The sequence below is a fragment of the Enterococcus xiangfangensis genome (assembly GCF_005405365.1).
GTDB lineage: Bacteria > Bacillota > Bacilli > Lactobacillales > Enterococcaceae > Enterococcus_A > Enterococcus_A xiangfangensis.
The window spans coordinates 230,178-287,848 of sequence record NZ_BJDX01000002.1 but is presented as its reverse complement, the minus strand read 5'-3'; the positions used below and the strand labels follow the sequence as shown (position 1 = coordinate 287,848).

The 57,671-nt window shown below is 38.1% G+C and carries 47 protein-coding genes, 1 pseudogene and 1 CRISPR repeat array (1 of these 49 only partly in view); of the genes and pseudogenes, 6 read left to right on the top strand and 42 right to left on the bottom strand.

Going from position 1 to position 57,671, the window contains the following annotated elements; genetic code table 11:
- The first annotated feature begins 112 nt into the window (after positions 1 to 112).
- A complete protein-coding gene (locus tag FFM68_RS03510; protein ID WP_137618051.1) occupies positions 113 to 2,677 on the top strand; it encodes a transglycosylase domain-containing protein in 2,565 nt (854 codons plus the stop codon).
- Between the two features lie 112 nt (positions 2,678 to 2,789).
- Here FFM68_RS03510 and FFM68_RS03505 read toward each other — a convergent pair whose 3' ends face one another.
- Positions 2,790 to 3,752: a GumC domain-containing protein gene (locus FFM68_RS03505; protein ID WP_137618050.1), complete on the bottom strand. Its 963-nt coding sequence runs from the start codon at positions 3,750 to 3,752 to the stop codon at positions 2,790 to 2,792.
- 388 nt (positions 3,753 to 4,140) lie between these two features.
- Between FFM68_RS03505 and FFM68_RS03500 the strand changes: the two genes are divergently transcribed.
- Entirely contained in the window at positions 4,141 to 5,541 is a 1,401-nt protein-coding gene (locus FFM68_RS03500; protein ID WP_137618049.1) for an amino acid permease, read from the top strand.
- 209 nt (positions 5,542 to 5,750) lie between these two features.
- Here FFM68_RS03500 and FFM68_RS03495 read toward each other — a convergent pair whose 3' ends face one another.
- From FFM68_RS03495 to FFM68_RS03485, 3 genes are all read right to left on the bottom strand, one after another.
- Entirely contained in the window at positions 5,751 to 6,869 is a 1,119-nt protein-coding gene (locus tag FFM68_RS03495; RefSeq protein ID WP_137618048.1) for an AI-2E family transporter, read from the bottom strand.
- Between the two features lie 309 nt (positions 6,870 to 7,178).
- Positions 7,179 to 8,345: an aminotransferase class I/II-fold pyridoxal phosphate-dependent enzyme gene (locus FFM68_RS03490; protein ID WP_137618047.1), complete on the bottom strand. Its 1,167-nt coding sequence runs from the start codon at positions 8,343 to 8,345 to the stop codon at positions 7,179 to 7,181.
- Complete coding sequence (locus FFM68_RS03485) at positions 8,342 to 8,836, bottom strand: Lrp/AsnC family transcriptional regulator (protein ID WP_137618046.1); 495 nt, start codon at positions 8,834 to 8,836, stop codon at positions 8,342 to 8,344. Before FFM68_RS03485 ends, FFM68_RS03490 begins: the two co-directional genes overlap by 4 nt.
- A 234-nt stretch (positions 8,837 to 9,070) precedes the next feature.
- On the opposite strand from FFM68_RS03485, the gene FFM68_RS03480 reads away from it, so the two are divergent.
- Entirely contained in the window at positions 9,071 to 9,400 is a 330-nt protein-coding gene (locus tag FFM68_RS03480; protein WP_137618045.1) for a hypothetical protein, read from the top strand.
- Between the two features lie 93 nt (positions 9,401 to 9,493).
- Here the strand turns inward: FFM68_RS03480 and FFM68_RS03475 are convergent, their stop codons facing one another.
- The 10 genes from FFM68_RS03475 to FFM68_RS03430 form a co-directional block, all read right to left on the bottom strand.
- Positions 9,494 to 10,042: a hypothetical protein gene (locus tag FFM68_RS03475; RefSeq protein WP_174784496.1), complete on the bottom strand. Its 549-nt coding sequence runs from the start codon at positions 10,040 to 10,042 to the stop codon at positions 9,494 to 9,496.
- A gap of 103 nt (positions 10,043 to 10,145) precedes the next feature.
- Positions 10,146 to 11,090, bottom strand: a complete 945-nt coding sequence (locus tag FFM68_RS03470; protein ID WP_137618044.1) for a TMEM175 family protein — start codon at positions 11,088 to 11,090, stop codon at positions 10,146 to 10,148.
- 54 nt (positions 11,091 to 11,144) lie between these two features.
- Positions 11,145 to 12,053 (bottom strand): DMT family transporter, encoded by a 909-nt coding sequence (locus FFM68_RS03465; protein ID WP_137618144.1) that lies wholly within the window; start codon positions 12,051 to 12,053, stop codon positions 11,145 to 11,147.
- Positions 12,054 to 12,170: 117 nt separating this feature from the next.
- Positions 12,171 to 14,561 carry a Xaa-Pro dipeptidyl-peptidase gene (locus FFM68_RS03460; RefSeq protein ID WP_137618043.1) on the bottom strand — a complete coding sequence of 797 codons (2,391 nt, stop codon included), beginning with the start codon at positions 14,559 to 14,561 and terminating at the stop codon, positions 12,171 to 12,173.
- 164 nt (positions 14,562 to 14,725) lie between these two features.
- Entirely contained in the window at positions 14,726 to 15,091 is a 366-nt protein-coding gene (locus FFM68_RS03455; protein WP_137618042.1) for a PqqD family peptide modification chaperone, read from the bottom strand.
- A complete protein-coding gene (locus tag FFM68_RS03450; protein WP_137618041.1) occupies positions 15,084 to 17,003 on the bottom strand; it encodes an OPT/YSL family transporter in 1,920 nt (639 codons plus the stop codon). The genes FFM68_RS03455 and FFM68_RS03450 overlap by 8 nt, the downstream gene beginning before the upstream one ends.
- 84 nt (positions 17,004 to 17,087) lie before the next feature.
- Positions 17,088 to 18,506 (bottom strand): dipeptidase PepV, encoded by a 1,419-nt coding sequence (pepV, locus tag FFM68_RS03445; protein ID WP_137618040.1) that lies wholly within the window; start codon positions 18,504 to 18,506, stop codon positions 17,088 to 17,090.
- 626 nt (positions 18,507 to 19,132) lie between these two features.
- A complete protein-coding gene (gene ppdK, locus FFM68_RS03440; RefSeq protein WP_137618039.1) occupies positions 19,133 to 21,748 on the bottom strand; it encodes a pyruvate, phosphate dikinase in 2,616 nt (871 codons plus the stop codon).
- Between the two features lie 214 nt (positions 21,749 to 21,962).
- Entirely contained in the window at positions 21,963 to 22,475 is a 513-nt protein-coding gene (locus tag FFM68_RS03435; protein ID WP_137618038.1) for a YehS family protein, read from the bottom strand.
- 112 nt (positions 22,476 to 22,587) lie between these two features.
- A complete protein-coding gene (locus tag FFM68_RS03430) occupies positions 22,588 to 24,351 on the bottom strand; it encodes a glycoside hydrolase family 13 protein (RefSeq protein ID WP_137618037.1) in 1,764 nt (587 codons plus the stop codon).
- A 578-nt stretch (positions 24,352 to 24,929) separates the two neighbouring features.
- On the opposite strand from FFM68_RS03430, the gene abc-f reads away from it, so the two are divergent.
- Positions 24,930 to 26,426, top strand: coding sequence for a ribosomal protection-like ABC-F family protein (gene abc-f / locus FFM68_RS03425; protein WP_137618036.1), 1,497 nt, complete (start codon positions 24,930 to 24,932; stop codon positions 26,424 to 26,426).
- 161 nt (positions 26,427 to 26,587) lie between these two features.
- Here abc-f and hypD read toward each other — a convergent pair whose 3' ends face one another.
- Both hypD and FFM68_RS03415 read right to left on the bottom strand, forming a co-directional pair.
- Positions 26,588 to 28,990 (bottom strand): trans-4-hydroxy-L-proline dehydratase, encoded by a 2,403-nt coding sequence (gene hypD, locus FFM68_RS03420; RefSeq protein ID WP_137618035.1) that lies wholly within the window; start codon positions 28,988 to 28,990, stop codon positions 26,588 to 26,590.
- Positions 28,991 to 29,031: 41 nt separating this feature from the next.
- Positions 29,032 to 29,811, bottom strand: a complete 780-nt coding sequence (locus tag FFM68_RS03415) for a glycyl-radical enzyme activating protein (protein WP_137618034.1) — start codon at positions 29,809 to 29,811, stop codon at positions 29,032 to 29,034.
- A gap of 181 nt (positions 29,812 to 29,992) precedes the next feature.
- Between FFM68_RS03415 and FFM68_RS03410 the strand changes: the two genes are divergently transcribed.
- Positions 29,993 to 30,535 (top strand): helix-turn-helix domain-containing protein, encoded by a 543-nt coding sequence (locus FFM68_RS03410; RefSeq protein WP_137618033.1) that lies wholly within the window; start codon positions 29,993 to 29,995, stop codon positions 30,533 to 30,535.
- A gap of 277 nt (positions 30,536 to 30,812) precedes the next feature.
- Here FFM68_RS03410 and FFM68_RS03400 read toward each other — a convergent pair whose 3' ends face one another.
- The 10 genes from FFM68_RS03400 to FFM68_RS13080 form a co-directional block, all read right to left on the bottom strand.
- Entirely contained in the window at positions 30,813 to 31,136 is a 324-nt protein-coding gene (locus tag FFM68_RS03400) for a PTS lactose/cellobiose transporter subunit IIA (RefSeq protein ID WP_137618032.1), read from the bottom strand.
- A gap of 19 nt (positions 31,137 to 31,155) precedes the next feature.
- A complete protein-coding gene (locus tag FFM68_RS03395; RefSeq protein ID WP_137618031.1) occupies positions 31,156 to 31,674 on the bottom strand; it encodes a GrdB-related putative oxidoreductase in 519 nt (172 codons plus the stop codon).
- A gap of 14 nt (positions 31,675 to 31,688) precedes the next feature.
- Positions 31,689 to 33,044 (bottom strand): PTS cellobiose transporter subunit IIC, encoded by a 1,356-nt coding sequence (celB, locus tag FFM68_RS03390; protein WP_137618030.1) that lies wholly within the window; start codon positions 33,042 to 33,044, stop codon positions 31,689 to 31,691.
- Between the two features lie 18 nt (positions 33,045 to 33,062).
- Positions 33,063 to 33,398 (bottom strand): PTS sugar transporter subunit IIB, encoded by a 336-nt coding sequence (locus FFM68_RS03385; RefSeq protein WP_137618029.1) that lies wholly within the window; start codon positions 33,396 to 33,398, stop codon positions 33,063 to 33,065.
- A gap of 20 nt (positions 33,399 to 33,418) precedes the next feature.
- Positions 33,419 to 34,372, bottom strand: coding sequence for a glycosylasparaginase (locus tag FFM68_RS03380; protein ID WP_167483444.1), 954 nt, complete (start codon positions 34,370 to 34,372; stop codon positions 33,419 to 33,421).
- A 170-nt stretch (positions 34,373 to 34,542) separates the two neighbouring features.
- A complete protein-coding gene (locus FFM68_RS03375; protein ID WP_371852002.1) occupies positions 34,543 to 35,838 on the bottom strand; it encodes a Sapep family Mn(2+)-dependent dipeptidase in 1,296 nt (431 codons plus the stop codon).
- Positions 35,839 to 35,935: 97 nt separating this feature from the next.
- Positions 35,936 to 36,667 carry a GntR family transcriptional regulator, LSA1692 subfamily gene (locus FFM68_RS03370; RefSeq protein ID WP_137618027.1) on the bottom strand — a complete coding sequence of 244 codons (732 nt, stop codon included), beginning with the start codon at positions 36,665 to 36,667 and terminating at the stop codon, positions 35,936 to 35,938.
- Positions 36,668 to 36,970: 303 nt separating this feature from the next.
- Positions 36,971 to 37,570: a short chain dehydrogenase gene (locus tag FFM68_RS03365; RefSeq protein WP_137618026.1), complete on the bottom strand. Its 600-nt coding sequence runs from the start codon at positions 37,568 to 37,570 to the stop codon at positions 36,971 to 36,973.
- A gap of 102 nt (positions 37,571 to 37,672) precedes the next feature.
- Entirely contained in the window at positions 37,673 to 37,858 is a 186-nt protein-coding gene (locus tag FFM68_RS03360) for a CsbD family protein (protein ID WP_137618025.1), read from the bottom strand.
- An 86-nt stretch (positions 37,859 to 37,944) separates the two neighbouring features.
- The gene (locus tag FFM68_RS13080; RefSeq protein ID WP_167483443.1) at positions 37,945 to 38,112 is read right to left on the bottom strand and encodes a hypothetical protein; all 168 of its coding nucleotides are present in this window, start codon (positions 38,110 to 38,112) and stop codon (positions 37,945 to 37,947) included.
- Positions 38,113 to 38,186: 74 nt separating this feature from the next.
- Here FFM68_RS13080 and FFM68_RS03355 point away from each other — a divergent pair, with 74 nt between their 5' ends.
- Positions 38,187 to 38,366 carry a hypothetical protein gene (locus FFM68_RS03355; protein WP_137618024.1) on the top strand — a complete coding sequence of 60 codons (180 nt, stop codon included), beginning with the start codon at positions 38,187 to 38,189 and terminating at the stop codon, positions 38,364 to 38,366.
- Between the two features lie 31 nt (positions 38,367 to 38,397).
- Here the strand turns inward: FFM68_RS03355 and FFM68_RS03350 are convergent, their stop codons facing one another.
- The 16 genes and pseudogenes from FFM68_RS03350 to FFM68_RS03275 form a co-directional block, all read right to left on the bottom strand.
- Entirely contained in the window at positions 38,398 to 39,582 is a 1,185-nt protein-coding gene (locus tag FFM68_RS03350) for a MalY/PatB family protein (RefSeq protein WP_137618023.1), read from the bottom strand.
- Positions 39,569 to 40,615, bottom strand: a complete 1,047-nt coding sequence (locus FFM68_RS03345; protein ID WP_137618022.1) for a M42 family metallopeptidase — start codon at positions 40,613 to 40,615, stop codon at positions 39,569 to 39,571. Before FFM68_RS03345 ends, FFM68_RS03350 begins: the two co-directional genes overlap by 14 nt.
- Positions 40,602 to 41,681: a M24 family metallopeptidase gene (locus FFM68_RS03340; protein WP_137618021.1), complete on the bottom strand. Its 1,080-nt coding sequence runs from the start codon at positions 41,679 to 41,681 to the stop codon at positions 40,602 to 40,604. The genes FFM68_RS03345 and FFM68_RS03340 overlap by 14 nt, the downstream gene beginning before the upstream one ends.
- 110 nt (positions 41,682 to 41,791) lie before the next feature.
- Positions 41,792 to 43,141, bottom strand: a complete 1,350-nt coding sequence (locus tag FFM68_RS03335) for a PTS sugar transporter subunit IIC (protein ID WP_137618020.1) — start codon at positions 43,139 to 43,141, stop codon at positions 41,792 to 41,794.
- A gap of 15 nt (positions 43,142 to 43,156) precedes the next feature.
- Positions 43,157 to 43,495: a PTS sugar transporter subunit IIB gene (locus FFM68_RS03330; RefSeq protein ID WP_137604078.1), complete on the bottom strand. Its 339-nt coding sequence runs from the start codon at positions 43,493 to 43,495 to the stop codon at positions 43,157 to 43,159.
- A 30-nt stretch (positions 43,496 to 43,525) separates the two neighbouring features.
- Entirely contained in the window at positions 43,526 to 43,849 is a 324-nt protein-coding gene (locus FFM68_RS03325) for a PTS lactose/cellobiose transporter subunit IIA (protein WP_137618019.1), read from the bottom strand.
- Positions 43,850 to 43,854: 5 nt separating this feature from the next.
- Positions 43,855 to 45,780, bottom strand: coding sequence for a BglG family transcription antiterminator (locus FFM68_RS03320; protein ID WP_137618018.1), 1,926 nt, complete (start codon positions 45,778 to 45,780; stop codon positions 43,855 to 43,857).
- A gap of 270 nt (positions 45,781 to 46,050) precedes the next feature.
- Positions 46,051 to 46,368: a DsrE family protein gene (locus FFM68_RS03315; protein ID WP_137618017.1), complete on the bottom strand. Its 318-nt coding sequence runs from the start codon at positions 46,366 to 46,368 to the stop codon at positions 46,051 to 46,053.
- A gap of 219 nt (positions 46,369 to 46,587) precedes the next feature.
- Positions 46,588 to 47,350: direct repeats of the CRISPR family, unit length 37 nt; unit sequence AGTTTTGGAAGCATTCAAAACAGCATAGCTCTAAAAC.
- Positions 47,351 to 47,469: 119 nt separating this feature from the next.
- Positions 47,470 to 48,135, bottom strand: coding sequence for a type II-A CRISPR-associated protein Csn2 (gene csn2 / locus FFM68_RS03310; protein WP_137618016.1), 666 nt, complete (start codon positions 48,133 to 48,135; stop codon positions 47,470 to 47,472).
- A complete protein-coding gene (gene cas2 / locus FFM68_RS03305; RefSeq protein ID WP_137618015.1) occupies positions 48,122 to 48,463 on the bottom strand; it encodes a CRISPR-associated endonuclease Cas2 in 342 nt (113 codons plus the stop codon). The genes csn2 and cas2 overlap by 14 nt, the downstream gene beginning before the upstream one ends.
- The gene (cas1, locus tag FFM68_RS03300) at positions 48,460 to 49,329 is read right to left on the bottom strand and encodes a type II CRISPR-associated endonuclease Cas1 (RefSeq protein ID WP_167483447.1); all 870 of its coding nucleotides are present in this window, start codon (positions 49,327 to 49,329) and stop codon (positions 48,460 to 48,462) included. The genes cas2 and cas1 overlap by 4 nt, the downstream gene beginning before the upstream one ends.
- Positions 49,329 to 53,317 (bottom strand): annotated as a pseudogene (gene cas9 / locus FFM68_RS03295) (type II CRISPR RNA-guided endonuclease Cas9). Before cas9 ends, cas1 begins: the two are co-directional and overlap by 1 nt.
- 703 nt (positions 53,318 to 54,020) lie before the next feature.
- Positions 54,021 to 55,466: an FGGY-family carbohydrate kinase gene (locus FFM68_RS03290; RefSeq protein WP_137618013.1), complete on the bottom strand. Its 1,446-nt coding sequence runs from the start codon at positions 55,464 to 55,466 to the stop codon at positions 54,021 to 54,023.
- A 271-nt stretch (positions 55,467 to 55,737) separates the two neighbouring features.
- A complete protein-coding gene (locus tag FFM68_RS03285) occupies positions 55,738 to 56,514 on the bottom strand; it encodes an SDR family oxidoreductase (protein WP_137618012.1) in 777 nt (258 codons plus the stop codon).
- 46 nt (positions 56,515 to 56,560) lie between these two features.
- Positions 56,561 to 57,487, bottom strand: a complete 927-nt coding sequence (locus tag FFM68_RS03280) for an electron transfer flavoprotein subunit alpha/FixB family protein (protein ID WP_137618011.1) — start codon at positions 57,485 to 57,487, stop codon at positions 56,561 to 56,563.
- A protein-coding gene (locus FFM68_RS03275) for an electron transfer flavoprotein subunit beta/FixA family protein (protein ID WP_137618010.1) crosses the window boundary here: on the bottom strand, positions 57,480 to 57,671 show its final stretch. Its footprint extends 603 nt past the window's final position; the window shows 192 of its 795 coding nt (coding positions 604-795); its start codon lies off the right edge, out of view; its stop codon occupies positions 57,480 to 57,482. The genes FFM68_RS03280 and FFM68_RS03275 overlap by 8 nt, the downstream gene beginning before the upstream one ends.

Here is a 57,671-nt window from a genome sequence, read left to right as displayed (position 1 = left end):
TTTTTATTTTTATAGATAATCTAAATTTTTCCTTGGAAAAATATGAATATGATAGTCATTCTAATCATTTTCCATTACACTAGAAGAAATGATTTTATAAGGACAGGCGGATATGGCGAAGAGACAAGAACGACATCAGAAAAAATTAGATAATAAAACAAAGAAGCAGAAAAAAAAAGCATCCCGTAAAAAGCTAGCGAAATCAACTAAAATCTCGCTGAGTATTCTTGCAGTGATGATTTTACTGATCATTACTGGAACTATTTTTTTCTTCCAAAAATATGGAAAAGAAGTAACAGCTGCCATCGATGCCGGAGAAGAACATGCGGCAAAAATTCAAGAGAGCGACTTCAAACAGCACCACCCTACAACGATTCTAGATAAAAATGGTCAAACGATCAAAGAGCTCAAGACTCAAGAACGTGATTATCTAACTTATAAAAAAATGGATCCGTTAGTTTCGCAAGCTCTGATCTCGATCGAAGACAAACGTTTTTATGAACACCACGGCGTAGATACACAAGGTTTATTGACCATCGCATTGAATGCCGCTACCGGGAAAGGCGTTCGTGGGGCATCAACAATTACTCAACAGCTGGTCAAAAATATTTATTTGACCCCTGAAGTCTCAATCTCGCGTAAAGTGGAAGAAATGGTCATGGCGCAAGCGTTAGAAAAACGCTTCACGAAACATCAAATTTTAGAATATTATTTAAACAATGTTTATTTTGGTCACGGTGCTTATGGAATTAATGCTGCGGCAAAAGTTTACTTTGGTCAATCGATTAATGATACAAGTCTGCTAGAAAAAGCGACATTGATTGGCGTTACTAATAATCCTGGAATTTTTGACCCAACGACTAATAAGCAAAATGCTTTGAAACGTGCCAAACTGATCTTAAAAGAAATGAACGCACAAGGCTACATTACGAATAAACAATATGAAAAAGCTGTAGCAGATGACTTCACGGCGAAGATCCACAGTAATGCGCTAAATAATCAACTAGACAGCAATGAGGTCGCTCTAGCCGTTGATTCTGCTGCCAAAGTCTTAATGGGACAGCAAGACTTCCGCTTCCAATACCAGTTTGATTCAAAAGAAGAAGAAGAACGTTACAATAAAGAATACAAAGTTGCATATAACAAAGTTTATCAACGAATCATCTCCGGCGGCTATCAAATCAGCACAAATATTGATACTGCGCTGCATGATCAATTACAAAGCATCCTCAGCAACACTATGAATGCTTGGCAAGATCGCGGCGAAAATAGCCTATATACAAAACAGGCGGCGATGACTGTGATTGATAATCAAACGGGCAATGTCGTGGCAAGTATCGGCGGTCGTGGTGAAGAAGGCAATAATTATAACCGAGCTTTTCTTTCCTATCGTCAACCTGGGTCTGCGATCAAACCACTCGTTTCTTACGCTCCAGCATATGAACGCGGTTTGTTAGAAACAACAACTGTCTCAGATGATCGCCCAAATAGTACCTACCCTAATAATGTTTACAATGCTTCAAAAGGAAATCTGACGTTACGCAACGCGTTAGCAATCTCTTCTAATGTCGTGGCTTATAAATTAGCCGAAGAAAATCGCACGGAACTGAAAGAACCGATCTACCAGCCGCTTGCGCAAATGCAATTTACTGGTCTTGATGTCGGAGACGATAACCCGATCATTGCTGTCGGCGGGATGACTTATGGGGCTACTACGCAAGAAATGGCTAGCGGCATCGCAACGCTCGTAAATCAAGGAAATTATCGAGCACCGCTGAATATCAACACGATCAAACGCAAAGATACCGGTCAAGAAATATTTACGCAAGACGATCTTACACAGCAAAAAATCTATAGTGATGATGCCGCGTATTTAACAATCGATACGATGAAAGCTGTGCATCAAAATGCAGACGGCACAGCGGCTAGTTTAAACTTAGCACATAATCAGTATTGGGCGGTTAAAACGGGTACGACTGATGAAGCCAAGGATCTATGGACCGTGGGTGCTACTCCTTATTACACTGTGGCTGTCTGGGCGGGGGATGATACACCGCAACCGCAAGACAACGCAAGTGTCGGACAGGCAACAAAGGAGATTTTTAAACAAACAATGGATCTTCTGAACAACGGAAAGGAAGATGTCGATTTCCAAATGCCTGCTTCTGTACAAAAAGTTGATAACCAATTAGTCACTCGTTCCAGCCAAACGAAACAAGTCTTAGAAACTCGGAAAAATGCCTTGCAAGCAGCAACTGCCAATATTGATACATTAGCAAAACAAAAAGCCAATGAATTAACCGCAGCAAAATTGAATACACCCATGGTCGAAGAAGCCTCGACTTTTAGTAATCAATTGATCTCTGAACGAATCGATACACTCAGTCAGCTTGAGATCATCGTGACTGATACACAAGACAATTGGCAGATTTTTGATCAATATGCTCAACAAGTCTTCACCTTGATCCAACAAGTTGAACCTTCAGGCGGATCACTTTCTGATCAATATACCAATGTCTATCGGAACAAAGAAGTTGAGTATGCCCACGAAAAAGCAGAACGTAATTCGGAACTAAACACCATAAAAAGCCAAATCAGTGAGGCGAAAACTCAAAGCAAAGACCTTGATAAACAAATCAGCGAGTTGAAGAAACAACTAGACGAGGCAAGAGATTAAAAAAAATTTTTATTTTATTATAGAAGCGATCAGAATACCTATACAAAAAAAGGATGTGACAAAAAATTTGTCACATCCTTTTGCTATTGCTCTAAAGCAATTTCATTTTAAACTATTCTTCTTCTACTGAATCTGAAGACTCTGCGTCAGAAGATGAGCTGGATTCAGAATCTGACTCACGAGAACGCGACTCCTTTTCTGAATCTTTACGTGAAGATTCATCTTTTTTACTGTCCTCGATTGACTCGAGAAGATCTTTATATGAATCATAGGTCGCTTGTTTTTTAGCTAAGTCTTTTTTTAACGCCGTAAGCTCTTTGTTGCGCTCGGCCAACACTTTTGCCTGCCGCTCTTGATAACTCTTTCTAGCAGTTTCCATCGAGGCATCGCTTTTCTGAATCTGAGTTGCAAAACTAGCATTTTCATTGGCTAATTGATTTTTGACTGGTGCTAATTGATCTAAAAGTTGTTGTTTGAATTTACCGTCGGGCAAAACAGCTAATGTTTTGACCCCTGTTAAATAGTCCGATAAGGTCAGCTCGCTTCCTTTATTGACCAAATTTTTCACATCGTTTTCTGCAGCCGTAAAATCTTTCGCTTGAGTTTCCGCGATACCTAACAGCATAGTAATATCTTGACCCCACTCTTTGTCTTTGGCGGAACTTTCGTTTGCTTGGTTCTTTAATGTTTGGATCTGATTTTCATTTGGTGTTTTCAATACTGGGTGCGCAGATAAATCCATTCCATTTAAGACATCACTTTCAAATAGTTCATTCAAATCAGTTTGAAGCTCAAAATTTTTCTTTGCCTGAGCGATCTCATCTAAAGTTCGACGCTCTCCTCGCTGATTTTTTACTTCAGACGTCAGATCATCAAAAGCCTCTGCCGAGATATCCGCTTTAAAGTAACCCAACGTTTGATCTTCATAAAGATCAGCCAGACGATCATTCAAGACCTTCTTGTTCTCTTTTTCTGACTGAAGCATTTTTTCTTGATAAATATGGTAGCTAGCAAAACTAATTGCGCCAAATACAACCAGTCCTAATAGCACCCAACCGATTGTTTTCTTTTTCAAACCGGCTCCCCCTTTTTCTTATTGTGTAATCAATTGTTTCAAAGAGAAAAAATTTCTTTTCCCATCACTAGGCAAAAGATACAAGCAATATTTATTTCATAATTCAATCCGACACTGCTTAATGCAGTACTATTTTTTTTACAATTTGAATCGGCTCAGCTCATAGTAAATGAATGAGTTGATAATCTTACACAAGTTTTCAATATTATAGCATTTTAACCATTATCAGACACAAGTTATAGTGAAATCTTCGGCAAATCTTTTTATTCTTTTGTTATTTTAAAATTTTCAGAACTTTTTAATCATTTTATTATTTTAACTATTTTTTTTTAACCTGCAAGTCGATTTCTGATAAACTTCTTTTATTCTTAAAAAAGGACTGATTTTATTGGAAAGTCATGAAGAATTGGATAGAGGATTGAAAAATCGCCACGTTCAATTAATCTCAATCGGAGGAGCAATCGGCACTGGACTATTTCTTGGTTCTGGAAAAACCATTCAATTAACTGGTCCATCGATCCTTCTATCTTATACAATCACAGGTTGCATTATTTTCTTGATTATGCGCGCTTTAGGCGAATTGATGCTATCTAACTTGAATTACCACTCTTTTCTTGATTTTATCGCTGATTACTTAGGAAAAAAAGCGGCCTTTGTAACCGGCTGGACTTATTGGTTTTGCTGGATCGCTATTGCGATGGCCGATCTGACGGCGACTGGAATGTACGTCAGCTACTGGCTGCCCAATATTCCCCAGTGGTTGCCAGAAGTTATTGCGTTAGTCATACTGCTGGGATTGAATCTGGTAGCCGTTGGACTCTTTGGTGAATTGGAATTTTGGTTTGCCTTGATCAAAGTAGTTGCTATTATTGCTTTAATCGTCGCTGGCGCATTTATGCTCTTCACCGGTTTCAAAACAAGTGCCGGTACCGTTAATATCAATAATTTATGGCAGCATGGCGGCTTCTTTCCAAAAGGTGCCGGCGGTTTTGTACTTTCTTTCCAAATGGCGACTTTTGCTTTTTGTGGTGTGGAATTAGTCGGACTGATTGGCGGAGAAACTTCTGATCCTAAAACAGTTTTGCCAAAAGCGATCGATACTATCCCATTGCGGATCATTTTATTCTATCTAGGATCATTGTTTGTGATCATGTCGATCTATCCTTGGTCAAGTTTATCAGCAGATCAAAGCCCCTTCGTCCAAGTTTTTTCAGAGATTGGGATCGCAGCAGCGGCTTCAATCGTCAATTTAGTCGTTTTAAGTTCTGCTATGTCTGCTTGCAACAGCGCGATCTACAGTACCAGTCGCATGGTTCGTTCATTGGCTCAAGAAGGCAGTGCTCCTAAACCATTCACTAAGTTAACTAAAAATCGCGTGCCCGGCAATGCATTGATCTTTTCAACGTTGATCATCTTTATTGCCGTACTCCTGAATTTCTTCGTACCTAGTCGGATTTTTACGTTGATCAGTTCAATTGCGACCATCTGTTTTATTTTTATTTGGGGAATGATCGTCTTTACGCATCTGCGTTATCGTAAGACGAATCCAGCTTTAGCAGCAAAGAGTACCTTTAGATTACCGCTCTTCCCTTATACGAATTATTTAGTCTTTGTCTTTTTAGCTTTTGTATTGTTCGTTTTAGCACTAGCTAGCGATACGCGGGAAGCATTGATTTTCTCCCCTATTTGGTTTATCGCCCTTTTAGGAATCTACCATTTTAAATTTGAAAGAAATAAACCGATATCTAGTAAAATTTTACGCGATTCTGACGATAAGGATAAAAATTAGTTATTTTTTATGATCCTGATTTATGAAAAAATTTCACAATAATTCAACGAGCTAGTGACCATAACGGACAGCTTCAAGAAAGCAGAAGGAATTTTCAAAAACTGTTGCTTTAATTTTTTTGGAATCTCAGTTTATTTTCGAAAGAATTGCTGCTTGCCGTTTAATGAAAAAAAGAGTGTGACAATTGTCACACTCTTTTTACTTTCCCTTTAACTTTTGCCATTTTCTTTAAACAACTGACTTTCTCGGCGAAGTTGATAAATTTTATGCATATTGATGATCAATGTCTTGATTACCGCATAAACCGGGATACAGATCAACATGCCCAGGATCCCCGCAACACTGCCTGCACCAATCAAAACCAAAATAATGGTCAAAGGATGAATATTCAATGATTTGCCAAAAAGTAGTGGTTTGATTAAATTGCCGTCTAATTGCTGAATGACCAAGATCGATAATCCCATATATACTGCTTGTGCAGGAGAAACAAATAAGCCGACAATGATTGCGGGCACTGCTCCAATAAAAGGCCCTACATAAGGAATGATATTTGTGACTCCGCAAAAAATAGCCAGTAACAAACTATACGGCTGTTTAAAAATAGTCATTGCAATAAAACTTAACACGCCAATGATAAAAGCGTCTAAAACGGTACTGCTGATATAAGTTGAAAGTGTTTCATTTAATTCACGAACCGTTTGCCGCAGTTCTTTACGAATCGACAAAGGAAAAAAATGAGAGACTGCATCTAAAAATTTATGCCCATCTTTGAACATAAAAATTAAAATAAACGGTACTGTAAACAATAGCACAAAAAATTTCATCGCAAAACTAACAATCAGTGATAAGCTGGAAGTTATACTGACGATGCCCATTTGAATCAAGTTGTTGATAGTCAAATTTGCAGAAGCCAGTTGGTCCTCCAAATTAAAGTTTTTAAACTCTGATCGGCTGCCTAGTTCATTTAACCACTGTCCAGTCTCTTCAGCATAGACTGGTAAATTTTGTGTCAGTTGAACCGTTTGCTCGATCATCTTTGGAACAGCATTCATCGTGATCAAAACAATCACGACAGCGATAACGATGAAGGCTAAGAGAAAGCCAAAGACGCGCGGAATTCCCGCCCGTTCTTCTAAGAAAACAACGATTGGATCAAACATGTAATAGAGAAACCCAGCAATCAACAGTGGCAGTAAAATAGCAGAAATCATTCCTATCACTGGTTTAAAGACATCGGGCATTTGTAAAATAAAATAAATACCGATGATCGCCAAGACCATCTCGACTGTCCAAAAGAGTAATTTTGACTGTTTGAAACGTGAAAGCATAAAAACCTCCCTCATTAACTTTTTGATTTCTAAGGTACAATTTCATCTTATCATTTATCATGAAACGTAAGAATGCTTTTAGCAAATATATAGACGAAGTTTTATCTAACTCACAGATTATTTCTGTATAAGTAGATCAAACAAACTGACACTTTCTCTATTTATAGCTGGGCTTTTACTAGTGTTCAAAACACTCCTCGTATTACGCTGTCAGTTATAAAAAAGCGGTCATGACAAGAATCTTGTCACAACCGTTTTTTCTATTTTCTTGAAGTTATTTACTTCTATCATAGTTTCAAAAAGGTTTATTTACTGCTTCAAACGCAATACAAAACGTTCTAGCCGTTGGATTGCCTCTTTTAATTCGTAAATTGAATAAGCATATGAAAGACGTAAAAACCCTTCCCCGCTTTTTCCAAAAGCTGAACCAGGAATTACAGCCAGCTTTTCTTCTTCTAATAATCGTAGTGCAAACTCTTCGCTAGTTAAGCCAAATTGGCTGATCTGTGGAAAGAGGTAGAATGCTCCTTTGGCTTTGTAGCAAGGCAATCCCATTTTTTCTAACGCATGATGCAAATAATTCCGACGTTCTTCATAGGATAAGCGCATTGGTTCTACCGTTTCTTGCCAATTATTTTTCAAACCAGCTAAAGCAGCGTATTGACTTGCCGTTGGCGCTGCCATAATCGTGTATTGATGAAGTTTCAATAGCTGTTCCATAAATATTTCAGGCCCAGCCACAAAACCTAACCGCCAGCCCGTCATAGCAAATCCTTTTGAAAAACCATTAATGACGATCGTTCGTTCCCGCATTCCCGGCAGTTCCGCAATACTGGTGAACGGTTCATCATACATTAGTTCCGCGTAGATTTCATCGGTAATGACCAATAGATCGTGTTTCTTCACGACATCCGCGATTTTAATCAAAGCTTCTCGATCCATCGTACCACCAGTTGGATTGTTCGGATACGATAAGATCAAAATTTTACTTTTTTCCGTCAGTACACTTTCAAGTTCTTCCGGTGTCAATCTAAATTGATTTTCTGCCTTCAGATCGATCGTCACCGGTGTTCCGCCAGCCATTTGTGTAATCGGTTCATAACAGACAAAACTTGGTTGCGGAATGATCACTTCATCGCCGGCCTCCACAAAAATCCGTAATGCCATATCGATAGCCTCGCTGCCGCCCACTGTCACGATTACTTCATTCCTTGGATCGTATTTGATTTTATTGCGAAACAATAAATAATCGCTGATCTTTTCACGTAATTCAAGTAGTCCCGCATTAGCAGTATAAAATGTTCGCCCTTCTTGAAGCGAACGGACCCCTTCTTGAACCATGTGAGAAGGCGTATCGAAGTCTGGCTCACCGACTCCTAAAGAAATCGCATCCGGCTGTTCAGAAACAATGTCAAAAAACTTACGAATACCGGATGGTTGCAGATCTGTAATTCTTTTCGTTAAAAAATCTCTCATAGGCTCACCTGGATTCTAGGATCGGAGTCCGTTTGATCCAAATCGATCCCCCACTCTTTGTATTTTTCTAATAAAAAATGAGTCTGTGTTCCTGAAACATCAGGAATTGATGCTAAATTAGTCGAAATAAATTTCGAGATCTCTTTAAAATTACGTCCTTGCAACAGTAAAATAAAATCAAACCCACCACTGACAAAAAAGAACGATTTAACTTCAGGAAATTTACGAACTCGTTCAGCGATTTCGCGATTCCCTTCTTCTCCTCTAGGAATGGTTTGAACCTCAACAAGCGCCTCAATCCAATCATCTTCCACTTTGTCCCAATCGATCAAAGCGCGATACCCACAAATAATTTTTTCTTGCTCCAATCGTTTGATTTCTGCAGCAACAACGAGTTCATCCTCGCCCAACATTACAGCATATTCTTCAGTACTCAAACGGCAGTCCGCTTCAATCAATGTTAACAATTGCTTGCGTTTTTTTTGTTCCATCTAATGTCTCCTTTAATTTAGCAATTTATCAGGTAATTTTAATCTTTTATCATTATTCCGAAAAAAAACCAAATTGTCAAATTATTTTGAAAATTCATTGTTTGTTGACAAAAAGAGTCCTGTTTTTCTAGCTATCCAAAATTTTTATTTTTTTTATAACACAAATACTTTGTTTCATAGTACAATAATCATGATGAGTAATAAGAAAAATGCATAGCGACAGGAGGATTGTGAGTGGAACAAGTAATCGAACTATTTATTGAAAAACAGCGTCAGCGTTTAGCAGACGGCAAGATCCGGCAAGAGGAATACGAAGCATTTTTAGATGGAATCAATGATGCCCTCTCTTTTTTAGGGATGCATTATGTGAATGGTTCAGAAACAGTAGAAAAGGATGACCGTAAACCCGTCACTTTTAATGAAATCGAAGAGAAATATAAAAAATTTCATGAGGTGGCCATGTACAAAAACAGTTTCTTACGGGTATCTGATATTATCAAACATTCTGGTCAAATGACAGATAGCTTAAAAAAGATCACCGCAACTATTAAAGAAGAGCTTTAACTAGCAAACGTGCACTCCTTAAGTTGGACAAATCTAACTTAAGGAGTGCACGTTATTTTTCATGGTACAAGCTGCCTACTGCTAGCACAAAGCTTATCCTTTCATCAATAACTCATTGTAAAAGGCTTGCCCGATTTCTTTCAGCTCACTCTTATTAAAAGATTTTGCGATCCAAGTCGGTAGCGGTACTTCCACTGTCCCGTAAATCTCAATCATTACTTGAATGAAATGTTGCGCATTCAACTGATCAATCGCTTTTCTTAAGCGACGAGACGGTTCAAGCAGCTGACTTTCTATTTGCCGAGTACGATAAATCCGGTAAATATTCCGCCCTTCTTCTGCCGCTAGTGAAAACAGCGGCTGCTCGTCTGCAATCGTTTGAAGACTTTCTTGTTTATAACGATCATACCGCTGTTGCCACTCTAACAACTCACCATAAACTACCTCGATTTTTTGCTTGCGTACAGTCGCCAACGCACTATAAAAATCTATCGGCAATTTTTCTACGCGCCGATCGCGTTTGATCCATGTTGCTAAAGTGGATTGTGGAATCCCAGCAAGTTTGCCAAATTGTTCAACAGTGATACCTAGATCACGCCGAATATACATTTTTATTGGATGTTCGATCATCGTTAGTGCCATTTACTTCACCTAGCTCTCTTGCGATATTTATAGTTCATTATACAAAAGAAGTCAAAAAATACCAAGCCAAAGACGTTTGGCTTGGTATTTGGTGAGTGATCCGCTATTTCCTGAAATTCCGTTGCTTCAACCGCTGTTTTCTCAGTCCCTTTTCCTGACCTCTGTTTTGTTCGGTTAATGCCTTTTGCATCATTAGTTTCTCTTTTTGTTTTTCTAAACGAGTGATTTCACTTTCCATCCGCCGCTTTTCATTTCCATTTAGTGATGGAAGATGCTCTTTTCGTTCATTGATTTCTTTATCGATATGGTCTTCCCAAACAGCCATGACTTGCTTCCAACGATCAGGATCCTGTTCACTGCCCTCTTTCATTGAATCTCGCAGCAATGTTGAATAGCGCCGCATCGAATTGCCCCAGACTTGATTTCGGTCTTGAAAATAATCTGCTTGTTGTTGGCTATCCAATGACGCGAGTAGATTATCTTCCTCACGATCCACGATATTTTGTAAAAAAGCCATAATAGGTAAGACCAAATAAATAATCAATACCGGTTTTATGAAAAAAAGGCCAAAAATTAGAATGATTACTCGAAGAACTACCGACAAAGCGTCTTGCTTATTCAGCTCAGCGATTCGGTGTTTCCGCTGATGATCCTCTTTCAATGCTTGTTTTGTTAAGGCCGTAATCAACCGACGCATCACAGCTGTCACGATAAGCGTCAACACCCCATAGATCAAAAGTGTTTGTTTGGTCGTATCTTCGATCAGCAACCGTGTTGCAGAAGGAACCAATGACAAAAAGAATAATAATAGTAAATAAATGACTAGTTCTTTATTTTTTACTTGCTCTATTTTATTAAAGGCATATCCCGTCTGAAACCACAAATTTGCCACAAAACAAAAACTAATAAAATAAATCCCGATAGCTCTCAATAATGAGACAATATCTACGATCCCATTTGCTGCCGTTTGAATCGGCAACTCCAAAACAATAATGGTCAAAATAATTGCGATGATTGCATCCCCAAAGACGACAACTCGTTCTTTCATACACACAACTCCTATTGATAATTCTAGTTTTATCCCCACAAATATCGTCAACTTTCAATCTGTCAACTCATCTTCTGGCACGATTTTTTTATCCGACAAGCGTGTCAATAAAATAACTGAAATAATTACCCCAACAAACCCCAGCAACTGGATTTTTGTAAACTGACTATTAAAAAGTAGTACACTCAATAGCGTCGCCAAGATCGGTTCAGTTACGGTCAACACACCCGCTAACGAGGCTTCAATAAACCGCAGACTGGACAATTGAAATAAAAAAGGCAACGCTGTCCCAAATATAATAATGCTGCTGACTAAACTAAGTGAATAACTATCCATTTGAAAGTCTGGCCGCCAGATTGGATGAATCAATTGAAAGGTTAGTCCAGCAATCAGCATACCTAAACCAGCGATACGTGTTTCACCATATTTCACTAATAATTTTCGCGGCTGGATTGTATAAAAAGCTAGTGTGATCGCCGATGCAATCCCCATCACAAAACCTGCCGCTGAAATATTCAACGTTTCAACCTCTCCTTTTGTCACGATCAAAAAAACACTGATAAAAGTCACAATCAATAAAGCAGTTTCTCTAAGGTTGATCCGCTTTTCTTTATGTAAAACTAAAAAAATAAAAATAAAGATCGGTCCTGTAAACTGCAAAATCGTTGCGATCGCCGCACCGCTATATTGAATCGCTTTAAAATATGTGTACTGTACTCCTAACATTCCAATCAAAGAGAACAATACTAGACTCAACAAATCTTTTGATGAAAAATTTTTTCGTGGAACACTTCGCTGAAAAAAACTAATTCCTGTCAGCAAACCTCCAGCTGCTAGAAGACGTGTACTAGCCAGCCATTCAGGCGAAACTAAATACTCTTTGAACAAAATTTGACACATAATTCCTGACACTGCCCACAGAGCCCCCGCTGAACAAGCAAATATGACTCCCTTGATTTTCATACTCAACACCTTTTTCATTTTTTCTTAGTATAGCATTCCTTTTGAAAAAAACTAGCCGCCTGAAAAGCACAAAAAATCTCAAAACTGGATAATGACCCAATTTTGAGATAATTTACTCTATTCACCGATTGGCAAGATCAATTGTGATGCTGCCAAGTCGATTGTATACATGATATCTTGATTGCCGCGGACAGTCATTCCAAAATCAGTTCCATAAACGGCTAACCCAATTTGACGGCCTGCCGGCAAGTGATACATCGTCGGATGCAAACTGAGTTCGATTTCTACAAACTCATTTGCTTTCAAGTCATCGACTTTCCAAGCATTTTCACGATTTTGTAAATTGATGTGCCCGCGAGTGATCAGTTTACATTCATCTTCTGTACCGAGTTTAAATTCTACTAAATTGTCTTCTCGCCAATTTCTGCCTAGCGGTAACCCATGCGGCACTAAAACATCCGGAACTGGTTTCAAGCGTTTAGCAGGACCAAAGTCGATCAATTCAAAACTCAACATTCCTAAATCGCTACTTGAAGCGACTTTTATTTTCACTTTAGGGCGACCATTTAAGAAAATCGCTTGATCCAAACCTTTAGTTTTGGCTAAATAGCGATGATTCTCCATTGGCCCTACCGTTTTCAATTCTTTTTCCCATAGAGCAACATTTTTGGTGTAGCTTTCGTATTGTTCTTTTGGCAGTCGATCATTAAATGTGACTGAACCAGTTGCATTAGTTTCTGATAATGCTTTTTCAGCCAAATAATAAACTTTTTCACTAACTGGTGCCCAATCGTCTAAAGTCGCCCACGTTTCAGGTGCTGTATTTTTTTGATACACGATGTCTGGCAAAAGTTCCTTGGCGTTGTTTTCTACACCATATAATTTATGACTCAGCCATAAGTTCATCATATCTTGGAAATCCAGTGAAGGCATATTATTGATATAGATATGCTGTCCTTGGTGTAAAATCAATTTTTTCGCAACAGGCACCTCTTTTAATGCATCCCATAGATCTGCCACTTGTCGCGGTTTTACATTCCAGTCATTGAGCCCATGAACCATCACAACATCACACTTGATATCTTTGATAAACGGCAAATAGTTCCGTTCATCCCAAAATGTGTTATAATTCCCCATTTTCCGATCTTGCAGTTCAGCCATTTCTTTTAAGTAGTCCAAGAAAAAGTTCTTGCTATGCAAGTAATCGCCAGCATTACGCATTTTACTGAAAGTTTCGATTGCTAAAACATCAGCGTCTTCTCCAGGAAATCCTCCCGGTGCGATGACTAACCCATTATCACGGTAGTACTGATACCAATTAGAAATCGCCGCTTCAGAGATAATCGTTTCTAATCCTTCAACTTGACGAGTCGCACAAGCCGTTGCCAGCGTCCCAAGATATGATTTACCGGTCATCGCTACTTTTTTGTTACTCCACCATGCTTTGATCTCAATATTGTCCGTTCGATTTGTAAAGGCGCGACGATTACCGGCCAGCCATTCAATGTAAGCTGCCATCGCCGTTGTCTGCTCGACAGAACCACAAGTTTGGATCCCATCAGAATCTCGAGTACCGATCCCCGCGCCATATACAATAGCAAATCCCCGTGCTAAGAAAAAGTCGTTCAAGCTGTGATTATTTTCGCGACTGAATGTCTCTGTCGCGTGTGTTGCTTGGCCACTTACTTCTCGTTCTGCTGGTAATTCTATCGGTTCTGGTTTGTATTGGATTTCGGCATACGTCGTTTCAGTCGGCTCCTTGCGTTCCAACGGCACATTGACATCATAAGTCAATTCTTCACCGGCGGATCCATTGACTCCTTGGCTGTACGGACTTGCAGTAAATAAAGTCGCTACTTGCAGGCCTGCTTCTGTTTCAGCTGGACGCAAAATTTCTAGTTTTAAAAGATCCCGTTTTCCATCTTTATCCGTATCCAATGGCGCTTCCACATACACGACCTCACGAATCAAGCGCGTGGTATCAAAAACTGCTTGTGCCTTCCCATTGAAAAAGAATGGTTTACTGACTGGATTGTTCTCATAATAGCCTTCTGAAGCAAGTTTATCTAAGTAGTTCAGGCCATTTTTAGTATGACTTGTCAATAATAGATACCATGCTTCAATGACGGTCTCCTCACTAGCAAACTCTCCAGCAAAAAGCGGAACACCAATTTTCTCAGCTTCAGCAAGCACTTCTTTCGGCTCAAAATCAATCGCCGGTTCAAACTCTAATAATTGCATGCCCACTGTATAAAAGATTTCTTTAGTCAAGGAATCTCCTGATCGATAGAATGTCGCTAAGTCCGTTTCTTCATCTGCTAAAAAGTTGCCGAGTTTATTTATAAAACTACTGTCATCATGGACGTTCAAAAAACTTTTTCGCAAAAATCTAAACCATAATTTCGTCGCATCTTGAGGAGAATCACTCGCTAAAAAACCAGCTGCCAGCAATTCTTTTTTTGCTTCGTCAAATGAAACACGTTTTAAACCAAATTGATTGATCTTCATTTACTTCGCTCCTTTATTCTTACTTTTTTCTGATGATAAAATAATTATAACAAAGACTGCCGCCAAGTTCGGTTAAAGTTTAATGAAAACGATTACTTTTACTAGACGGGCTGTTTTGTTATGAGAAATAAAAAATCCTCCAAGCAAAGACTTGGAGGATTTTTTTAAACTAATTCGATATATTTTTCATTCTTTTCTAAATGATTCAAATAAATCAATAGTCGATCATACAATTGATTGTTGGCCTCTTCAATGGCAGAACCAAGGTTTTCGCCAATTTCTCTAACTGTTTTTTGCCCATCGACTTGTTGCAGAATGAAACTGCCGTATTTGTCGAGTTCCATCTCAGAAGTTTCCGGAATCTTGTAATGGATCTTACGTAAGACTCGTTGTATCCAAGCATTTTGTTCCGTAATGACAAAGACGATGCCATCGCGTACTTCATAATGCAGGTCTTCTTTTTGCCGATAAACTCGGTCCAATAATACTTCTGTTTCAGGACTTACAGCATTCGACTGTTCACTAGTCATTGTGTTTCACTTTCTTCACACTTAACAATGGAACAATGATCGCAACAACTAAGATTGCCAATAGTAAGAATGCCGCACCGTTAGATCCTAAGAAACCAGTTGGTGATCCTGGAGTTACGATACCAGTAATTTGTAAAATGATTCCGATCAAACCGATGATTGAACCACCAGCAATCAGACCAGATGACAAGCTGACACCTAAAGTGATCCGTTCTTCAGCAACTTCTTCTGTTTCTTTTTTGTTCATAACATCGATTAATTTACGAATCAATGCACCAACTAAAATGATTGAAGTTGTTGAAATTGGTAAGTAGAAACCAATCGCAAATGTCATGATTGGAACTTTCATGAAGTGTAAGACGATTCCCATTACAACCCCAGCAATAACCATGTGCCAAGGAAGTGAACCAGACATGATTCCTGAAGTCAATGTTGCCATCAAGTTTGCTTGTGGCAATCCAAATGGAGGGTTAGAACCAGTGATTGCTAATTGTGGTGCTAAGATGACCATCATACCAGTAACGATAACCACACCTACAATGTTTGAAATCAAGAAGTAACGACGACCTTCTGAGAAGTTTCCGCCCATTACGAAAGTAACTTTTTGTGATTGAGAATAACCACCTGCAACAGAAATTGCTAATACGATAAATGTACCAAACAATAATAATTGTTGCGTATTTTCAGTTGTTGTCCAGCCCATCATAACAAAAACTAATGTTAAGATAACCATTGAAGCGATTGTCATACCAGATACTGGCAAGTTTGATGTACCGATCGTACCAGTCAAACGACCTGCAACGATAACAAATAAGAAACTTAAGATGATTGACAATATTCCGCCAATTAATGCCATTGCAACGCTTCCTGTAATAACAAAGCCCATGATGATACCAACAACTGCACCAATGATCAACGGCAACATACCGCCGCCATCTTGTTCAACACCGTCTTTGCGACCTTTTAAGGTTGCAGAAATTGATGAGATGATGGTTGGGATCAATTTGATCGCACCGATCAATCCACCAGAAATCATCATACCCGCACCGATGTATTTAACATATGAACCAGAAATAACTGCAAAATCAGAAGCACTTAATAATTGAGAAGCATTGTCCCAGATATGTGCACTGCTGTCTGCCATTCCCATGAAGTAGCCTAGTAATGGTGCGATTGCGAAGTTTGCTAAGATTGAACCAGCAAACATCAAGACAGATACATCCATCCCTACGATAAAACCAATACCTGCTAACAATGGGTTAACTTCTGTTTCAAATTTCCATTTGTAGAAGCTTTCATTCACGTAGCTGATCACATTGTTCATTACACCGAAAACCGATCCTGTCAAGGCAGTTAAAACCCCACCGATACCAAAGCCGATACCCATGTATTTAAGTGAGTCGCCACCTGTATCAGAAGCGACTAATGTTTCAGAAATAGCCATTGCTTCTGGATAAACCAATTTGCCGTGTTCGCTGACTAACATATAATCTTGAACAAGTGAAAATACACCTACACCTAGTAAAACAGCGCCGATACCAAGACCAACACCTTGGATGAAGTTTACTTTACCGCCGACTAAAATAACCGCTGGCAATACGAAAATCATCCCTGAGGCTACAGATTCCCCACCACTTGACATTAATTGTAATAAGTTCTTCCCTAAAATAGTTTTAGGTTTTACAAACAGAGCAACGAGCCCTGATCCAATAATTGCGCCTGGAATACCTGCAGCTACAGTCAAACCGGCTTTCATACCTGAATAAGCAGTTGATGCAGCAAATAGTGCTGCCAAGAAAATACCTAAAATCAAAATGATTGTTGAACCAGATTTTTTAGGTTTTTCTGCAACGTACGGGACATAGTCCTTGCCGTTGATTCCGCCAAAAGCGTCTTTTGAGAGTTTTTTCATTATTGAGATTCCTTCCTTACTATCTTTTCCCCAATGAGATGAGGAATCCCGTAAAGACAGGATTCCGTATCCTCTCATTACCGACTATTTAACTAAGCGATAAATTGCGTCAGCATAAATAGCTGTTGCTTTGAACAAGCTATCAATAGGCATAAATTCATTTGGTTGATGCATTACATTTTCTTCTCCTGGGAACATTGCGCCGTATGCGACACCACGTTCTAGGATACGGCCATAAGTTCCGCCGCCGATTGATTCTTCATGACCATCAAGTCCAGTATGTTCTTCATAAACATCCAATAATGTCTTCACTAATGGATCACTTGCTGGAACATAGTGCGGCGTCTTCACGTCACCGATGATTTCGATTGAAACGTCCGCAGCTTTAAGAACTTCTTTCATGTTAGCTAAAATATCATCTTTAGTGATACCTTCTGGATGACGAACATTCAATGTTACTTTTTTAACGCCTTCTTGGCTGTAATCAAATAAGTTTGCTGAAGAAGTTGTTTCACCCATTACATCATGTTTTGTGTAAGCATTTAATTTCTTACCATTGTAATCTAGGTGCATAAATTCAGAAACTGTTTGAACGTAGTGTGCACCGTTGCCGTCTAAGTTGTAATCCACTAAGAATGTTGCTAAGAATGTTGCAGAGTTTACACCAAATTTTGGTTCTTGCGCATGAGCAGCTTTACCAATCACAGTTAACGTAATTTCACCATTGTTTTCAGTAAATTCACCTTTTACACCTGATTTTTCGATGAATGCTGCAAAAGCCGTCTTCATGTCAGCAACTTTAGCTTCATCATTCACTTTAAGAACAGCAGTTGCATCTCCTGGCACCATGTTTGTCCGCAAACCTGATTTGAAGCTTACAAGATCAAAGTCGCCAGCTTTTGCATCAGCTTTAGGCGCAAAAGTTACTTCATAAGATAAGATACCTTTTTCACCGTTGATGATTGGAAATTGTGCATCTGGAGAAAAACCAACTTTCGGCATTTCTTCAACTTCCATGTAGCGATGGATCCCAACCCATTCGCTTTCTTCATCTGTTCCGAAGATAAAGCGAATTTTTTTAGAGATTGGTAATTCTAGGTCTTTGATGATTCGCATTGCATAGTAGGCAGCGATCGAAGGTCCTTTATCGTCGGCTGAGCCGCGAGCATATAATTTGCCGTCTTTGATGACTGGTTCAAAAGGATCAGTATCCCAATTGTCATCGACAGGAACTACGTCAACGTGACCTAACAGTCCAAACATTTCTTCGCCGTCTCCGTATTCGATATGGCCGGCTACGTTTTCGATGTTTTTTGTAACGAAACCATCGCGGTCACCGAATTCTAATACTTTGCGTAAAGCGGCAGCTGGTCCAGGTCCTAGCGGTTCTTCTTTCGTTCCATGTTCCACATCGCGAATACTATTGATTTTGATAAGTTCACCTAAATCTTTTAGTAAATCATCTTTGCGTGCTTCTACTTCTTTTTGCCAATCAATTGTCATTGTTTAATCCCTGCTTTCTTTTTTTGTAACAAGTTCGAAAACTTGTTAGATTCATTAGAAAGATCATGTCCAAATATCGTTTTCAAATTTTGACAGCTTAGAATAACTATTTTCAAAAGATAAATCCTTGGTCCTTTTTAAGAATGTACTACGTTAAAACAATCAACGGAAAAGACCGCTTATGAACACTTAAATGTTATTCTATGATTCCTAATTCCGCAGTTTGTTTCACCTCCCAAGTTGACATTATACCGTAATCTTATTCATAAGTCATTGTGGGAAAACTATCATTTAGAAGAAATAAACTGATTTTCATTAAAAATAATATTTTTTCCTAAATATTTTTTGTTATTCAAGCTGTAAAAAATAAAACTGTTCTATTATGACATGACATATTCAAACCCTATATGAAGTATAACGAAGGTTGTATTCGTTTACAAATTATATTTCGTTCATTTAATCGTATTTTTTCTCATTTTTTTGTTATCTTTAGCTAATTTATTCTTTCCTTTTTTTGTTTATGAATAACAAAAGAAAGATAGCCTGATAAAAGACTATCTCTTTTTTAAATCATATTATTCTTTAATCAAAAATTCATATTATCGTTTTTTTATTCTGATTTTATCCTAAACTTTCAACGCCATTTGTGCCAACGTCATCTTCGCTTGCGGAATCCTAAATGGTGAACAAGAAATATAATCGATCGCTAAATTGTTTAAAAAGGCAATTGATTTCGGATGGGCAGCCGCTTCCCCACACACACCGATTTTCAAGTTAGGATTGACTTGTCTGCCGCGTTCAATTGCTAGTTTCATCAATGCTCCGACTCCGGCTTCATCTAACACTTGAAACGGATCGTCTGCAAAAATACCGTTTTCCATGTATTGATTAATGATCCGCGGCGAATCATCACGTGACAACCCTAATGCCATTTGGGTCAAGTCGTTTGTTCCAAAACTGAAGAAATCTGCATATTCAGCAATCTCGTCAGCAACAAAGCAAGCTCTTGGGATCTCGATCATTGTACCAATCTGATATTCCAACACTTGTTTTTGCTCCTCAAGACTTTTTTGAATCGCTTCTTCAATCGCTGAACGAACTCGAGCAAATTCTTTTGCATCGATGGTAAATGGGATCATAATCTCAGGCTGGATCTTAAGACCTGTTGCTTGCATCACTTCGCAAGCAGCCTCAATAATCGCTTCAGCCTGCATTTGATAAATTTCTGGATAGGCTACTCCTAAACGTAATCCACGGAAGCCTAACATTGGATTGACTTCAGCCAGGTTATCTGTTTTCCGTTTCACTTCATTAAATGTTTTCCCTAAGTCTTTGGCAACTTCACGGCATTCATCCGCACCCTTTGGTAAAAATTCATGCAACGGTGGATCAAGCAGCCGGATCGTCGTCGCTTTACCGTTCGCAGCTTCGTACATAAACTTAAAGTCTTGTTTTTGTACTTTTTTCAAATCTTCCAAAACTTCTAAGCGTTCTGCTAAGCTATCTGCTAAAATCAATTGACGAAATTGTAGCAAGCGGCTCTTTTCAAAAAACATATGCTCTGTCCGTGCCAATCCGATACCGACAGCACCTAAAGCCATTCCTGTTTTGATATCTTTAGGCGTCTCGGCATTCGCGCGTACCTTGATTGCCGCATGCCGTTCCCAAATGGTATGCAGTTCATCTAATGCCACCATATTGCTCAATTCTTCCATCGGAATTTCGCCAAAATAAATTTTCCCGCTCGATCCATTGACCGATAAAATCGTTCCTTCTTCGATGACATTGTCGCCAACTATTGCTCGATTTTCTGCAACTACAGTTAATTGTTCACACCCAACGACCGAACAGATCCCCATTCCGCGAGCCACGACTGCCGCGTGAGAAGTCATCCCGCCGCGACTAGTGATCACTGCTTCACTGACAGCGATTCCTTCAATATCTTCTGGCGATGTTTCTTCACGGACTAATACGACTTTCTCTCCGCGCGCTTTTGCCGCAGTAGCTGCTTCGGCAGTGAAATATGCCGCTCCTGTTGCAGCACCTGGGCTAGCTGCTAATCCGGATAAGAAGGATTCGCGTTTTTTCAAGGCGTCTTCGTCAAAGTTTGGATGCAAGGCCGCTTCTAAATCTTTTGCTTCGATTCGGTTGACTAATTCTTTTTCATCAATGATTCCTTCTTTATAAAAGTCTAGCAAAATCGTTAAAGCTGCTTTTGATGTTCGTTTGCCGTTTCTAGTTTGCAAGATAAATAATTTTTCCCGTTCGATCGTAAACTCGACATCTTGCATATCGTGATAGTGTTTTTCCAAGTTTTCGCAAATACTTTTTAGTTGTTGAAATTGTTCTGGCAATTCATCGGCTAATACTTGAATAGGTTTTGGTGTGCGCACACCGGCAACGACATCTTCACCTTGCGCATTGATCAAGTATTCTCCAAACAAACCAGGATCACCTAGAGAAGGATTGCGTGAGAAGACTACACCCGTTCCTGAACTCTCACCAAAGTTTCCAAATACCATTTCTTGAACATTCACAGCTGTTCCTAGATTGTCGCTGATGTCATGTAGTCGACGATAGGTCTTTGCACGCTGATTGTTCCAGCTGCCAAAGACCGCTTCGATTGCCAAATACAATTGTTCAATTGGATCTTGCGGAAATTCTCGCTGTAATTTTTCACGATAGATCTCTTTGTACTCGCTTACAATTTGTTTCCAATGGTCTGCTGTTAATTCTGTATCAAAGGTCAGCCCGTTTGCTTTCTTTAGCGCAGTGATCCGATTTTCAAAATCACTAGTATCCATCCCCATCACAACATTGCCAAACATTTGCAACAAACGGCGATAACAATCATACGCAAAGCGTTCGTTTTGACTGTTCGCAGCTAATGCGGCAACGGTTTGATCATTCAGACCTAAATTCAAAACAGTATCCATCATTCCCGGCATTGAAAATTTTGAGCCGCTGCGGACTGAGACCAACAACGGGTTCTCCAAATCATCAAATTTCTTACCTGTTTGTCCAGCCAATTTTTCAACTGCTGCCATAACTTGATCTTTTATTTCATCGATCAATTGATTTCCATTATTTAAATAATATAAGCAGGCTTCTGTTGTTACCGTAAAACCTGTCGGCACCGGTAGACCCAATTTTGTCATCTCTGCTAGGTTAGCGCCCTTTCCGCCTAATAAACCTTTTTGCTCCTTTGAACCTTCTGAAAATAAATAAACCCAACGATTCATGAAATTCTCCTCTTAAAAAGTTTTATTTGATCTATCAACAGTTTAATACGCGGATTATATAAAGTCAATAAGATGTTTATATATTTTTATTACGCACATATATGTGCGCGATGACTTAACCTTTAAAATTGCCTTGTTTCAAAACAGATCACAGATAAACTTATTAGCTAAAAGAGGCTGTGGCAAATATTTGCCACAGCCTCTTGATTCTATTTTAATCCCGATAGCACAAAGCTAATCCTTTTAGAAAATTTCGCGCATACTTATCCCCGCAAGGCTTGAAATTACGATGTCCTTCTTTTCGTAGAATCGCACCTAGCTCGCCCTTTGAAGGATACACCTCAGCTGCTGCTAAAATATCCAGCATATCGTCACTAGTCAACGCCAGCGCAATTTTTACCTTTTTCAACAAAATATTATTGATATGTCGGATCTCAGTACTTTTTGGTTGCACGGATTGCGTTGGTTTATTTTTTTGCTCCCCGCGTTTTATTATAATAAAACCGTTTAAAAAAGTATCCAACACTTTATTGTTGATCATTTTTACATACATATTTTTTTCAAATTCGTCGTTGTCTTCAACTTCTTGATTCCTTACTCTTGTCAACATCGCTTTTTCTTCTTCTCTAGAAACATCCATACCGCCCAACTGAAACGCTTTGATGATATCAGAATCTTTGATATCTAGAGCATATCTTAGCCGTAATAATAAATCATTATTATTCATTATTTTCCTCCGCAACTCTTGACTGATGCACTTACTATACCATAAAAACAGGCTTCGTTTGGATTATCTCCTCTAGTCAGAATCTTCTCCAACAAATCGTGTTTGATCTTTTTCAAATCGGATCCGTAGCGCTGCTTTCTTCAATCACAAATCCATGGCGCAGCAGTTGATACGCCGTTTCTTCCTGATAGTTTTGTCCAAGCAGGCAGTGACCGGTCTTTTTGATTTCTACTGTAGTCCCTTCATTGAATGTTGCAATCAAAGTCTTTCCTTTGTGACTTCGTGTCAGTGAAAAAAGTTTTTTATCATCGTCATAATGCCAGGTTATCGTACCATAACTGAATACTTCATAAAATTGTTTACGCAAGGCGATCAACTTTTTGAAAAAATTGTACAGTTCTTCATCTTGATCTTCCCAGACCATACAGCGGCGGCAATCAGGATCCATCCCGCCTTCCATTCCAACTTCAGTACCATAGTAAATGCAAGGTGTTCCTTTTTGGATGAACATAAAGGTCAATACCGTCTTCATCAAGGCCTTATCGCCTTGACAGATTGTTAAGATTCGCGGTGTGTCGTGAGAATCTAACAAATTAAAACTGACTTCATTGGTTTGATCCCGATAAAGCAACTGCTGCCGATTCATCCCAAAGATCATTTGTGAAATCGAGATCGATTGTTCTAAGAAAAAGGCTTTGATGCGATCAGTAAACGCGTAGTTCATGACAGCATGAAATTCGTCTCCTTGCAGCCAGGGCTGAGAGGAGTGCCAGATTTCTCCTAAAATATATAAATCAGCTTTTTGCTGCAAAACAGCTTCATGAAACTTTTTCCAAAAGTGATGATCGACTTCATTCGCCACATCCAGCCGCCAACCATCAATATCAAATTCACGAATCCAATAAGTTGCGATCTCCAATAAATAATTCTGAACTTCTGGGTTAGCGGTGTTCAATTTAGGCATGTGAGGATTAAAATTGAACGTATCATAATTCAACTGCTTGGCATTTTCTGAGTGAGGGATCATTGTATACCGCGGCGGAAAGGAATCAATATGGAACCAATCAGCATAATCAGACGCCGCACCATGTAAAATTACATCTTGCCACTGATGCGAACTTGCTCCCAGATGGTTGAATACCGCGTCCAACATCACTCGAATCCCTCGTTCATGAGCTTTTTCGACCAACTCACGAAAGAGCTGTTTATCACCAAAGTGCGGATCGATCTCATAATAATCGATCGTATCATATTTATGATTCGACGGTGCGGTAAATATTGGACAAAGATACAGCCCATTTATGCCCAAATCTTCCAAATAATCCAACTTATCAATAACACCTTGCAAGTCACCACCAAAAAAATTTTCGCGAGTCGGATTTTCACTTCCCCACGCTAAAACGTCGGCTGGATCATTCGAAGGATCCCCATTGGAAAAACGTTCAGGGAAAATTTGATACCAGACTGTTTTTGCTACCCACTCTGGCACTTTGAAACGATCGATTTCTTGAAAATAAGGCATCCGAAAATAAAGATAATCACGCATCAAGCGATCTTCCTCGTATTCAAAGATCCCTTGATCCGTATAAAAAATTTTCGTTCCTGAAAAATCAATAATACAAAACGCATATGCTAACCGTCGATGTGGCGCGGTCACTTCAATTTCCCAATAATCATGAGTATCTGTTGTATACGTTTTACTCATCGGTTGTTGTTCTCGGTACCATTCTTCTGAGAATAAATAAAAATCTCCACTGATCAGGCCGACCGATTTTATTTCATCACGCGCTGTTTGTAAGCGAATCCGCATTTGATCTTTTGTGTAGAGAAATGCAAATTCACTTTCGGGACGATGGTAAATTCCTGCATAGTTCATCCCTCCACCTCCATTTCTATTCTCATTGTACCAAATATTCTGATATCTACTATAGCTGAACTGATTCACAAGCGTCCAAAGGGATTATTTAGGTTGGAATATGCTATTATAATAACAGAAGAAATATTTTCTTCGCCTCGTTTATCGAGGATCACTCCAGGGCGTAGCATGTTTGGGGAAGCGGCTGCGTCCGTTTTTTTTGACAAAGCTGAAAAATTTTGTTTTAATGGTTTTATTAATTATAGAAACGAGGGATCATGCCATTGAAAAACTAAGCGAATGTTGGAAGTTGCAAACCGATCTTAGATCAACTTGTATTGATGGGATTAGTGGGCAGATTTTCAGGATTGGCTTAGGGTTTCAAAGGTAGGTCTCTTTTTTTGTCGTTCAGGCTCTCGTTTATTTGATTGGAAATCCACTGATGATTTCCGGTTAAGCAAAGGCTGTTCTGCACAAAATTATCGATATTTTTATTATTTCAAAAAAATATCACTTTAAAGAGCAACTTTCTCCCGATCCTTTCCTGAAAATTGGTTAGGATTTTTTTGTTTCCATTGGGGACAAGGAGGGATATATTTATGACAACAATTAAAATTACACATTTGACATTTGGCTTTGATAAACAGGTTGATTTATTGTTTGATAATGCTGATTTAACGATTGACAGTAGTTGGAGATTAGGACTAGTCGGTCGAAACGGCCGCGGCAAAACGACATTGCTGCATTTACTATTAGGAAAATACCCGTACCAAGGAGAAATTCAGTTTCCTATGCACCCGGTTTATTTCCCAGTAGCTATTGATAAGACTGACCAACTAACCTATTACGCTTTATCAGAAGCTGCTGATTTTGAATTGTGGGAACTAGAACGGGAAATGAACTTAATCCAGCTAGATCCGCAAGTGCTCTGGCAGCCATACCACACACTGTCTGGTGGAGAGCAGACAAAAATTTTATTAGCTTTGCTTTTCACTCAAGCTGATTTCTTTCCATTGATTGATGAACCGACTAATCACCTAGATCTGCAAGGCCGGCAACATGTAGCTGACTATTTGCAGCACAAAGAAGGTTTCATCGTTGTCAGTCACGATCGTCTATTTTTAAATCAAGTTACAGACCATACTTTAGCAATTGAAAAAAGTCAGTTAGTTCTCTATCAAGGAAATTTCACAACGTATGAAGAACAAAAGAAAATGCGAGACGAGTTTGAACTTGCCCAAAATAGAAAGATCAAAAAAGAAATCGGCCGTTTGAAAAAAACAGCTGCCGAAAAAGCAGAATGGTCCCGTTCACGAGAAAAGAACAAATACGGAAAACCCTCAGAAAAGGGCAGCGGAGCCGTTTATGATACAGGTTTCATCGGTGCTCGAGCGGCTCGAACGATGAAACGTTCAAAAAATATCGAAGGTCGGATGTATGATCAAATCGAAGAAAAAGAACGCTTGTTAAAAGATTTGGAAGATGTTGATCGCTTAACGATGAATTATCAGCCGAGCCGTCATGGACAGCTTCTAAAACTAGAAGAGTTGTCGTTACATTATGCTGAGAAAACACTTTTTGCCCCACTTTCCTTCGAATTAACACGCGGTCAAATTACCGCATTGACCGGACCAAATGGAATTGGAAAATCTAGCGTACTGCATTATCTGCTAGGAACTTTTACTGGCGAAGCTGAAGGCCACTTACTTCAGCCAACTGCAAAAATCAGTTATGTAAGACAAAATTATGAAAGCAATCACGGCAATTTGCAAGATTTTGCTGAAGCAAACCAGTTGGACTATTCTGCTTTTTTAAACAACTTGCGGAAATTAGGAATGGAACGCAATGTCTTTCAAAATAAAATTGAGGAAATGAGTATGGGTCAACGCAAAAAAGTGGAGTTGGCTAAATCTTTAGCTCAAGAAGCCGAACTCTATATTTGGGATGAACCCTTGAACTATCTCGATGTCTTCAATCAGAAACAATTAGAAGACCTTTTATTGCAAGTAAAGCCCACGATGCTGATCGTAGAACACGATCAAACTTTCTTAGAAAACATTCAAGCGCAGCAACTTCCATTGCGATATACGCTTTAAACAAGATCGATACATCTTACTAATAGTACCGTCTATTCGAAAAAAGGACTGTGACAAAGACGTGTCACAGTCCTTTAACTTGTTTGAATCCAACAATTTTCTTATGACTTGGTAAGCAAATTTTCTTGTCTTGTCCTAGTCAAATTCTGCAGTTTGACTTCTTAGCCGAACGCTTGCTCCGTACGAGAGATGATCTCATCTTGTAATGCTTTTTCAAGGTTATTGAAGTAATCACTATACCCTGCAACTCGTACGATCAAGTTTTCATATTCTTTTGGATGTTTTTGTGCTTTCAAAAGTGTTGCTCGATCGATTACATTGAATTGGATATGGTGTCCATCTAAAGCAAAATAACTGCGAACTAGTGAAGCCATATTGGTTATTCCCGCTTCTCCGGCTACCACGCTCGGAGTGAATTTTTGATTTAGCAATGCGCCGCCGGTTTTGGTCTGATCAATTTTTGATGCCGACTTGATCACAGCAGTCGGACCATTACGATCAGCGCCTTTTTCTGGCGAGATCCCATCTGGCAACGGGATTCCCTTGTGGCGCCCATTTGGTGAAGCCTCCATAACTTGACCGAAATAAACATGACAAGTCGTTGGTAAAAATTCAACCACTGTTTTTGAGCCTTTTGGTGTTGGACGACCTGCGATCACTTCTTGCAGCGAAGCAGCGACATCTCGCAATAAGTTGTCTGCAGCGTCATCGTCATTGCCATATTTAGGTGTCTCATTATAAATACGATCATAAATTTCATCATAGTTCTCGAAATCAGCTTCACAAGCCGCCAATAATTCTTGCATCGTCATCGTTTTTTCTTCAAAAACATTGTATTTGATTGCCGCTAATGAATCAGTGATCGTCGCGATTCCCACGCACTGAATATAGCTAGTATTGTAGCGGGCACCGCCAGCATTATAATCTTTTCCAACTTTGATACAGTCGTCAGACATCACTGAAAGCAACGGCACTGGCATAAATTCCATGTACATTCGTTCAATCAAATTATTTCCCGCCACTTTCACATCCACTACATATTGTAATTCTTGATAAAATGCCTCAAAAACTTCTTCATAAGATTTCATTTGAGTGAAATCACCTACATCGATACCGACTTGTTTATCTGTATAATGATCATAGCCGCGATTCATTGCTAATTCAAAAACTTTGGGAATATTGAGGTATCCGGTTAAAACATAGGCTTCTTTTCCAGCTACACCAACTTCGACACAACCGGAACAAATCCCGCTCTCCCTAGCATCATCGATAGATTTTCCAAGATAGCTTAACTCTGCCAAGATTGCTTCGGAATTGTACATCGCCGGCTGTCCCCAACCTTTGCGTGATACTTTCAATGCTTCGCGTAAAAATTTCTCTGGTGTTTTACGTGAGATTTGGACATTAGAGCTGGGCTGCAACAATTTCATTTCATCCATCACTTCTAAAATCAAATAGCTGACATCGCTCACTCCACTTGTCCCATCTGGACGCAACGCACCTGTATTCAAGTTACAAAAATCAGTATACGTCCCACTTTCTTTCAAGGTGATACCAACTTTTGGGGGCGCTGGTTGATTATTGAACTGAATCCAAAGATTTTCCAATAATTCCCGCGCTTCTTCCCGTGTTAAACGCCCTTCTTCGATATCTTTTTCATAAAAAGGCTCTAGATGTTGATCAAGTTTTCCTGGCGAGTACGCATCCCAATTATTCATTTCGACAGTTACACCGATGTGAGTGAACCAATACATTTGGATTGCTTGCCGGAAAGTTTGTGGTGCATGCTCAGGAACGACATCGCAAACTTCCGCTAAATCAAGCAGCTCTTGTTGCCATTGTGGATCAGTTTCTGTTTTGGCTAACTTGCGACATTGTTCAGCGTAGCGCTTGCCGTAAATGATCATTCCTTCGCAAACTAACTTCATTCCTTCTAATTCTTCACGCTTATTCAAAGCTTCCATGTCATTGTTGTAATCTAAATGATCAATTTCTTGTTGAATATCGGCTTTAAAATCAGCAAATCCTTTTTGATACATTTTCCCATCTGCTACGGTATGTCCTGGCCCTCGCTGCATTAAAAATTCTGTGTACAAACCGCCGTCAAATAATAAATGCCACTCTTTTGGCAACAATCGATTCATTCGTGTCATCATCGCACGCTCATGCCAATAGGGAATAATCACGTCTTCTTGAATCCGACGATCTTCCTCGCTCACCCGGAAAAAAACTTTCTCGCGATTGTGCATATTGTCAAAATCTTCTAATGTGTGGCAGCACAATTCAGGAAAGGTTGGCGCTGCCCATGGCTTATCTCCTTTTTCACCCAAAATTAATGAGCCTTTTTCAATATAGTTCGTTCGATTTTCCATAATGTATTTAAAGGCACGTCCGCGTAATACTGGTGCAGAAACTGTTCCTTCCCACATCTTATAAGCTTCTGTTAATAAAACTGCCCGTTCCATCGAAATACTCGGAGTACATTTTTTGTCGCTGATTTCTCTTAAATATTTGATTCGTTCCGTACTCCCTCGTTTAGTCGGTTCCAATGTCAATTCCGTCATTACTTTTCCTCCTTGAATGTAGTTTTATTGCTTTTGAATAATTAGCCGCCAATCGTTACTCGATACCCTGCATCTTGATATCGTTTTTGGATCATTGCCACTTGTTCCTCTGCTGGTTTGCTAAAATTTTGTGTGCAAATACGTTTCAAACGTTCATACTTATCCCGACCAAAGTCATGATAAGGCAATAAAGAAATTTCATTCACATGAATTTCCTCTTCAGCTAGCCAATCAATGATTCTATTTGCTGCAACCTCATCGGCATTAATTTCATCTAATAAAATCAGCCGTAAATTGATCTCTGTCTGCTGTGCTGATAAGAAACGTAAATTGTCTAAAACTAACTGATTATTAGCTCCGGTATACAGTTGATGAGTATGTGAATCAATGAACTTTAAATCGTACAAAAATAAATCAGCATAAGGCAAAATCTGACGATAGTTCTCAGTCGGTGCGACTCCGCAAGTATCGATCGCAACTGTAATTCCTAACCGTTGGCACTCTTTAGCTAATGGCAAAACATAATCCATATTTTGTGCCATTACTTCCCCACCAGAAAACGTCACCCCGCCGCCTGATTGATCATAAAAAATTTGATCTGCTTGAATTTTCTTTACTAATTCACGAATGGAATATTCTTTGCCAATCAGTTCCTCTTTGCCGTATTTGTTCAACATGATCTCTGGCGCAAATACCTGACTTTCAGGATTGTGACACCATTCACATCTTATGGGACACCCTTTGAAAAAAATTGTCGTACGAATCCCCGGCCCATCATGAGTCGAAAATTTCTGAATGTTAAAAATCGTCGTCTTTTTCACGTGCTTCCCTCCCGCCTTCATTATAGAGTGCTCACTAGACAGTTGCAAGCGCTTTATTCACTATTGTGAATTTTTGTTTTTTATTTTATTTCTTTTTTCACCAAAATGATGATTAGAACTCCCGCTATATTTCAGGTATACTAAACAGAAGAAAACTTTAATAAGAAGGAGGTATATGCCGATGAATATTGGCGAAAAAGTGAAAAATCTGCGCAACGAGCGCGGGATGACACTCAAACAACTTTCCGAAGCTACGGGTCTATCTACAGGCTTTTTATCGCAATTTGAACGCGGAATCACCACCATTGCAGTAGAACATCTATCAACTATCGCAACTTTGTTCAAAGTAAAGATCAATTTCTTTTTTGAAGAAGAAGCTGAGATCGAGCCGATCGTTCGCGGGTACAATCAGCCTGTGATCCATAAATTAAATAATATGATCGATAAACAATTAAGTTCCTTTCCACAAGATAAAATGATCGCACCAAAAATGATCGAAATCATGCCTCATGAAAATCGTGAACTACCTGCCCCTTATCCGCATCAAGGAGAAGAATTCGTTTATGTCCTAGAAGGAATCTTGACCTTAATGATCGAAGACACAATCTACCAGCTTTATCCTGGAGACTCGGCCCATTATTTTTCGACTAGAAATCATAATTGGGACAATCAAACAAACAATATCGTGAAATTTATCGTAGTTCATTATCCAAACGATTATTAAACAATAACACCAAAAAGAAACTGAGCAAAAGAGCTAGGCTCTCGCTTAATCTTTTCTTTACAAAACTGCAGGTATCATCCAAAAAATTTGGTTTTGGCTGGGCAATCAATCCTTACAATCCACTAGGCAAAATTTTGCTGATTGGAATTTTTCTTGCGATTGAAGCATTGTTTTTCTTTGGATAAAAGCTGGGGCTATTTTGTGAAGCCAGGCAGCTTCATCGTTTATTTCTTCAGAAAAAAACTGACAAAGCCAAATGGCTTTGTCAGTTTTAATTTTATTTTTCTAAAGCTGCCAGTCTATGGTATACATCAATCAGTTCTTGCGTTAACCCCAGATAAGAAATGGCGTTCATTAAATGATCTTGACTATGGACCATTAACAATGTTACCTCTGAATTGTTTCCACTTGCTTCAGCAGTCAATAGACTCGTTTGAGTATTATGCGCCTCAATCAATGCATCATTTGCCGCCTTCATCCGTTCTTCAGCCTCAGAAAAATCATTGTTTTTTGCAGCTGCTAAGGCAGCGATTGCCTCGCTTTTTGCATTTCCTGCGTTCATGATTAGTCCCATAACTACTTGTAATTGTTCATCGTTCATTTGTCAAAAATCCTTCCTTTTAAAAACAGATCTGTTCTTCTAAAACTTTAGTATCTTCACCTTTTGCTTTTTCAGCTGCCAGTAATGCCATATTTTTAAAAGAATCATTTAAACCGATTCCGCCTTTTTTAGGCATTTTTACAATGGGAATCTCTTTTTGATACATCTGTGTCGCAGGATTTTCAATCGACATGGCAGCAATTGTAGGAATACCATGTTGAATAAAAATTTTTGTCAATGAACCTGCCATTTCACCAAAATTTGGATAATGCATTGCCGGGCCACAGATTACAGCATCTGCTTGAAATTTTTTTGCAAATCCTACAAATTTCTTAGCAACTTCTTCTTGATGATCCAAATAATAATGATCTCCACAATATAATGTAGCAATGATTTCAGCATCGTGTTCTTTTAAATACGGTATAAGTGTTTGTCCTGGTCCTAATGCCGCTTTTTTCCCGCTAGGAGTTAGGTCAGCATTCTCATCACTGCCCATCCCTGCCTGAACATGATTTAAAACCAATATAATTTTCTTCACTATCTTCACCTATCTTAGATTTCATCAAAATCAAACGTATCAAAGTCAATTTCTTCTGTTTCTTTTTCTTCCGCATCTTTTTCTTCACGTAAATATTGATCGTCTAGTACTTTAATAAATGGATAATAAATCACCATTCCTAAAACAATCAATAAGACTTGCAACACCGAGGCTTGCCAACCGCTTACTAAGAAACCAGAAATGATCGGTGGCGTCGTCCATGGCAACTGAATCCCATTTGTATAAGGAACGATTCCCCAATCCATTGCAAAGTAAGAGATAATAATATTAATTGTAGGGACGAGTGCAAATGGAATCAAAATGATTGGATTTAATACAATCGGCAATCCAAAAATGATTGGTTCATTGATTCCAAAAATACTTGGAACTAATGATAACTGCGATAATTTTTTCACTCGTTGACTCTTACAGAAAATTATCATTACAAGAATCAGTGATAATGTTGAACCGCCCCCACCGAATGTCGCAAACATATCTTGAAATTGTCCTGTGATAATATTAGGAATTTCATGACCATCTTTAAATGCTTGCATATTTTCTACAGATAATGCTCGTAAAACAGGATTGAATACTGCTCCTACTACACTGGACCCATTGATTCCGAAGAACCAGAAGAAATGTAAGAATAAATAAGCAATAATCATTGCACCTAAAGTATTACCTAAACTTAATAATGGTGTTTGCAAGAATGTAAAAATTATATCTTGCAAGTTACCCATTGGCGTTAACGAAACTATCCAATTGATAACAAACATAATTGTTACAACAACAAAACTTGGAATCAATGCTTCAAAGGACTTCACTACCGTCGGCGGAACACCTTCCGGCATTTTAATCGTCCACCCACGATGAATCACTGCCGCAAAAATTCGGGTAGAAATTAGGGCGATTAACATCCCGAGGAACAAACCACTTGAACCCATCCATTTTAGTGGCAAACTAGTCACATCAAAAACTTGAGTACTGTTTTCAGGTGTGAATTGTGTAGTAAATGGTGTCAAAATAAAGAAGGATACCAAAGCTAACGCACCAGATTGAATTGCATCGATATCTAACTGTCTTCCCAAACTATACGCGATCCCCACAACAGCTAAAATCGTCATAACATCGAAACTGGCTGATGCTGGTACTGACATCAAAGATTCCCAGTTGTCCCCTAAAATTGGAGAAATAATATTGCTCCAATTTGGAATCGGAAAGTTTGCAAGTAATAAGAAGAAGGAACCAACAATTAATAATGGCGTCGAGATCAAGAAACCGTCACGGATTGCAATCAAATACTTGTTTTCTCCAATGATTTTAGCTAATGGCGTCAAAATTTTTTCCAACCAATTTAAAAACTTTTCCATTTTTTTCCCTCCTATTAATTAATTGCTTTTTTTATTCTCTTTAATTAATTTTAAAACTTCTTTCATCGCTTTTTCGCCATCCATCATGCCATAGATCTCTGGTGGAATTACAGCTACCGGAATGCCTTGCGGAGTAAATTGTTCTTTAGTTTTTTCGAGCAGAAATTTAACTTGTGGGCCTAATAGAATTGCTACAGGCTTTTCTTTTTCCACTACCTCTTGTGAACGTGCAACTGGGAAAGCCGTAATTTGAAGCGGCATATTGTGCTTATTAACGACTTCCATCATTTTATTGACCATAATACTTGTTGACATTCCTGCGTCACAGAACAGGTAAATCTGTTTTTTACTCATGTTTTCCACTCTCCTAATTTTTATTCAATTGGTGCTTTTATCCTTTTTTCATAAGCATCTAGCCATTCTTGTGTAATTGGCTGAATATTCGTAGTGTGGTTAGCTCCCATATTCGCAATAAAAATCTGCGGCTTCTCTTGGTCATTACCGACACTAAAAGTAAATTCAACGTTGGTAGCAACTCCCCATTCGCCTTGGGCATTCATGGCAACTAATGAAAATGCGCCGGCTTTTCCATAACGGGTGATTAGCTTATCGTGGAACTCATAGACAGCTTTGTCACAAGCTGTTTGTGGACTCATTCCCTCACTCATCAAACGAACAATCTCATAAGATAAGCAACCTTTCATCAAATCTTCCCCTAATCCAGTTGCAGCTGCACCACCGACTTCACTATCTACATAAAAACCAGAACCAGAGAGCGGCGAATCACCTACACGACCAGGTTTTTTCATAAATAAGCCTGAACTAGAAGTTCCAGCCGTCATCGTTCCCATCTGATCTAATGTGATTGCTCCAACCGTATCATGACCATCATAAGGGTTTAAATTGTTCTCATGGATTTCTTTCAGTCGCTTTTCCCAAATTTTATGCGCTCGTTCAGTTAGCATACTTTTTCTTTCAAAGCCCTCTAACATAGAGTACTTTGTTGCCCCTTCACCAACTCGAAAACTATTGAATTTATCTTTACTCAATTTTCGTGCGACAGAGATTGGATTTTTTACATCTGTAATTCCAGCAACTGCCCCAATTTCAAATGTATCTCCATTCATAAAGGCCGCATCCATTTCCAAAATCCCTTCAGCATTCGGCAATCCGCCAAAACCAACTGATTTATAATAAGGATAGTCTTCCACTGTTTTAATTAAATTCTCTACAGCATCGCCGGCTTTTTCTTTATTTTCTAGCAATCGTAATGCTTCTACTACGCCATCATGTGCCATACGCCACGTGGCAATCGCTCCCCAGGCCATTGTCATCCTCCTTTTTCGTTACCGTTTACATTTCTAAAATTCTGACTTCATTATAATTAGTATATACTGTTTTGTATATACTAAACTAAAAATTTCTTTATCTTTTTTTATTTCATGGCTGAAAAAATTTGAAAAAGACCCAGCAGATCACTGCCAGGCCTTCTTTTTGATTATTCAACTAGTTTCAACATTCCGTGCATATAAATTTCCATATTTAATAATAGGTCCTTTTCATCCATATACTCATCTTTATTATGAGCGATTCCCTTTTGACCGGGAAAGGATGGACCAAATGCCACGATATTCGGAACAAAGCGTGCATAAGTAGCTCCTGTAGTCGTAACCGGCGTCCCATCTAGATTGGTTACTTTCTCATAAACTTCTGTTAATAATTGGACATTCAGATCATCTTTGGGAAAATGACTACTTTTAATGCGACGAATAACTTTTAATTGGCTTTCAGGAGGCAAATGATTTTCTAGTGCTTCCGTCACATCTGATTCAGTTACCGAAACTGGGTAACGAACAGCTACTGAAAGAGCAAGCTGGTGTTCTTTCTTTATTAACTGATACGGAGTAAGCATTAATTTTCCACTATCTATATCCGAAAAATCGATTCCCAACCCTTGTCCATAATGTTTTTCCGATAGGCTTCTTACCACCCACGCAAAATAGTCACTTAGCTTTCCAGAAATTGATTCTTCTTGAACCATTTTTTCTGCTAATAGAGTGATCGCGTTTTTCCCAAGTTCTGGTGCGTTAGATGGTGCCCGCTTACCAATAACACTAATTTTTTCTCCGTTGACCGTTACAGACAACTCATCTGGAACATGATCTCGTGCTTGATCGCCAATAAATTCTCCTAAAATAGTTAGTTCATTATCAGGAATCGCTGTCAATATTTCATAATTGACAATTCCACGTTCACCATATACTACCGGATACTTACAATCTGGTGTAAAACCAAACTGGGGTGCCTTTTCTTCACTTAAATAAAGTGGAATATCCGAACTACCACTTTCTTCATCTGTTCCAAAAATGATTCGAATTGGTTTTTTAATAGGAACATTCAATTCTTTTAATAGCTTCAATCCAAATAGACAGGAGAGAATCGGCCCTTTATTGTCTAATATTCCTCGTCCATAAAAACGGTGATCTTTTTTACTTAATTTAAAGGGAGGAAAAGACCACCCTTCACCGGCGGGGACAACATCTAAATGACCTACCACGCCAATATAATCTTCTCCTTCACCCCATTGAGCATAGCCCACTGCATCATTTACGATTGCTGTTTTAAATCCATATTTCTGTGCCAATGCCATCACAGTCTCTAAAGCCTCTTTAGGTCCTCTCCCAAATGGAGCATGTTTAGCAGAGGGGCCCTTTACACTTTCAACCTGCATTACTTGATCAAGATCTTGATAGAATTGCTCTTTGTTTTCTTCGATCACTTTTCTAAAATCAATTGGCATAAAAAAACCTCCCAGTTTTTATTTATCTATTTTTTTCAAAAGAAATTATTAGATTCACCCATTATTTTATCTGCGTGTTAAATTTACTAAATCAATGATTGTAACGAGTCAATGTCGTTTTAAATACATAGCGATCCGAGCGATAGTATGAAATATCATAAAAGATTGGTGTTGCATCTAGTGCATAAGTTACGGAATGAACTTGCAATAACGGATCGCCCATTGGAACATTCAAAAGCTTTGAAAGCTCTGGCTTTACTAAAATAGCTTCTACTTCTTGATGTGAATAAGCAATTTCCGTCTTTTTCTCCAATAATTCAAACAAAGATCCGTTGAAATCTTCTTCGGTCAATCCTTTTATGTAATATTCAGATAAATAAATTTTTTCAACTGTCATTGGTTCGTCATCTAAAATTCGTCGACGAACTAACTCATAAATTGGATCACCTTGTTCTAATTGCAATGCAGTTAAAATTTTATCCGTTGGTTCGCTGATTTTTCTAAACGAAATCACTTCAGTACTACTTGTTTTCCCATATGCCTTTGCTGCCTCAGTAAATCCTTGCAGACCAGAACGACCACTCTGAATTTTAGGCTGCGTCATCACGTAACTTCCTTTACCACGATGTTTTACTAAAATATTTTTTTTAATCAAATCATCAATGGCTTTACGAACAGTTAATCGACTACAATCAAATTCTTTAGCCAGATCATATTCTGATGGTAGTTTCTGTGCGCTTACATAGACTCCTTCATGAATTCGTTTTTCTATTTCAAATGATACTTGATCAAATTTTGCTTTTGTCGTTTTTTTTTCTTGCATATTCTCTCCTTAATCAATCCCTTATTATTATCAAAATGTCCTCAAATTTACTATACTGATACTTAAGCAACTTGGCTAAATAAACTTTATTGATACAGTTTATTTCAGTATATACTTTACAGTACATACTATAACTAGAAGTTGGAAGAATTCAATCATTCTTAAGTTTTTCTTTTTAAAAAATTGTTCTTAGCTAATTATACGAAAACACCCAAACTTCTATAGGAAAAAGGATCAACAGAGTATCTATTGATCCTTTTTTCGCGTCTAGACTTTCATTTTACTGACTGGAAGTGACTTTCTTTAATATACTTGGTATTCTTGTCCTGTTTGTTTGCCTTCGACACTTTTGACATAGGCCATTGCTACCCGTTCTGCGGGGACTGGGACAAATCCTTTGAAAGAGTTTTGATATTTATCATAGGACTCAACTAAAACATTTGGGCTGACACAATTGATGCGGATGCCTTGAGTGAAGTCGATTGCCGCTGCTTTTACAAAAGCTTGTACTCCGCCATTTGCCATCGCTGCAGAAGCACCGCCAGGGACTGGATCATCTTTCATAACGCCTGTCGTCAACGTAATGCTTCCATTTCGCCGCAGATACTTTTGTCCGATCAGTGCTAAATTAATTTGACCTAATAATTTGCTTTGTACGGCTACTAAATTATCTTCTGGGGTCATTTCTTCGACTAACCGAAATTTAGCTGTTCCTGAAGCATTAACGATCCCATCGACATGTCCTACTTTATTGAACATCGCTTCAATACTAGCTACTGACGTTAGATCGACCTGCACATCTCCACTAGTTCTGCCAGCAATGATCAGCTCATGCTTATCTTTTAATTTTTCAACAATCGCCTGTCCAATCGTTCCTTTTCCACCGACTACTAAAATACGCACAACTTAGCCACTCCCTTAACTTCTTTTCTTCTATTATAATGCAACTTAAAGAATCTTTCAGCTGGTCCAAGAAAAAAGACCCGCTGCCGCAGGTCTAATCGATTATTCTTTTTCTTTATCGATTTTTTTATTGAACTTTTCGGCAACATCGTCTGCAGTTTCTTTTGCTTTGTCCTTAGCTTTGCCGATTTCTTGTTGAACCTTCCCTTTTAATTCGGTCGATTCATCGTCTGTAATTTTGCCTTTTGCTTCGTTCACTTTACCTTTTAGTTCATCGTTATTTGTCATAATAAACCCTCCTGTTTGATAAAATAAGCGAAAATTGTTTCTAAAATAAGTCTACCATCGAGAACATCAGAAGGCTATGAATCTGCTTACTGACATAAAAACCGCTCTGCTTGTTGGACTTCTTGGCGCAATGACTTGATACGCTCTTCTTTTAACTCACTGGAAAATTTCAAGCACTCCAGACGTTCTAATTCAATTTTCATCGCCGTCAGCTCTTCTTCCACCTCTAAAATAACGCTTTCATTAACTTCCATTGTACATTTCCTCCCAAGCATCCTGCACGGATCATCTACTAATTCTATGCTACACTGCTTTTGAGGTGAAGTAAATGCGAAATACTTGGTTGGAAGAACAATTAGCTGGGATTTCAGAAGAAAAATATCAGTTTATTGTAGTAGAAGCAATCAAATACATTGAACAATTAGAAGACGACAATGAAAGTTTACAAATCGCTCTGGAAGGCAACATTTGGAGCCCAAAAAAATGGAACGAAAAAGCAGAGAAGTAAGCCAAGTGTTAACGGCTTGCTTCTCTGTTTTTTAATGTTCATCTAAATAGCTAATGGCATTCATCAATCGCTTTGCACCATCGATGATTTTTTCTTTGGGCGCACCTAGATTGAAGCGAAGATAGTTTGTCCCTTCTGTTCCGTAAGTCGCACCTTTCATAATAGCGACTTTTTCTCGTTTGACTAAAACTGTTTGTAACTCTTCCATTGAATAAGGCAGTCCTTCAATGTTGATCCAGCCGAGATAAGTTGCTTCCGGAATCACAAAACGGATACGCGGATCGGTATCTAGCATTTTTTTCAGCTCGGCAAAATTTTCATCAATGGTTCGATTCAAGTCAGCTACCCAGTTTTTTTGATTGTTGTAACAATCCATCGTTGCAAGCAACGCAGGATATGGAATAGAAGACAAACCGTCGCGTCCTTTTAATATACTTAAAAAAGATTCTCGTAAAGCGCCCTCAGGAAATACAGCATACGAGCCACCCAATCCTGGAGAATTGAACGTTTTAGAAGCAGAAGATAGCAAAACAACCGGCACTTCGATTTGATTCATAAATGTCACGATCGGTAAATGTTTTTTCCCAGGACGGCGAACATCCATATGGATCTCGTCACTGATAATTGTGACTTGATATTGATTGCACAGAGAAATCAGTTGTGTCAGCTCTTCTTTTGTAAATACTCGTCCCGTTGGATTGTGCGGATTGCACAATAAAAAGATGGCCGGTTTGACATCTGCAAAGACTTTTTCTAATTCAACAAAATCAATAGTGAATTGTTCATCATGATTTGTCAGCGAAAAGGTGACTAATTCGCGCTTGTTGCCGCTGATACAGTTAAAAAAAGCGTCATAACATGGAGTAAAGGTAACAATTTTATCGTTTGTTTGACTCAGTAATTGGATACACACGGACAGACTGTAAATCACGCTAGGCGAATAGACGCACCATTCAGGTTCAATTTTACACGCAAATTCTTCTTGGAACCAATGGCTGATACTTTCTTTATAGTCCAAATGGTTCCAACGTGTGTAGCCAAAAAAACCGCGAGTAACCGCTTTTTCTAGGATATCGATCGTACCATCAGGAATCATAAAATCCGTATCTGAAATAGAAAATGGCAACAATTCTTTTTCACCGAATCGATCTTGGACGTAATCCCATTGTGTCGAATACGTACCATAACGAGAACGTTGCTCCTTAAAATTGCTCAAGATCGACGCCTCCTTCATCCAACGAACGGATAACTGCAGACAATAAGTTGATTGCCTCTTCCACATCAGAAATCTCTACGATGGAATTCCACGAATGGCAATAGCGGACCGGTACACAAAAAACTAACGTTGGTTTGCCTGCGAATAATTGGACGGAGCCAGCATCCGTACCGCCGCCGCCAAGCAGATCATATTGCCAAGAAATTTGATTTTTTTCAGCGACCGCTTTGCAATAATCCAATAACTTTATATTGGCTAACGCTGTTTTGTCTGCTAACACTAATCCTGGTCCATTGCCTTGAATTCGATTGGGAAATTCAGCCGCTTTAGGCGTATCTTTCCCATTTGCAACATCGATAACGATATTAATATCTGCTGCAACTTGTGCTGCTGCAACTTTTGAGCCGCGTGTTCCGGCCTCTTCTTGGACAGTGCCGACCCCGATAACTTCAATGTTTTTCGGATCGATCTGGTTTTTCACTTGTGTCATCACAGTGCACGCCACCCGATCATCCAGCGCCTTTCCAATGATTTTCTTTTGATTGAAACTTTTCTTTGCCTGAGTATTAGGTAAAATCATATCACCAATCTGCAATCCGGCCTCTTCTAGCTCGGTTTTTGAATGGGCACCAAAATCGATGTACATCTCGCTGATTGGAACAACTTCAGTCATTTTATGACTTGTTTTAGGTAAGGTACCAACGATTCCTTCTAAAACATTTCCATTTTTACGACAAGTTGCCCTTACTTGTTGGCCTAAAATGACATGACCCCACCAACCACCAATCGGATAGAAGTACACAAATCCATCCTCTGTAATACGATGAACGAAGAAACCGACCTCATCCATATGAGCATACAATGCGATTTTTTTCTTCTGCGTCTTCAAATCACCAAAATAAAGGTTGCCAAAAGCATCTTTAGTTGCCGAATCTTGAATCACTTCTTGCAATGCTGCTTGAACTTGAGCTTCTTGTCCAGGCAATGCATCTAAGTTGGATAGTTTCATCAATAATTTATCACTTGCAGTCAATTGTCATCCACTCCTTATCAAACTGCGTCAAAATTTCAGCGCGGCCTGCTTCATTTACAACGATGTCGTCTTCAATCCGAATACCAAAACCAGCTTCTGCCAAATACACGCCTGGTTCAATGGTAAAGGTCATATTCTTTTCAATCAGCAACGCTTCCTTTGGTGCCAATGCAGGATATTCATGACATGAAAGTCCGATTCCATGGCCAAGATTATGACTGAAATATTGTGCTAAATCGTTTTGCTGTAATTCTTGTCTCGTAAGCTGATCAATATCGCCTAAAGATTTCGTTAACTCCACTGCTTGAATTGCTTGTTTTTGTGCTGCCAGTAATTTTTGATACGTCGTTTGAATTTCTGCTGCTACTTCTCCAAAAGCAAATGTTCGTGTGATATCCGAATAATAGCCTTGATAAATCGCGCCAAAATCAATCATGATCAATTCATTGGCTGCAATCTTTTTCTGACTAGCGTGCGCGTGAGGCAAAGCAGTACGGACACCTGAAGCTACGATCGTTTCAAAGGCAGGTCCCTCACTGCCTAATTTTTTACTGCGATAATCAATTTCATTAGCTAATTCCAATTCACTCATTCCACTGCGAATCAGCGGTAAGATCAACTCCAATGTTTGATCAGCAATCACAGCAGCTTGTCTGATAGCCTGGATTTCTTTCGCCGTTTTGATCATTCGCAAACGTTCAACCAAATTCTTTGTAGCAACTAATTTCCCACCTGCTGCGGTCATCAAAGATTGTAATTCGGTAAATGTTTGATAAGCGATTGTTCCTGCTTCAAAACCTACTGTCAATCCTTTGACGAATGGTTGCAAAGTCGCAACTAAATTCCCACCTACAGGAATCTCACAAATTTCAACACCATTTGTTTGTTGCTGAGCTTGCTGCGTATAACGGCCATCGACAAATAATCGTAATTTATCTTCAGTAACCAACAGCAAGCCATTCGATCCGGTAAAGCCGCATAAATAGCGGCGATTGATTTTATCTGTCACTAACAAACCGGCTAGTGCCTTCGCAGCTAATTTTTCGCGTAATTTGTCTATCTTCATTTGTTCACACCTCTTGATCCACGAAATCTGTTCTTTTGGTTGGATCATTATTTTTGTTGCTATACTAAATTGAAAAAGCAAAAAGGACAGTTGAAACTGTCCTTTTTTGGCTAGAAATCAATATCTGTTAAATATTGTTCGTCGTCATCCGAAATGACAGAATTGGCTTTTTCAGCTTCTAATAATGCTTCGCGTTCTAATTCTTGTTTTTCCAAAACTTTGAAGAATGGCAAATACAAGCCAAATGACAACGCAACTTGGATCAATTGGACTATGATTGAGCGCCAGTCAAAACCTGTCAAAAATCCTTCCATAAAGACTGGAACGTATGGTGGATCAAAGATTGGGAAGTTCAACAAGCCTAGTTTCATACAAATCATTGGGAACATCCCTACTAGTGCGCCACCAAAAATGAATGGAATCATTAAAACTGGATTCAAAATAATCGGAACTCCGAAAAGAATCGGCTCATTGATTCCGAAAAGTGATGGCAATAATCCTACTGCCCCAACTTTTCTATACCGTGACGATTTGCTGATCAGCATGGCTAAAACCAAACCAATCGTGACACCCGAACCAGTGAAGTTGGCAAAGGCTGACAATGTTCCATTTGTGATAACATGTTGCAATGGTTGACCTGCTTCATGGGCAGCGATATTTTCTGATAAATATTGAACGGCAATCGGTGATAAGATTGGTGACAATACAGCTGAATGGATCCCAAAGAACCAGAAAACTAAACGTAAAACTAATACGATGTAGATGATCCATAATGAATCAAGACTGCCGATTGCTGGTGCCAAAACATCCATGATAACTTGTGGCAACAAGACACCGCCAGATAAACTGTCAGTCACTGCACGAATCACGATAAACAAGATTCCGATTGCAGCAGTTGGTGTAATCAATTCGAATGAACTAGAAACAAAATCTGGCACACCTTCTGGCATTTTAATGACCAACTTGTGCTTAGTAAAGAACTGATAAATTTTTACCGAAATAATAGCAATGAAAATAGCGGTGAATAACCCTTTTGAATCAAGATAAGCGGCAACGATATTGCCATTTTTATCGACATCCATCGCGACGATCAAAAAAGCGATCGCTGAAAGCATCATAGAGCCGACGGTATAAAGTTTATAATGTTCACTTAAAAAATACGAAATAGCTAAAACAGCATACAAACCAACTAAACCTAATGAAACTTTTGAAATAATCCCAAAAATATAGCCATAATTTTCAAACCAATTAGCAACTGCTTGAGTTTTGATAAATTCAGGAATAGATGGGAAGATCGCTGCGATAGACCCTAATAATAATACCGGGGTCATTACGACCATCCCTTTTTTGATTGCAGTCAAGTAAGGATTGTTGTCAACTTTATTGGCAACTGGAACCAATGTTTTACGGATAAATGCTTCAACTTTTTCAAAGCTGCTTTGTTTCTTTGGATTTTCCATTTTTCTCTCTCCTAACTATTGAGTTTTTGATGCTTGATTTTTACGATAAGCGACTAACGCTTGTTTCATTACAGTAGCGCCATCCATCGAACCGTAAATATCAGATGTCAATAAGACAGTCGGTTTATTGATTTTATCGGCTTCTCCTTTGATGAAATCATATTTATGGCTTAATTGCGGTCCGACTAAAATAACATCGTAATCATTGATATACCGATCCAATTTATCCACACCAATCGCTTCCATTGGGTAGTCTTTTTCATCCAAACTTTTTGATTCTTTGACGATTTTTTTCATTGACTCCATCATCATGGTTGTTGAGAAGCCCCCAGCACAAACTAGTAATGTTTTCATATCTATCTCCTCCTAAAAATTTTTATATTATTACAAAGCTTTTGCTTTGCTTTGTTCTCTTAACATACCGATCATTTCTTCAATCAAATCACGAGCTAAAATGCTCGTCATCAAATGGTCTTGTGCATGGACCATCAATAGACTAGTTTCGGTCTTATCTCCATTAATCTCGCTAGTAATCAATTTTGTTTGTACATCATGTGCGTCGATGCTTTTTTCTTTGGCTTCTTGCATTTTGGCATCTGCTTCATCAAATTTTCCTTTACGTGCTAATCTCAATGCCTCAAAAGCTGAGCCTCGTGAATCACCTGCTGCAGAAATAATTTTAAAAATATCCATTTCTTGATCGTTCATTTGTTTTATCCTTCTTTCATCAAACTTTTCATGTAAGACATAAAGTCTTGAAAATTCATAATCTTTGTTAATTGCGAATCTAACATAGGATCTTCCATCATTTTGATCATCAGACGACTGATTTCCTTATGCAGATTCAAATGATCCTTTTTGATATTGATCAAAAAAATGATTTTTACTTGTTTATCGCCATACAACAGCGGTTTTTTCAGCAAAATCACATCAATAACTTCTCGAATCGCCGCTTGTTCCATTGGATGGGGACCTGCGACACCTTGCTGGTAAATCGTATCAATCATTTTTTCTCGCTTTAAAATACTTTGTTTAAACCCTTGTTCGACCCAGCCTTGTGTTTCTAAACGTGCCCCTTCATTTGCCAAAAGTTCCAAGTAATTTTTGGCGTGTTTCTCGATTTGAAACCAGTTCGGATCAAACAAACTTAAAATAAACTGGTTCACATCTAAGACTTTATTTTGCGTTTCCCGCAGAAGATTTAAATCTTTTTCGATCTTTGCTATCTCCGTCTGACTCAAAATTGTTTTAGTATAAATAATCGGAATCTCCAGATCAGCATGTTCTAACGGAACAGTTGAGATCACTAAGTCAAAACTTGAATCAATTTGGTCAATTTCATTTAATGCAAAAGTATCAACTTCCGCATTGCTGAACAATCGTTCCAAATTGACCTTTAATAGATAAGCTGCCCCGCCGCCGGTCGAACAGATCACGGCGATCTTTTGATAATCGTCAATAAGTTGATTGGATTGTTTCTCTAGGCTTGCTACAAAATAGATTGCCACATAACCGATCTCATCTTTACTGATTTCTACATCCAGTCCCTTATTCAGCTCGTTGACAAAGATCATCGCGACATTGAATACGTTCGCATATTGTGTATAAATGTCTTCAATGATTGGATTTTCTAGTTGATGTCCGGTGTAAAGTCGTTGCAGCAGCGGTGCCACGTGCAACAACAAGGCATTCGCCAAATCTTGATCGTTACGAAAATGTGTATGATACAGCCGGTCAACATGCTCCAGTGCTTTGCCAATTGCTTGTTCTAGTTGTTGATTTCCCGCAGAATTCTCTAAAACCGTAAGCTTTCCTCGCAATTGTTCTTCTAAATATTTCTTTTCCACAGTTGAAAAGGTCAGCTGATATGTTTTTTCCAGATAGGCAACTAGTTTTTCTGTCAAACGATCATACTCATCAACGGTCACCCCACATTTTACCTCGTCGTTGTTTAACGTATTGTTTTGCATGATACGAAAACACAGCAGCCGAATATGTTGAACAACATTTTCAAAGACGACATCACTGATCTTTAACTGATTTTCTTGCAGCTGCTCTTGCAAGAAATGCCGCAACGCCTCTTCATCAAAAACAAAATTGAATTCTTTGTACTTTTCAGTCAAAACAGGGGTATTGATCGTGTTGCGAATCAAGTATAAAATTGCCCGCCGTTTTTTACTTTCCGTTCCAAGAATTTTTAATCCATAATGTGCTTTGCCAAAAAGCTTCAGTTCATAACTCTCACAAAACTGTTCAACTTGTTTAATGTCAGCTTTGACAGTCGACAAGCTGACATCTAGCCACTTGGCAATTTGCTGCATAGTGATATAGTCCTCGTGGAACAACAGCAATAATTCAATATTTTTGATTCGCTCTTGCGGACTTGAATTGTCTACCTGCTCATGTTGCTTTGATTGAGCCAAGTAATTTTGAAACTTAATTTGATCAAGGATCTTCAACTGGTACCCTTTCGAACGAATCCGCTCGATCGAAAAACCTTCTGAAAAACCCGTTTCCTTCAACCATTTGATATCATTTGCGAGTGTTCGCTCCGATATTTGAAACGCAGCGGCTAATACCTTGGGAGCAATCGCTTGCTTCTTCGCATATAAGTATTCAACAATTTTTTCTTGTCTCATGACTACCTCCCGCTTACAAATAAACTATACAATGTAAGCCCTTTAGTTAAAATAGCAACTTTTTCAATTAAAAAATGCAAAAAATGACTGAATAGTTATACTTAACATTAAAGCACTATTAAAATAAAATGAAAGTCTTTTTCAGAAAATATTTTGATAAATCAAAAAAAATTTCAAGGTAAACGTATTCAACTACTCTCTACCGTTCTGAAAAAGTAATTTGGACAAAAAAATAAGTCCTTCCTCTGAAGGACTTAAAAATTTAACCGATCAACACTTGACATAAGAATATCCTTGTTCTTGCAACTTAACCAAGCCAATCACACCAGATTCAATGATCTCAACTTGCTCATGCATCTGCTTTGAACGCACACGGAAATTACGCATCGATTGATGGCAAGCTTGATACGTAACATCTTGATATTCCTTCATAAACTTGCTCATTCGCGGCAGTAAGTAGCCTTGAACCGCTTCCCCATTCATCAACAGCACAATCTCTGCATCTGGTTCAGTCAACAACACGTATTCAATATTATGACGCGCTTCTCGGATCATTCCCAACTCATCAACATGAAAAACTACTTTCATTATAAAACGCCTCCTGAAATTCAATTAATGGATAACTCCATTTTTAATTTTTATTATTTATAGATAAAAAATGACTCTTCTCTTTGTCAAATCAGAATTTAGACTCGAAGAATAGTAAGCGGTTACAAAAAATTGATAGTCAATTACACAAAATTCTGAATTATCATAGGATAATACTTGTTACTTAGAACCAATAAAATTCTTTCACGCCTGCCAACCCTATTTAGAAATATTCAAAACAGCATAGCTCTAAAACTGTTTATTCACCTTCCCAACTTTTCTTCTAGTTTTGGAAGCATTCAAAACAGCATAGCTCTAAAACTCGTCATGTGTAATTCACGACCGTTTCTAAGTTTTGGAAGCATTCAAAACAGCATAGCTCTAAAACAGAGCGCGAGAAGGAAGAAGAGTTATTATAGTTTTGGAAGCATTCAAAACAGCATAGCTCTAAAACGAAAGATGGTATCAATACCACTATGTCAGAGTTTTGGAAGCATTCAAAACAGCATAGCTCTAAAACGATATTAAAGAATAAGAATATCTCAGAGCAGTTTTGGAAGCATTCAAAACAGCATAGCTCTAAAACGAGTTAAAAGCTCGTCTAAATGATTTGATAGTTTTGGAAGCATTCAAAACAGCATAGCTCTAAAACCTTCTCCTCCTTCTCGTTCCGGGCGTCGCAGTTTTGGAAGCATTCAAAACAGCATAGCTCTAAAACTCACAAATGCAACATATGGAAGACATTTTCGTTTTGGAAGCATTCAAAACAGCATAGCTCTAAAACACAGTTCAATGGATGGATTTTAAGTTCATGGTTTTGGAAGCATTCAAAACAGCATAGCTCTAAAACAACGTGTCATTTGTTCCTGTTTTAGTAACAGTTTTGGAAGCATTCAAAACAGCATAGCTCTAAAACTTGAGGACTTACTCCGATTATTTAAAGAATGTTTTGGAAGCATTCAAAACAGCATAGCTCTAAAACCTCGTAGACCGTTTTGGTCTCTAAAAGTTTCGTAATCGCGCCATTCATCCATAGCAAGATTTCAGCTTTGAATGCTTCAATTATTATTCATATTTCATTGTCAAAGAACATATTACCATTTAATCATCTGTTACAAAAGTCAAATAATAATCTTCATCTAAGATATATTGATCAATTCCCATTATTTTTCTTGGTTCCAAATAAAGAACCGTTGTATTGTATAAGGAAATATATTCATTCAACTCTACTAGTTCCTCTCTGGTCAGATAGGAACAAATATTGATAAAAACCAATAATTTTTTCTTGGTTAGGTTTTTAAAAACTTGAATAATTTCTACTAATTTTTCAAAAATTGAGTCACTTGTTGTTTCAATTTTGATTCCTAAAGCTTTGAATAGCTCAATGATAGTAATTTCATCACACTCTAAGTCTAATTCATGTTCTAATAACTCATAGTTGATCAACTCGCTGATTGTTGCAGTAAGCTTGTCAATCATTGATTTTACTTCAGGTTTTTCATTCAATTGTACTTCTAAATCTGCATAGATCAGTTTTAATGTAGTTGCCGAATTAATATCATAACCCAAAATATCTGTAATCACCATTAATTCTGTTGCTTTAACTGATTTTTGTTTATCATCAAACAATCGAAGTTCTGAGTCGTCATTATACTGATAAAAATATTTTGTTAATAAGGCAAAAATTTTAGTATCCTCGACTGTCAAAATCGTAGCAGAATTTAGTTCAATCGGCTGATCTAACATGTCAAAATTAATCTTCAGCATAATTATCTCCTAAAAAGACAATTCTGTCATCTGTATTTTCAACACAAGTATCATATTCACCATTTAAATAAATCATTCGTGAAAACTGCTTTTCAGTTACCGTCAGAACCGTGATCAGCCCTTTCTTAGGATTATTTTGTTTTAATCTCGCTACCATTGCCTTAGATGCCGTCCCATTTAATAAAATTTTGCTATAAACCGAAAACTGATGCATGATGAATCCTTCACTCAATAAAAATTTACGGAAGTTACGGTATGCTTTTCTTTCATCCGCCGTTTCAGTCGGCATGTCGAACATCAATATCATCCTCATATAACGATAACTCATATCCTAAACTCCGGAATCCTTTCTACTTCTTCATTCAATGCTTTAATTACTTTTTTAGTATAATCACTAGCAATATTCGTCAAAAACATTGCCTTAGAATTGTAAGTGTATTGATTCGTAAATAACTCAAACAACACTCGTTTGATTACCTTAAACTCAGCTGTGCGGTTTGCATAAACGATTTGATCAACGATCGGTCGGAAAGGCTCCATCAAATCACTGGCTAAATTAAAATCATTAAATTGATTAGCGTGTTTCAATCCAAACTGTGTCATACAGCCGCATTTGACGATTTCTCGGGCAAAGATACTCAGCAATAAAGTATACCCATAATTCAATCCCGCATTGACCGGGTTTTCATTATCACGCGAGAAATCATTTCCAAATAATGTATTGAAATATATTCTAGCCGCATGGCCTTCACGATTTGATGGATCAAATATCTCAAGTTCCTTATGCAAATTCTTTAATGCGTTTGCTTTTTCGGAAAACTCTGATTCTACTAAAAATTGAGATTGATTCAATATTTTTTGTGAAATAATTTCTGTCCAAACGATTCCCTTTTGTTCCAATGTCCAATTCATTTGACGCCCTAATTGTAAACTACTGTCGTGGCGTCCATAAAATGGCAACAGTTTTCCAATGGGCAAGCGTTTATCATCACAAAAAAGAATCAAAATATTTTCATCGACCAAACGTTTTATCAGCATGGTCGTAATTAAAATATCTGTCGTCTCTAAAAGTAAAACATCGATTTCAGAAAGATGAATCATTTCATTTTGAGTAGCTGATTTATAAACTAAATGATTATTTTTATAGGCTAATTTTGAATGTGTATTTACCACAATCGTTCGCCATCCCATGATTATTCACCTAATTTCCAATGTGTTTCATACAAACCGGTAATTGACTGGTTAATAATGGTTGCGGTTAAAAGTTCCTTAGTACTCGTGTAGCGTTTGCGCGGAATTGTTGTATCAAAAAATTTGAACTCTGCGGGTGCACCCATCGCATTAAACTGCATCAGATTCAAAAAAGATTGAGCAGTTAATTTGATATCTGCGTCTTGATTTTCTTCAAATAGATTCTCTAAGATACCTAAATTTTTATCAGCCAAAGTATAGATAGCCGCAAATTGTTTCACTGTTTCAAATAATTCGTCAAACAGTTCTCTGTGCTCTATTAAATATTTCAAACTTTCCCCATTTAAATCTTCGTAATGTTTGGCATGATAAAGCAGTTCAACCAAATGATTGGGTAGTACCATCTGATTCCCTTTTTGAGCCTCTGTAGCACTAGCAATCAACCTGCGTCGCCCGTTTTCCAATTCATACAAAGCATATTTTGGCAGTTTAGCCACAACTTGCGGGTTGATATAGCCTTTCTCTGTTAAGAATTTCTGAGCATTTTCTTCAAAATTTTTGTGCTCCATAATTGTGATGCCTACGATATCTTTAGTTATTTTCTGAGACTTTCCTTTTTCATGTGTAATAACGACAGAGTAAGCGATATTGGGGCTGTCAAACCCACCATATTTTTTAGGATCCCAGCCTTTTTTTCGTGCAATCAATTTCGAGGAATTTCCTTTTGCTTGGATAGATTCTTTAGAAAATCCCCCCGTTTGAATCTCCGTTTTCTTTACAATATTCATTTGGCGGTAGCTCATCACTTTTTTGACCATTGAGATATGTTTCTGATCCCAAAGAATCTCACCATTTTCATCTACCCTTGGTTGATCTTTTTCGAAAAAGAGCATTAAATTACTGTAGAAATTCTTTTTAGCTGTCGCTTTATTTTCTTTGAATAAATTGAACTTTTGATAGTCGCCATAAACAAATTCTGGTTCAAGTTTTGGATAAACCTTCAGAAGAGCTTGCGCAACAACACCATTCAAATACGCATCATGAGCATGGTGGTAATCATTGACTTCGCGGACTTTATAAAGCTTGTAAATCTGGCGAAATTGACTAGTCAAAGCTGATTTCAACGTGATGACTCGAGTGGGACGATTCTCATCAGTATTATATTTTTGATGTAAGATCCGAGCGACATGTTTCGTGATTTGCCGAGTTTCGACCAATTGTCGTTTAATAAAATGGGCTTTGTCGGTTTCTGTTAAACCACCACTAATACCTTTAGTCAAATTATCAAATTTTCGTTGACTGATCAGATTGGCTGTTTTTAATTTTTCCCAATAATTAATCATTTTCCTAACAACATCTGAGCTTGGTACATCATTGGATTTTCCACGATTTGCTTTCGAGCTGACTAGAACCATATTATCTATAGAGTTATCTTTTATAAAACTTTGTGGAATAATATGATCAATATCATAATAAGCAAGCTTATTGATGTCTAATTCATTACCGGTATACATATCTTTGCCGTTTTGCAAATAGTATAAAAATAACCGATCATTTCTTAAATTAGCCCCTTCTAGCGGATACTCTTTCAAAATATTACTACCCAACTCTTTCATTGCATCTTCCAAAACTTTTTGCCGAGCACGAGATTTATTTCTTCCGGCAGTCGTCGTTTGATTTTCTCGAGCCATTTCGACCACAATATTTTTTGGCGGATAACCCATGATCCCAACGATTTCATCAACAATTTTCAAGCTTTGAAAAATACCTTTTTTAATTGCTGGGCTTCCTGCAAGTTCTCCAACGACCTCATATAGGTCTGCTGATTGATCGACTGATTGCTCTTTTTCAATAATTTCTTTGAAGGAAAGATTTTCATCGTTAATCAACTGCATCAGATTACGATTCTTATTTCTTGGGAAATCATCATCTCGCATCAGATAATCTAAGATGGTTTTTTTGATTGCTTGTCTCGAATGCCATTGATCAACTTGGCTGACAAACGGCCCCAGCCAGTGTAATGTCGTCGAGCTAATTTTTTAAGAACTGCTTGATCAAAATACGGCTCAAAATTGCTCAATTGCTCTTTAATCATTTTTTGATCTTCAAAAACCGTTAAGATTTTAACAATCTCCTCAAATAGTTCTTCATTTTTCGGATCATCCAACATTTTTTGATCTACTCCGAGTTTTATCAAATCATGATATGTTCCGTAACTTGCATTAAACCGTTGCTCGATTCCTCTGATTTCAGCCGTTTCGATCATATAGTGATTTTTCAAAAATTTTTCAAGTAGACTTTTGTTGACTTTACGATTTTTTTTGAATAACTCGCGGAAAATTTCTTGCTTCTCAACACTTGAAAAATTTTGGACTTCCCCACGATCATCAATATACGATACTTTAGTCAACTCATTAAATACCGTGTATTTCTCATAGAGCATGCTGTGTTTTGGTAATACTTTTTCTTGAGGCAGATAACTGTCATAATTGGTCATTCGTTCGATGAACGCTGTCGCTGATTTTCCTTTGTCGATGACTTCTGCAAAATTCCAAGGGGCGATCGCATCATCTTTTTTTCGGCTCAGCCAAGCGAAACGACTATTTCCTTTAGCTAACGGTCCAACATAATAAGGAATACGGAACGTCAAGATTTGTTCAATTTTAGTTTTATTTTCTGCTAAAAACGGATAATAACGGCTTTGCTTATTGATGATTGCTCGCAATTCTTCCAAATGAATTTGATGAGGAATCACACCATTATCAAAGGTTCGCTGTTTTCTTAAAAAGTCTTCTTTTCTTACTTTATCTAAAAAGTAATCCGCACCTTCCACATTTTTGAGCAAATTTTCCACATACTTGTAAAAGTCTGCCTGTGTTGTTCCTTTTTCGATGTAGCCAGCATAGCCATTTTTCTGTTCATCACGAAATACTTCAAAATATTTATCAGGCAACTCTGTTCGAATAAATTTTTTAAAAGTCTCTAGATCGGCTTTATGCTCGTCATAACGTTGAACTAAACTAGCAGATAGTTTTGCTTTAGTACTTAGATCTTTAACTGTCAATATTCCTGACAACTCGACTGCATCATAAACAGTCTTTGCAGCTGCAAAAACTTCTGCATAGTCATCGCCTATCAATCCTAAAAGACCTTCAAGTTGCTCTTCATACTCATCTTTTGAAAACTGCATTTTAAACTCTTCATCCAAATCGAAGGTCTTCTTAAAGCTCCCTTGATTCCCTACAATCATCTTCAAAAACTGCATAAATCTTCCCGTTGATTTCTCTTTAGGAAATAATTTAAGTACAGTTTCTGCTTTTTTCTGCCGGGAAAGACGTTTTTGCAATATCGTGCTGACATCTAGTGTTTCATCGATTGACTCGCTACTATTTTCTGGATTCTTAAACGTTTGGTTATACACACGTACAAAGTTTTTAAATGTTTCTTCTACTGAAGAATTTTCAGTGTTTAATTTCCCTTCAATTAAAAAATTCCCCCGAAATTTAATGATATGTGCCAATGCCAAATAAACCAGCCGCAGGTCGGCTTGCTCAGTGGAATCCGCCAAATATCTTCGCAAGTGATAAATCGTTGGAAATTGCTTATGGTATGCCACCTCTTCGTCCAATGTCGCAAAAATTGGATGACGTTCATTCCGTTTTTCTTCAGGAACTAAAAAGCTGTCCTCTAAACGATAGAAAAAATTCTTATCAGCCGTAGCGATCTCTGCTTGAAAAATCCCTTGTAGGTAGCGAATCCGATTGCGTCGGCGTGTATATCTTCGCCGCGTCGTTCGTTTCATTCGTGTTCCTTCAGCCGTTTCTCCTGCTTCAAACAAGCGAACGCCCCAAAAATTTTTCTTACTTTGTTTCTTTAACCCATTTCCTTGGATCCTCATATTTTTTTTGATCAAATCGTAGTTAGGATCTAGTACTGCCCAGCCAACTGAAGCTGTCCCGATATCTAGTCCAATTGTATAGTCTTTATTCATTATGTCCTCCCCAAATTTTTTTGATTTAGGCGTTTACTTTTTTTCTATTCTTGTTATAATGAGTGTGTTGGAAGTATTCAAAACAACATAGCGAGTTAAAATAAGGCTTAGTCCGTAATCAACTTTTAAAGTGGCGCTGTTTCGGCGCTTTTTTTGTGCTATTTTATTGTTTATCTTCTGCTAACGACAGCGCTTACTGAGAGTTTATCACTATTTTTACCTATATAAAACAGAAACTTATTCTTTTTTCTAAAGGAAGATTTCTATTAAAATTTTTGAATTATTTTAATTATATGATAAACTTGCTAACCTCTAAAAATAAAAAAAGAGAGGACTAAAGTCAAAATTATCCCGATTTCAAAAATCCAACTTTTTTGGGAGTATTTTTTAGGATTAAATATAATTTTGAGCCTAGCTTGAGAACCCTTCATGAATAGTTGAAAGACAAAGTGGAAAACTAATATCTGGCAATAAAACGTTCAATTAGGATTACACTACAGGTGAATCACTGAGTTAGCACGTACTGGTTCGGTAAAGAAGAGCTGTTTAGCTAAATCCCCTTATGAAAAATTTCTTTAGCTTATTAAAACAAAAGATCTTTTATAATAAGATTTGGCGTATTTTTGATACTCAGAAAACCGCCTAACAGTTAGTTAAAAAAAATGGAGTAGATTTCTCTACTCCAAGAAGGTCTAACTTTTTTCTAATTTTCTGAATGCAATACATCGTAAGTTTTTTTCAAGACTTCATCGGTGTAATCAGTCAAACTTTGGTATACCTCTTCATTTAGTCGTCTATAAATCATAACATTTTCTGGTTTTGGTGTGAAAATATCCTTAACTTTAACCATTTTATCGACTGCTTCTTCATAACTTTCATAAATACCTAAACCAACCGCAGCATTGATTGCAGCACCGACGCTAGCGCTGCCATTGACGACATTACGCTTGATTGGCAGATTGAACACATCGGCAAAAATCTGCATTAATAAATCGCTGTTTGACCCTCCACCTGTAACAATGACCTCATCAATTGGGTGTCCCAGTTCATCGATCATACTTGTTACGTTATTTTTCATAGTATAGGCAATTCCTTCTAAAATTGAACGATATAAATAACGATAGTCGTGATGTGCGTTAAACCCAATCATTACACCACGTTTGAATGGTTCCCACGGATTAGCCAACCAATCTAGTTTAGTCATTAAACCATCACTTCCAGCAGGAACATTTGCTGCTTGATCATTCAAATATTCTTCTTCGCTGATACCTTGATAATTAGAACGGATACTGATTTTTTCTCCTAAAAGGTCTTTAAACCAAGAAACCGTCCACATTCCACGACGAATGCCATAACCTTCATAAATATAACTGTTTGGCATTGATGATAAGATTCCCCAATAATTAACAGCATCGCTTGGCGGCATTTCTTTTCCCATCATCATACTGCAAATATAAGTCCCCAAAGAAACAACGGCACTGGTATCCTGAATTAATCCTGCACCCAGCGCTTCAACTGCTTTGTCACTGGTTGTTGCAAAAACTGGTACCCCTTCCGGTAAACCTGTTTTCTCACTGGCTTCTTTAGTAATCACGCCTAGTTTATCACCTGGTTTCACTGCTTCAAACAGCATATCTTTAGGCAAATTATATTGTTTTAAAACTTCTTCATCATTCGACCAATCCCATGTTTCATAATCAACTGGCCACTGACCAAAGTTATTGCCAATATTGTCTCTAAACTCGCCTGTCAATCGATGAGTAATGTATCCGCTTGTTGATGTTACATATTGAACATCTGGATTGTCATGAACATACGGTGTTGCTGTACGCCTATCCATCCAACTAATAACTGGTTGCGCCAGTGTCCCGTCTTTTTTTAATAACACACGACAGCAACGGATAAAGCCTAGACCAATCCCAACGATATTTTCTTTTCGTACTCCAAAATCATCCATTGCTTTGGCTGATGCAACACATAAAGCATCCCACAGATCATCCCCTGGATGTTCAACTACAACATCATCCCCTAAATGCATTGGGCGTAATGCTTCTTTACCTTCGCCTACAATATTTCCTTCCAGATCAAAAATGACGATCTTAGCACTTTGGCTCCCACCATCAATACCAACAATATATTTTTTCTCCATATGGTCCTCCTTGTTTATTCGATTGCATTTTTTCAGAGATGGTTCGATTTTCAACAATATAAATCTTTTTTCACATTAGTGAAAGATCTTTTAGTTAGAAAGTTATTCTTAAAGACAGATGAAAAAGATTTGAACTGTTGTTATAGATAATCAACCATTCATCCGAACAACTTATACAACTGCTTAATTTAAATAGACTTTAGCTTAATATTATAATTAGATTGATAAAAAGACCGAGAACTTATTAGTCTCAGTCTTTAAAATAGGTAAACTATCGCACTAAGAATCCACCATCAACAGCTAAAATATGGCCATTAACAAAATGTGAAGCTTCCGATGCTAAGAAAGCTGTTGCTCCCATTAAATCTGCAACATCTCCCCAACGTCCTTCAGGTGTATGGTCTACGATCCATTTACCACGTTCTGGATCTTCGATGGATGCTTTTGCTGCACGAGTTTTGAAGTATCCTGGTGCAATTCCATTTACTTGGATGTTGTATTGTGCTAGTTCATCACAGTAAGCTTTTGTCAAACCTGCTAGACCATGCTTAGATGCCGCATATGCAGGAGCCCATTGACCACCCAAGAAAGAAAATAGTGAACAGATATTGATAATTTTTCCGCTTTTTTGTGGAATCATGACTTTTGCAGCCTCATGACTCATCTCAAATGCTGCCGTTAAGTTGATATCGATTGTTGGATCCCATTTGTCACGACCATAGCTCACAACATCATCGATAGGACAGATTCCTGCACAGTTTACTAAAATATCTACTGACCCAAGTTCTGCGACACATCTTTCAATAATTTCTTGACAAACACCATCTTTAGTAATATCTGCTTCCATATATACAGTTTTAGCACCGCGTTCTTGCAGCACTGCATTAAATTCTGGATCATCTGGCATAATCGATGGCATAAAAATGTTTGCACCAGCCTCAGCTAAAGCCAATGAGAATGCTTGTCCTAATCCTGTATTTCCACCAGTAATGATAGCGTTCTTCCCTTTGATATAAAACATATCCATTTTAAAGTCTTTGATTTCCATTTTTCTACCTTCTTTTCCTTTATTCTTATTTTTTATCCATTCTGGACTATTCCTGTAATCTAGCTCTTAACTTTTCCGCAAATATTGTTGCATCTCCATGTACAACAAGATTCGCTAAGTAATTCATCGGCGCACCAAGATCTGTATTCACCGAGATAATTTCTTTGACATTTTTTAACCCTTCAATGTGCTGAGTCGAGCCATAAATCCCCAATGCGATATAAAGACTGGGACTCACTGTTTTTCCAGATTGTCCGACTTGAATCTCCCGTGGTGCTTTTTTACAATCCACTAGTCGTTTGGAAACTGCTACGATACCGTTTAATTTCTCAGCTAATACCTTTAGTTCATCAATCGGTTTAGTGAATCCCCCACCAGCAGAAACAAGTACATCTGCCTCGCGGATATCTATTGTATCTTGTTCATTTTCCAAAATATCTAGCACTTCAATTGTTGACGCTTTCAATTCTGTTGGTATAAAATTAATAATTTCCGGTTCGCTTGTTAATTCATCAGCATGAAATACATTTGGATGTACACTAGCCATAATTGGACTTGATTCACATACAATCTTCGCCATAATATTTCCTGAAAAGGCTGGCCTAATTAATTTTCTGCCTCGCTTGTCGACTTCAACGTCAGTGATATCAGCCACTAATCCTACTTCGAGCCGCATTGCCAACCGTGGAGCTATCATCCGACCAAAATCTGTCGCCAAAATAATGATACTATCAAATTGATATTTTTTATGAACTTGTTCAATGATATCAGTAAATATGCGGCTATCTTTTTGTTGATTCATTGGTATATTGACGCGAATCATCGCATCAAGCCCTTTAACTTCCCCAGACAAGTTAATTCCTAACCCATAAACATAAGCTACTTCATCACCAGCCAACCGATGAATCAATTCAATCAAGTTTAGCGAATACTCGACAGAATCGTTATCTATCAGAATGAGTGCTTTAAACATCTAAGTACCCCTTTTCTTTTAGAAATCGAATTACTTCGTTTATTCCTTCATCATCGACTCCTACTACTTTGTGTTCTACCTGCTCTCTTTTGACTACCACATTTTTTCTCACCTTAGTTGGTGAGCCTTTGCCGCCAATTTGTGTTGGCAACAGTTGCAAAGTGTCATTCGTTACCAGTGAAAA

Excerpts from the sequence above, each read along its gene's own strand:
- FFM68_RS03400 (WP_137618032.1), bottom strand. The coding sequence starts at position 31,136 with ATGAACGATGAACAATTACAAGTAGTTATGGGACTAATCATGAACGCA.
- FFM68_RS03360 (WP_137618025.1), bottom strand. The coding sequence starts at position 37,858 with ATGACAAATAACGATGAACTAAAAGGTAAAGTGAACGAAGCAAAAGGC.
- FFM68_RS03455 (WP_137618042.1), bottom strand. The coding sequence starts at position 15,091 with ATGACTAGTGAACAGTCGAATGCTGTAAGTCCTGAAACAGAAGTATTA.
- csn2 (WP_137618016.1), bottom strand. The coding sequence starts at position 48,135 with ATGCTGAAGATTAATTTTGACATGTTAGATCAGCCGATTGAACTAAAT.
- FFM68_RS03460 (WP_137618043.1), bottom strand. The coding sequence starts at position 14,561 with ATGAAGATCAATCAATTTGGTTTAAAACGTGTTTCATTTGACGAAGCA.
- abc-f (WP_137618036.1), top strand. The coding sequence starts at position 24,930 with ATGACAACAATTAAAATTACACATTTGACATTTGGCTTTGATAAACAG.
- FFM68_RS03465 (WP_137618144.1), bottom strand. The coding sequence starts at position 12,053 with ATGAAAATCAAGGGAGTCATATTTGCTTGTTCAGCGGGGGCTCTGTGG.
- FFM68_RS03450 (WP_137618041.1), bottom strand. The coding sequence starts at position 17,003 with ATGAAAAAACTCTCAAAAGACGCTTTTGGCGGAATCAACGGCAAGGAC.
- FFM68_RS03355 (WP_137618024.1), top strand. The coding sequence starts at position 38,187 with ATGCGAAATACTTGGTTGGAAGAACAATTAGCTGGGATTTCAGAAGAA.
- FFM68_RS03485 (WP_137618046.1), bottom strand. The coding sequence starts at position 8,836 with ATGGAACAAAAAAAACGCAAGCAATTGTTAACATTGATTGAAGCGGAC.
- FFM68_RS03335 (WP_137618020.1), bottom strand. The coding sequence starts at position 43,141 with ATGGAAAATCCAAAGAAACAAAGCAGCTTTGAAAAAGTTGAAGCATTT.
- FFM68_RS03340 (WP_137618021.1), bottom strand. The coding sequence starts at position 41,681 with ATGAAGATAGACAAATTACGCGAAAAATTAGCTGCGAAGGCACTAGCC.
- FFM68_RS03410 (WP_137618033.1), top strand. The coding sequence starts at position 29,993 with ATGAATATTGGCGAAAAAGTGAAAAATCTGCGCAACGAGCGCGGGATG.
- FFM68_RS03280 (WP_137618011.1), bottom strand. The coding sequence starts at position 57,487 with ATGTTTAAAGCACTCATTCTGATAGATAACGATTCTGTCGAGTATTCG.
- FFM68_RS03495 (WP_137618048.1), bottom strand. The coding sequence starts at position 6,869 with ATGCTTTCACGTTTCAAACAGTCAAAATTACTCTTTTGGACAGTCGAG.
- FFM68_RS03490 (WP_137618047.1), bottom strand. The coding sequence starts at position 8,345 with ATGAGAGATTTTTTAACGAAAAGAATTACAGATCTGCAACCATCCGGT.
- FFM68_RS03285 (WP_137618012.1), bottom strand. The coding sequence starts at position 56,514 with ATGGAAATCAAAGACTTTAAAATGGATATGTTTTATATCAAAGGGAAG.
- FFM68_RS03470 (WP_137618044.1), bottom strand. The coding sequence starts at position 11,090 with ATGAAAGAACGAGTTGTCGTCTTTGGGGATGCAATCATCGCAATTATT.
- FFM68_RS03380 (WP_167483444.1), bottom strand. The coding sequence starts at position 34,372 with ATGGCCTGGGGAGCGATTGCCACGTGGCGTATGGCACATGATGGCGTA.
- pepV (WP_137618040.1), bottom strand. The coding sequence starts at position 18,506 with ATGACAATTGATTGGCAAAAAGAAGTAGAAGCACGCAAAGATGATTTA.
- ppdK (WP_137618039.1), bottom strand. The coding sequence starts at position 21,748 with ATGAATCGTTGGGTTTATTTATTTTCAGAAGGTTCAAAGGAGCAAAAA.
- celB (WP_137618030.1), bottom strand. The coding sequence starts at position 33,044 with ATGGAAAAGTTTTTAAATTGGTTGGAAAAAATTTTGACGCCATTAGCT.
- FFM68_RS03320 (WP_137618018.1), bottom strand. The coding sequence starts at position 45,780 with ATGAGACAAGAAAAAATTGTTGAATACTTATATGCGAAGAAGCAAGCG.
- FFM68_RS03385 (WP_137618029.1), bottom strand. The coding sequence starts at position 33,398 with ATGAGTAAAAAACAGATTTACCTGTTCTGTGACGCAGGAATGTCAACA.
- FFM68_RS03475 (WP_174784496.1), bottom strand. The coding sequence starts at position 10,042 with ATGGCACTAACGATGATCGAACATCCAATAAAAATGTATATTCGGCGT.
- FFM68_RS03325 (WP_137618019.1), bottom strand. The coding sequence starts at position 43,849 with ATGAACGATCAAGAAATGGATATTTTTAAAATTATTTCTGCAGCAGGT.
- FFM68_RS03510 (WP_137618051.1), top strand. The coding sequence starts at position 113 with ATGGCGAAGAGACAAGAACGACATCAGAAAAAATTAGATAATAAAACA.
- FFM68_RS03330 (WP_137604078.1), bottom strand. The coding sequence starts at position 43,495 with ATGAAAACATTACTAGTTTGTGCTGGGGGCTTCTCAACAACCATGATG.
- FFM68_RS03315 (WP_137618017.1), bottom strand. The coding sequence starts at position 46,368 with ATGAAAGTAGTTTTTCATGTTGATGAGTTGGGAATGATCCGAGAAGCG.
- FFM68_RS03430 (WP_137618037.1), bottom strand. The coding sequence starts at position 24,351 with ATGAACTATGCAGGAATTTACCATCGTCCCGAAAGTGAATTTGCATTT.
- FFM68_RS03435 (WP_137618038.1), bottom strand. The coding sequence starts at position 22,475 with ATGAATAATAATGATTTATTATTACGGCTAAGATATGCTCTAGATATC.
- hypD (WP_137618035.1), bottom strand. The coding sequence starts at position 28,990 with ATGACGGAATTGACATTGGAACCGACTAAACGAGGGAGTACGGAACGA.
- cas2 (WP_137618015.1), bottom strand. The coding sequence starts at position 48,463 with ATGAGTTATCGTTATATGAGGATGATATTGATGTTCGACATGCCGACT.
- FFM68_RS13080 (WP_167483443.1), bottom strand. The coding sequence starts at position 38,112 with ATGGAAGTTAATGAAAGCGTTATTTTAGAGGTGGAAGAAGAGCTGACG.
- FFM68_RS03370 (WP_137618027.1), bottom strand. The coding sequence starts at position 36,667 with ATGCAAGAAAAAAAAACGACAAAAGCAAAATTTGATCAAGTATCATTT.
- FFM68_RS03290 (WP_137618013.1), bottom strand. The coding sequence starts at position 55,466 with ATGGAGAAAAAATATATTGTTGGTATTGATGGTGGGAGCCAAAGTGCT.